Below are 46,179 nucleotides of genomic sequence, written 5' to 3'. Positions count from 1 at the left end.
GGGCGCGCCCCAGCCGCCGCGCGATGGCGCGCATGGACTCTTCCGCCTGCACGCCACGAGACACCTCCTCGCGCTCGGCCACGCTCAAACGCAAGGCAGAGCGCACGCGCGGCGGCCGCCGGATGCCGCCCGCACGCCTCAACAGGCGCTGCAGCGTGCGCTCATTCACCCCGACCGCCCGCGCTGCCGCCTCCTGCGTCTGCCCGGCGGCCACCGCACGCTGCACCTCCAGCCAGTCCTCTCCACTCATCCTGCCGAGCTTGCCTCGACTCTCCACCGGGCACCTCTCCCGGATGCGCTCGCCTTCAGCGCATCCTGACTGGTGCGTTCACCGGTTGAGACCGCCGATGATGCGCTCAGACATCCAGGGACCCCTTTCGACGCCAGGAACTGGCGTGGACGAGGGATTAATAACCGACGCGTCGGTTATATTCAACCCGCCCCTGTTGGGCGCCCCTCCAAGCGACACAACCTTCAGTCGAAGGACTCTCGTGGAAACACGCACCCGAGCAACGTGCGCAAGCGAGCGAGGACGTACTCCGTCAACGGTGGTGTCCGCTCCACCAACCACTGCATCGTCGCACCCGCGATGACGTCTTGAAGCAAGGCGGACACCGCGCCCCGGTCGACGCAGGGCGGAAGCCGGACGGCGATGGCGTCGCGCACGAGCAGATTCCGCTCATGCGCCATCCGCCTCAACGTGGGGTCTCTCACGTCCTCCCAGGCCAGGAGCAGGTGTGCGTCGAGCGCCTCGCCCTCCCCCATCACCGAGACCAGCGTCTTCAGGAAACGCCAGAGGCCCTGAGCTCCGACTTCCACGGGCAGACCGGCGAAGTACTCGCGCTTCTGCTCGGCGGTCCGCTCCATGAGCCGGAAGTAGAGGTGCTCCTTGTTCTTGAAGCGCTGGATGAGCGCCGCGCGGGACATGCCCACCGCGACGGCCACGTCATTCAGCGTGAATGCGGCCGGCCCGCTCCGAAGCAACACGGACATGGCGGCGTCGAGGATGGCTTCGTCGCTGTGCAGCTTGGGCCGGGGCACGGGCCGTAGATAACACGCGCGGCGAACGCGCGCGCTCAGCGCACCGTGGCGAGAAAGCCGTCCAGCAGCCGATTCACCTCGTCCGGCGCGTCGAGCTGCACCCAGTGCCCCGTGCCCTCCACCTTCGCGTGCGGCAGCTCCGGCACCAGGTGGTGATATGCGCCCGGTTCCTCGTTGAAGGCCGTCACCATCGACAGACGCGGCCCCGAGTAGCGCCGCAGCGGCGTCACGGGGTCGAAGTCCAACAGGGCTCCCAGTCCGCCCCGGACGCCCTCTTGGGACGTGGCGCGCATCTCGGAGAGCACCCGCTCGCGCACCTCCGGCCGGGACGGCGCCAACATGGGGCCCCAGGCCTCCTCCACCACCGCGCTCCAGGCCTCGGTCCCCAGCACCGCCATCAAGCCCTGGGCCTGCTCCGCGGGCATCGAGCGTCCATCCGAGGCCGGGTCGAGGAGGAACAACCCCGCGACGCGGTCCGGATGCGCCCCCGCGTAGGCCACGCAGACAGCCCCGCCCAGGCTGCGCCCCACCAGCACGAAGCGCTGAAGCCCCAGCCCATCCACCACCGTCCCCACATCCCGCGCGAAGTCCTCCACGGCGAAGCCGCCGTCGCGTGGCAGCTCGGACTTCCCGTGGCCACGCAGGTCCAGTGCCAAGGCACGGCGGTGCGTGCGCAGATGCGACAGCTGCGCGGCCCAGTGCGTGGTGTTGCCGGCACTCGAATGGACGAACACCACCGGCAGTCCACCCACGCCCCCATCGTCGACATTCAGCAGTCCCTTGGAACCCATCATGACGGCCTCCTCTCGCCTCGAAGCGCGCGGTCGTGCGCGACCTGATGCTTGTGGAGTACGGCCCATCCCTGACAGAAACTGTCAGCAATGGCTCGAGTCGACCGGGTGATGCGGCTGCTGGACTTCCTGCGGGGCCGGGATGGGACGACGGTGGCGGAGATCGCCGAGGCGCTCGACGTGAGCGCGCGCACCGTCCACCGGGACCTGGCGACGCTGCGACAACAAGGCATTCCCCTGAGCAGTGACACAGGCCCTGGAGGTGGCGTCCGGCTGGAGCGGGACCGGGGCGTGGCGGCCGTCCACCTGTCGCAGGAGGAGGTGGTCGCGCTCTGGCTGGCCGCGAACCTGTCCGCGACGGGCAGCACGTTGCCCTGGGGCAGCGCGACGCGCTCGGGGCTCCAGAAGCTCTTCGCCAGCGTCCCCAAGGAGCGGGCCCGGGGCATGCGTGAGCTCTGCCGCCGCGTGGTGGTGGGACGGCCGGCGAGCGCCCGCGTGCTGGCGGATGTCGGAACACCGCCGGAGGAGCTGCTCGCCGTCTTCGAGCGGGCCTTCCGCGAGCAGGTCTGCCTGTCCTTCGAATACCGCGACCGGCACGGCAAGGCGACCCGCCGCATCGTGGAGCCGCACGGGCTGCTGGTCGAATCGCCCGTCTGGTACGTGCTGGCCCGGGACGTGGAGAAGGCCGCGGCGCGCATGTTCCGCATGGACCGCATCCGCCGGGCGCGCCTCGTCCCCGACCGCCCCTTCACGCCCGACATGGAGGGCCTGCGAGCCCAGGCCGAGGCCCAACGCGCGGACGATACGCGAACCGCTGGCTGAGGTAGGCTGCGCGCCCGCCGGAGCCGGAGTGCGCGCCGGAGTCACCAGGAGTCACACGGTGCGGTACTTCGCCATGGTCGCGGCCGGGGCCACCCTCTGGGGGTGCTGGGCGCTCTTCTTCCGTCCAGCGGGGCTCGCCGGGCCGCAGAACGCATTCCTCGTGCTCCTGGCCATGTCGCTCCCGGCGCCGTTCCTGTTCCGGCGCGATGCCCTGCGCGACCGCCGGGCCACCCTCGCGCTGCTCGTCGTGGCGCTGGCGGACGCGGCGAACACGGCCCTCTTCTTCGCCGCCATGGAGCGCGGGCCGGTGTCCATCGCCGTGCTGACGCACTACCTGGCGCCTTTGCTGCTGGCGCTGCTGGCCCCCTGGGTGCTGGGCGAGGAGCGCTCCACCCGGGCCCTGATAGGCGGCCCGGTGACGCTGGTGGGCCTCGCCCTGCTCATCGGCCGGCCCGACGGTGACTTCTCGGGGCTGACGGCGCTGCTGGGCGCGGGCAGCGCCTGCTTCTACGCCATCATCGTCCTGGCCGCGAAACAGGCGGCGCGGGCGTATTCACCCATGGCCGTGACATCACTGCATGCCCCCATCTCCGCGGGCGTGCTGCTGCTCTGTTTCGGAGACCGGGTACTGCCACCCACGGTGGATGGAGGCACGCTCCTCGTGCTCGTGGGCGGTATCGTTTGCGGCCTCATTGGAAACATCCTCTTCCATACCGGTCTGCGGCAGGTTCCCACCGCGGCCGCGGCGGCGCTCACGTACCTGGAGCCACTCACCGCGTCGTTGGTGGGCTGGGCCTTCTTCTCGGAGACGCTGACGCCCGTCGCCCTGGGCGGAGGCCTGCTGGTGCTGGTGGCGGGCGCATGGGTGGCGGCCGAGCGACGCGCCATTCTCCAGGCTGTGCCGCTGCGCGCCGCGGCGCGCTGAAACACGGGCTCCAAATCACCGCTTGCATGTCTGGGGAGTCCTTTGGTCCTCTTGGGCCCCCGCACACACTCTCCCCTCCGTTCCTGGCGACGCCGTATGCCTATGGAAACCGCAGCCGACAGCCGTGAGTATCGCGTCGTCTTCTTCTGTCCCGCGTCGAGCGCCCGGCTCGAGCGGATGGAAGTGCCCGTGCGACGGCTGCTCACGCGCATCCACGCGCCGCCCGCGGAGCTGGCGCCGCTCCAGGAAGCCGGCGCGATTACCGAAGCCGGCTGGCAGGTGTTCCTGGTCCGCTCGCTGACGGAGCGCTCCGCGGCGCAGGCCATGGCCGCCTACGTCAGCGAGGCCACGTGCGCGCTGGCCGCGGAGCTGGACGCGGAGGTGCTGGGGCTCTACGTGGACGTGTCCGGTGACTCGGCGCGCATCTGCCGCTGCGGCCCCGAAGATGGGCCGGAGACCTTCGCGGGCCGCCGTCAGGCCGCGCTCAACCGCACCGCCGAATGGTTGGAAGTGACGCCCGTCAGCCTCTCCGCCCTCTTCCACCTCGACCTGCCCGACGCGGAGTACGAGCCGGACGCGGATGACCGCTTCGTCGAGGAGAAGCTGCGCGAGGCCCGGACCCTCATGGAGCGATACCGCCAGGGCAAATGAGGTCTCGAACGCCCGAGGACCTCGCGGGTCGCTGCCCGCGCTGTTTCCTCCCTGTTGCCCTGTGTCTGTGCGCCGAGGTGCCGTGCGTCTCCACTCGCACGGAGCTGCTCATCGTCCGGCACCACAAGGAGACGCTCAAATCCACCAACACCGCGCGCATGGCGGCGCTCGCCATTCCCCGGTGCAGCATCGTCTCCTATGGCTCGCCGGGCGTCCCCTTCGACGCCTCCGTCCTGGAGGGCGATGACACGTGGCTGCTGTTCCCGGACGCGCACCACGAGCCCGCGTCCGGTGCGGCCTTTCCCAGCAGGCTCATCATCCTGGATGGGAGCTGGGGACAAGCACGCCGCATGGTGCAGCGAGTCCCCGCGCTGCGGCGGCTGCCCGGCTTGAAGCTGCCACCGCCCGCGCCGGACTCGCGGCGCCTGCGTCGCCCGCCCCACCCGGATGGCATGTCCACGCTGGAGGCCATCGCCGGTGCGCTTGCGTATCTGGAGGGCGAACACGTCGCCCAACCGCTCCATGCGCTGCACGAGCAGATGATTGACCGCGTCCTCGCGAGCCGGGGACGGAACACCTAGCGCGCTCGGCTCCATCAAGGGCCGCCCCGGCCGGCGCTTCGCGTGGGGTTGGCGCCAACAGGCGTGGACTTCAGCGCGCGGTCAGCGCGTCCAGTTCGGCGATGAGGGCGGGCACATCGCCGCGAGGAATCGCCCGACAGGGCCAGAAGCCCGCGGCGCGGTCCGTGGCGATGATGGGGATGCCTTGCTCCCGCGCCTGCGCCAGCTCGCCCAGATGGCTCTCACACCACGCTGGCGCGAGCACCACGTCCACCTGCTGGAGCGTGCGCTGGACCTGCGCCGTCACCTTCCGCACTCGCGGGTGGTTCAGGTGCCGTGGGTCCGTGCCCTCGGCGGGGCGCACCCAGAGGTTCCACTGAGGCCGTTCGTCGAGCACCGCCAAGGCTTCTCGCAGTCCGCCGCGCGCGAGAGCGGGCCCTGCGAGGAGGGCCACGTGCGGGCCGTGGCGCTGGGGCAGACGGGGCGCCTGGGGCGGTTCGCGGTCTGGTGGAAAATGCAGCCTGCGGAGCTTCTCCGGGGCGTGTCCGGCCAGCCGCAGCCGCTCGAGGGCGAGCTCGCCTCGCACCCAGATTTCATCCGCGAGGACACGCTCCGCCTCCTGCCGGGCGACGTCCTCCGCGGACGCGCGGTGGTTGCGAAGGAAGGCCTCCTCCGGGTGTCTCACGGCCGCGGCGTCCAGGTCCGCGTGCAGTGCCCTCAAGGAAGGCAGGTCCTCCACCAGCACGCAGCGCGCGCCCCGGCGGCGTGCCATCGCGAAGACCTCCCGGGCGCCGAGCGATGGCGCGAGCACCGTCTCCACCGACGCCGGAAGCAGCGCCGAGGCCGCCTGCGCCCACCGCCTGCGCAGGGTGAAGCGGGCCTGGAATGTCGCCGCCGTCGAGCGCGCCGCGACTCGCATCCCCGCCTCCACGGCCCCCCATCCTGGCAGGCCCCAGACGCGGAAGCCCTCGGGCACCGGCAACGTCCGGCGGGTCCAGGCCTGACGCAGGCGGGTGGGGAGTGGTCCCCAATCGGGCAGTCTCGGCAGCGCCCAGGGGGCCAGCACCTCTGCCTCGCGCGTGAGCAGCGACGCGAGGTGGGAGAGCCAGGGGGCGGGCTCCGGTGCGAGGACCAGATTCATGGCGCCCGGGCCTCCACCCGTGGGACTTCGACGCGGGCGTGGCATGCGGTCTCCCCGCACGTCAGGCACGTCCGCTTCCGCGCCTCGGGGTTCAACAGGCGTCGCCGGTTCTCGGCGATGGTGCGCTCCTCGAGCACGGCGCCAGAACCGATGTCTTCGACTCGGCGCACGACGCGGTTGATGCGCAGGGTTCCCTCGGGGAGCTCGAGAAGGGACTCGTCCTCGGACCACAACCGTGAGCGTGTCCGGGGAGCGTCCGCCCCATGGATGGAGAGCCGCAGCTTCCCGTCCGAGACGCGGGCTCCGAGCCGCACCGGACCCTCACGAGGCGCCATCACCAGGTCCACGTAGGGCCAGGCCACCGTGGCATCCATTCCCCACAGCGCACCTGGCGGCGGGGGTACCGCCTCCATTGTGTGCCCCCAGCGCTCCAGGATGTGCCAGCCCTGGCGTGCGGCGAACTCGAAGAGCGCATTGGCCAGAAGGCAGATGCCGCCTCCAATGGACGGGGTGAGACAGCCACCGCTCAGCGCCAACCCATGCCGGTAGCCCTTGCGCTCCGTCAGCCGGCCCAGCGTGCGCCAGAAAGAGAGGGGCCTGTCCGGAGCGAGGAGGAGGCCATCGAAGGCCGGCGCCGCCAGACGCACGTTGTGCTGCTTGCCCGCTTCGAGCACGGGGTCCGCGTCCGAGTCCGAGCGCTGCAGATTGACGGTGTGCGAACCGAGGAGCACGCCCTTCTCATGCGTGGGCGCCAGGAGCGGGCGCGGCCAGCGCTCGGGGGTCGCGGACCACCGCACCAGCCGGTTCGCCTGGAGCATCCACTGCTTGCTTCGCTTCCACAGCAGGGCGTGGGCGGATAACTCCAGGAGTCGGGGAGCGATGGGCGGCGAGGGCATGTCCGAACATTCTGCAAGGGCGGCGCCAGGGAAGGAAACACCCGGGTCTGACACCACGCATGTACGGGCGAGGCTGCAGGGACACCCGTCTGGAATTCCCCCGGCGCTTCGGCGTCACCCAACGGAGTGGGCTGTTAGACTTGCCGCATCATGCCCCGCGCCCAGCCCCCGGACACCGTGGTCCTCTTCGACGGCGTGTGCAACCTGTGCAACGGCACGGTCCTCTTCATCATCGACCGGGACCCGGACGCGCGCATCCGCTTCGCGGCGCTGCAGTCCCAGCGGGCCGCCGCGCTGCTGGCGCCGCATGGCGTCGTGCCCAAGGAGGAACCGGACAGCTTCGTCCTCCTGCAGGACGGCAAGCTGTACGAGCGCTCCACGGCCGCGCTCCGCGTCGCGCGGATGCTGAAGGGGCCGTGGCGGTTTCTCTACGCATTCATCGTGGTGCCCCGGCCGCTGCGCGACCTCGTCTACCGAATCATCGCGCGCAACCGCTACCGCTGGTTCGGCCGGGAAGCGCAGTGCCGCATCCCCACGCCCGAGCTGCGAGCCCGCTTCCTTCCGGAGACCGCGCCCTGAAGCCTCGCATCGCCGGACTGCGCTATCCGAAGCTACCGGACCCGGTGCCCATCCTCTCCGGCGAAGCTTGACACACGCCCGCCCTCAGCAGGCGTTGGCGTCCGTGCAGCGCGCCTTCTTCATCTCCGTGGCGAAGGGGCTGGGCGCCAGGAAGCCGGTAACACGTGGCTGGGTGAGCACCTTGCCCTCCGGCGAGATGAACGCCACGGTGGGCAAGCCCTCCACATCGAAGCGCTCCAGCAGCGCGTCCAGCGAGTCCTCGCTGTTCGTCGCGTCAATCTTGATGTTGAGGAAGCGGCCCTCGTCGGACTCGGAGATGACCTGCTGCGCGGGGTAGGTGTCGCGGTCCAGCTCCTTGCAGGCCGCACACCAGTCCGCGAAGAAGTCGATGAGCACCGGCCGGCCCTCCGCCTTCGCCTGTGCGAGCACCTGGTCGAAGGCCTCCGGGGAGAAGGTGGCCTGCTTCGCCGGCATGACGTGGTGCCACTGCCAGGACGGCGCGCGCGGCGGCTCGGCGAGCCCCAGGCTCACCCACAACGTGCCCACCGGGCCCGCGTCCAGCGCACCGCCGCGCAGCACCAGCGCCGCGACGACGAGCGCCACGCCCAGCGCCTTGAACGAGAACTCCCGCGCGCCTTCCGTGAACGAGCGGTGCACCGCGCCCAGGGCCACGCCCACCGCGACCAGCAGCGCGGCGATGACGGCCCCCGGCACCCGGCCCACGTGGAGGCCCAGCCCCTTCACCACGTCCCGCGCCCAGGGGAAGGCGTCCTTGAGGTAGCTGAAGGCCAGGGCCACCAGCATGATGCCCAGCACGCTCTTCACCCACTCCATCCACACGCCGCCGCGCGGCAGCCGGACGGTGAAGACGCCAATGAGGAAGAACGGCACGCCGATGCCCAGCGCGTAGACGAACAGCAGCGACGCGCCCAGCGTCGTGTTGGCCGACTTCGCCACGAAGGCCAGGAGGCCCGTCAGCACCGGGCCGGTGCACGGCGCCGCCAGGAAGCCGGACACGCTGCCCATCAGGAACGCGCCCGCCACACCCGCGCCCCCCACGGCGTTGAGCTTCGTCTGGAACGACGACGGCAGCGCCAGCTCGAACGCGCCGAACATGGACGTGGCCAGCAGCAGCAGGAACACCGCCAGGCCCGTCACCACCGCCGGGTGCCCCAGCATTGAACCGAACGCCTGGCCCGTCTTCGCCGCCAGCACGCCCAGCGCGCTGAACACCACGCCCATGCCCACGATGTAGGAGGAAGTCAGGAGCAGCGCGCGGCCCCGGCCCTCCGTCTTGCGCGCGCCGAAGACGGACACGGTGATGGGGATGAGCGGATAGACACACGGCGTCAGCGCGGTGAGCAACCCACCCGCGAACACCACCGCCGCGCCCACCGCGAGGCTGCCGGATTCGAGGAACCGGGCCGCATCCAGGTTGGCGTTGGGACCCGTGGGCAGCAGCCAGGGCACCACGGCCACCGCCACTCCGGCCAGCACCGCCATCACTCCGAGTTTCTTCGCATCCATGCGCGCGTGACTCCGTGGTCCCAGGCCCCCCTTGTATACGCAGGCCGGGGGCCCCGGGCTACTGCGCTGGAGGGGCAAGCGGGGAAGCAGGCGTCTTCAGTCCGGCGGAACGTGCCAGCCCCATGACACCCTCCACCGCGGCGGCGATGTAACCAAACGGATTGGCCCCATCCACCGCGGTGACGTGCACCTCGCCCATCTTCTGCTGGAAGGCCGCGGCCACCTGAGGGAGCTGCTGCGCCAGGGTCATCTGGATGACCTCCGGGCTGACGCTGTTCTCGATGTCGCGCAGCGCGCGCGCCTTGCCCAGCTCCAGGTCCTGCTGCGCCCGGTCCTTGCGCACACTCAGCTCGGCGATGACCACCTCCGTCTCCACGATGGACCGCCGGGCCTGCACCACCTGGAGCTCCGCGTGGAGCCGTTCGGCCTCCTGCTGGTGCGCGGCCATCTGCACCTCGTGCCACGCGGTGGCCTGTTCGTGCTCGCGGCGCAGGCGCTCTAGCTCCAGCTGCGCCTTGGCGCCGGCCTCCTCCTGCTCGCGGCGCAGCTTCGCCAGCTCCACCTCCTGCTCGTGCCGCTGGCGTGACAGCTCCAGCTCCTGCTCACGCTGCTGCCGCGCCAGCTCCATCTGCGCCTTGGCGTTCTCCGCCTCCTGCGCGCGCTGGAGCCGCACCAACTCGATTTTCGCCTGCGCGGCCTCGGACTCCTGCGCCAGCTTCAGCTTCTCCAACTCCAGCTTCGCGCGACCGGCCTCGGTGTCCTGCTCGCGCTTGAGCTTCTCCAGGGCCACGCGCTGGCGCGCGACCTCCGCGTCCTGTTCGCGCTGGAGCTTCTCCATCTCCACCTGCGCGCGGCTGACGGCCAGCGCCCGCTCGGAGACGATCTTCGCGTCGGCCAGGCGGGACTCCGCGGCCAGCGCATCCAGCTTCGCCTGTTCGTCGGCCACCTGCTTCTTCTGGCGGACCTCCTGCTCGGCGGCCATCTTCGCCAGCGCCACCTCGCGCTCCACGGTGGCCTGCTCCTGCTTCAGCGTGCGCTCCTGGGCGAGCTTCGCCTCGGCCACGCGCGCCTCCACCGCCAGCGCCTCCAGCCGGGCCTGCTCCTCCGCTGTCTGCTTCTTCTGGCGCACCTCCTCTTCGGCCGCCAGCCGCTGGAGGCTCAGCTGCCGCTCGGCTTCCGTCTCCTCGCGGTGGACGAAGCGCTCCTTGGCCAGCTCCGCCTCACGCGCCTGCCGCTCCTGTTCATGGCGGAAGCGCGCCTGCATGTTGGCGAAGACGGTGGAGGACAGGACGCGCACGTCCTGAATTTCAATCGTGTCCAGGATGACGCCCCAGCCCGCGTCCGTCTGGTCCTCCAGGCGGCCTCGGCCGGAGAGCACGGGCGCGATTTCGCGCACCAGCTCCGCGGCGATGCCCTCCTTGCGCTTGGAGAGGCACTCCTCCACCGACATGTTCGCCACCAGCCGCCGCGCGGCGCCGACGAACATCTCCCGCAGCAGCTCCGCCAGCTTCTCCTGCGCGCGCTCCGGGAAGGAGAAGTTGAGCATGCGGAAGGCCACCAGCGGGTCCGCAATCCGGTACACCGCCAGCCCCGTCACCTGCACGCCCACCTTCTCGTGCGTCACCTGGTCCGCGGTGAACTGGAGTCGCTGGATGCTGGTGGGGACAATGGCCACCGAGTCCCCCGGCAGCTTGAAGCAGCTGGCGCCCTGGCCGCTGACCTCCCGCACCCGGCCGCGCCGCATGTGGACCAGGAACTCACTGGGCCGCGCGGTGACGAGCCCCCAGCGCTTCATCTTCTCCGGGTCCTCCGCGGGCTTGCCGGCACGCCATCCGTCCACGTAGCGCGGCTGTTCCAGCTTGCCCCCGTCCATCCGGACCAGGTGCGTCCTCCCGCCGCCCTCCCGCGTCTCCTGCGCCTCCTTCGTGCGGGCCGTCTGCTTCGCGCTCATGTGCGTGCCTCCCTGTGGTGGCCCCCACCCGTGCAGGCGGCCGGCCAGGGAGGCGCTCGCCGGGAAATCAGGCGGTTGGCCGGAGGGGGTGCGCCATTCTGGGGCGCCTCGTCCCAGGACGGCGCGCCCGGACTGATCCACGACGGCGCGGCGTTGACTTAAGTCGTCCTATTGGGAGCACGCACCCACACCCGCAGCGCGCCTGATGTTCGCTTGACCCGAAGGCGCCCCTTTTTATATTTGACCAGTCCGGTCCACATTCAGGTGTGACGGTGTAGGTTCCCCTGCGGCAAAGGCGCTCCGAGGCGCCGGTCGACGTCCCCTCCAGGAAGGTGTTGGAAGCAATGGTGAAGCTGCCGATCTACATGGACAACCACGCCACCACCCCGCTGGACCCGCGGGTGCTGGAGGCGATGCTGCCCTACCTGCGAGAGGATTTCGGTAACGCGGCCAGCCGCAATCACGTGTTCGGCTGGAAGGCCGAGGCGGCGGTGAACAAGGCCCGGCAGCAGGTGGCCGAGCTCATCGGCGCGGCCGAGCAGGAGATCGTCTTCACCTCGGGCGCCACCGAGTCCGACAACCTGGCCATCAAGGGCGTCATCGAGTTCTACAAGTCCAAGGGTGACCACATCATCACCCTCAAGACGGAGCACAAGGCCATCCTGGACACCTGCAAGCGCCTGGAGCGCGTGCGGCAGGAGCGCCTGGACGAGCTGAAGCTGCTGCGGCTGGCGCAGCTGGCGGGCCAGGACGTCACCGAGGACAACCAGTCGGAGCTGCTGGCGAAGCACGACGTGGAGTCCGACGAGACGTACCGCAAGTGGGCCGAGCTGCCCACCGGCGGCGCGCGCGTCACCTACCTGGACGTGGAGCCCGACGGGCGGGTGAGCCTGGAGAAGCTGGCCGCGGCGATGACGCCGAAGACGGTGCTGGTCTCCATCATGTTCGCCAACAACGAGATTGGCGTGGTGCAGCCCGTCGCGGAGATTGGGGCGCTGTGCCGCTCCAAGGGCGTGCTCTTCCACTGCGACGCGGTGCAGGGCATCGGCAAGGTGCCCTTCGACGTGGAGGCCATGAAGGTGGACCTGGCCTCCATCACCTCGCACAAGATGTACGGCCCCAAGGGCATCGGCGCGCTGTACGTGCGCCGCCGGCCGCGCGTGCGCATCGCGCCCATCATCGACGGCGGCGGTCACGAGCGCGGCATGCGCTCCGGCACGCTGAACGTGTCGGCCATCGTCGGCTTTGGCATGGCGGCCGAGCTGGCTCGCAAGGAGCTGCCCGAGGAGTCGGCGCGCCTCCTTCGCCTGCGTGAGAAGCTGCGCAAGGGCCTCACGGACGCGCTGGACATGACCACCATCAACGGCTCGCTGGAGCACCGGCTGCCGGGCAACCTCAACATCTCCTTCGCCCACGCGGAGGGTGAGTCCCTGATGATGGGCATCAAGGACGTGGCGGTGTCCTCCGGCTCGGCGTGTACGTCCGCCTCCCTGGAGCCCTCCTACGTGCTGCGCGCGCTGGGCGTGGACGAGGAGCTGGCGCACAGCTCCATCCGCTTCGGCCTGGGCCGCTTCACCACGGAAGAGGAAGTCGACTACGTGGTGAACCTCGTAGTGGACAAGGTCCGCAAGCTGCGCGACATGAGCCCGCTCTACGAGATGGCCAAGGAAGGCATCGACCTCAAGAGCATCGAGTGGACGGCGCACTAGCGCCTTTCCAGGTAGACAGGGGGGCGCGAGCCTCCTCGCCCGGAGGGCGTTGCCCGCCGGAACCTTTGGTGAGAAGCATCCGTTGAAGGAGCAGGCATGGCTTACAGCGACAAGGTCATCGAGCACTACGAGAACCCCCGGAACGTCGGGACGCTCGACAAGGAAGACCCGAACGTGGGCACCGGCCTGGTGGGCGCGCCCGCTTGCGGCGACGTGATGCGCCTGCAGCTCAAGATCTCCGAGGACGGGCTCATCGAGGACGCCCGCTTCAAGACGTTCGGCTGCGGGTCGGCCATCGCCTCGTCGTCGCTCGTCACCGAGTGGGTGAAGGGCAAGACGGTGGACCAGGCGATGACCATCTCCAACAAGGACGTGGCCCGCGAGCTGTCGCTGCCGCCGGTGAAGATTCACTGCTCCGTGCTGGCCGAGGACGCCATCAAGGCGGCCATCGAGGACTTCAAGAAGAAGCGCGCCGCGCGTCAGGCCAAGGCGTCCTGACGTTCGGGAAAGGGAGAGGCGAACCATGAGCGAACAGGCGACCCAGGAGACGACGCAGCGCCAGGCGCCTGCCACCGCGCCCGTGGCCAAGCCCCCCAAGGGCATCACCATTGCCGACAGCGCGGTGGTCCGGCTGAAGGAGCTGCTGGAGCAGCGGCAGACGCCTGAGGCGGGCTTGCGGCTGGCCGTGAAGGGCGGCGGGTGCTCGGGCCTCCAGTACTCCATGGAGTGGTCGGAGAAGTCCCGCGAGCGCGACAAGATTTTCGAGAAGGACGGCGTGCGCGTCTTCGTGGACCCGAAGAGCTACCTGTACCTCATCGGCACCGAGCTGGTGTTCGAGCAGACGCTGATGGCCTCCGGCTTCAAGCTGAACAACCCCAACATCAAGGCGGCCTGCGGCTGCGGAGAGAGCTTCTCCGTCTGACGCGACAGCAAGCGCTCCGCCCCTTCTGGGCGGAGTCGCCGCCACGCGGGCCCGGCCAGCCGCCGGGCCCTTTTCGTTTGTCCCCTCCCCGCATTGGAGAGCCCCCCTTGAGGACCCACTTCGACGTCTTCGGCCTGAAGCGCGCCTATGACGTGGACGTGCCGGCGCTGGAGAAGCAGTACCGCGAGCTGTCGTTGCAGCTCCATCCGGACCGCGTGGCACAGGCCAGCGCGCGCGAGCGCCTGCAGGCCCTGGAGGGCACCACCGCCCTCAACGAGGCCTTCAAGACGTTGAAGGACCCGGTGCGCCGCGCCTTCTACCTGCTCAAGCTGCACGGTATCGACCTGGACCGCGAGGACGCGGGCGCCCAGAAGGACATGCCCCTGGCCTTCCTGGAGGAGGTCATGGACCTGCGCGAGTCGCTGGACACCGCCATGGCGAAGAAGGACCTGGGCCGCGCCCGGGCCATGGCGGATGACGTGGAGGCCCGGAAGAAGGCCGCCCTCACCGAGGCGGCGGAGTCGCTTCGCACCCTGGAGGCGGGCGAGCCGGGGGACGGCGGGCAGGAACAAGTGAGAAAGGCATCGCACGCGCTGGGGCGGGTGCGCTACTTCACGCGCTTCCTCGAGCAGGTGGACGCGTTCGAGGAGGAGATTCAGGCGTGAGCAAGAACGGCTACCTTCAGATTCACGACCCGCTGAAGCCCAAAGGGCAGGCGGTGGGCATCGACCTGGGCACGACGAACTCGCTGGTGGCGGCGGTGGTGAAGGACCAGCCCGTCTGCGTCCCGGTGGACGAGGGCGACGCGCTGTTCCTCCCTTCCGTCGTGCACTACGCGAAGGACGGCGGCGTGGTGGTGGGCGCCCGGGCCCGGAAGCTGGCGTCCGAGCACCCCACTGACACCATCGCCTCCGTGAAGCGCTTCATGGGGCGCAGCCCGGATGACGCAGAGACGCGCAAGCTGGGGCACTACAAGTTCGCGCCCGGCGCCAAGGTGGTGCGCTTCGACGTGGCGGGCGGCACGCCGGTCACGCCCATTGAAGTCTCCGGTGAGGTGCTGCGCGCCCTCAAGCGCCGCGCGGAAGCGCACTTCTCCACCAAGGTGGAGCAGGCCGTCATCACCGTGCCCGCCTACTTCGACGACACCCAGCGGCAGGCCACCAAGGACGCGGGCCGGCTGGCCGGGCTGGAGGTGCTGCGGCTGCTCAACGAGCCCACCGCCGCCGCGCTGGCCTACGGCCTGGACAAGGGCAGCCAGGGCACCTTCGCCGTCTACGATTTGGGCGGCGGCACCTTCGACATCTCCATCCTCAAGCTGGTGGACGGCGTGTTCGAGGTGAAGTCCACCGGCGGCGACTCCGCGCTGGGTGGCGATGACTTCGACCGGGCGATTGCGCAGCGCGTGCTGGAGACGCTGGGCGCGTCCGAGGCGCCAGCTCCCGCCCTGGTGGCGGAGGTGCTGGCGGCCTCGCGCAAGGCCAAGGAAGCGCTCACCGACGCGGCTTCGGTGGAGTTCTCCGCGGGCGGGCAGATGCACTCGGTGAAGCGCGAGGACTTCGACGCCTGGGTTCAGCCCTTCGTGCAGAAGACGGGCACGGTGTGCCGGCGGGCCATGAAGGACGCGGGCGTGACGGCCGGGGAGCTGGACGGCGTCATCCTGGTCGGCGGCGCCACGCGCGTGCCGGCGGTGCGCCGCTACGTGGCGGAGCTGTTCGGCCGTGAGCCGCTGGGCGACATCGACCCGGACCAGGTGGTGGCGCTGGGCGCCGCGGTGCTGGCCAACCTGCTCACCACGGCGGACCGGCAGGACGACGTGCTGCTGCTGGACGTGATTCCCCTCTCCCTGGGTTTGGAGACGATGGGCGGCATCGTGGAGAAGCTGATTCAGCGCAACTCCACCATCCCCACCACCGCGGGCCAGGTGTTCACCACCTTCAAGGATGGGCAGACGGGCCTGGACGTCCACGTGCTCCAGGGCGAGCGCGAGCTGGTGGAGGACAACCGCAGTCTGGCGCGCTTCACCCTGTCCGGCATTCCGCCCATGGCCGCGGGCATGGCCCGGGTGGAGGTCCGCTTCCAGGTGGACGCCGATGGCATCCTCTCCGTCAGCGCGCAGGAGCAGAGCACCGGCGTCAGCCAGTCGATTACGGTAAAGCCCAGCCACGGCCTCACGGATGAGGAGATTGAGCAGATGCTGCTCGACTCCATCGACTACGCCGAGGACGACATCCAGGCCCGGCAGGTCCGCGAACAGCGGGTGGACGCCGAGCGCGTCCTGGCCGAGGCGGACCGGCAGCTGGGCGAGCACGGCTCGCTGCTCCAGGAGGGGGAGCGCGCCATCATCGACTCCGCCATCGCCCGGGTTCGCGAGCTGATGAAGGGCGAGGACCACCTGAAGCTGAAGGAGGCCGTGCACGCGCTGGACGAGGCGTCCCGCCCCTTCATCGAGCGGGTGATGAATCAGGCCATCACCCAGGTGGTGGCTGGCCACTCCGTGGAGGACTACTGACGTGCCCAAGGTGACTTTCAAGAGCCCCCTGGCCGAGGTCAGCGCCGACGTGCCCACCGGCACCACCCTGCTGGACGCCGCCGAGGCCTGCGGCGCCCAGGTGGGGCATAGCTGTGGCGGGGTCTGCGGCTGCTCCACCTGCCATATCTGGGTCCGCAAGGGCCTCGACTCGCTGAGCGAGCAGACGGACGCGGAGGCGGACCGCCTGGACATGGGCTTCGACGTCCGCCCCTATTCCCGGTTGAGCTGCCAGACGGAGCTGGGCGCCGAGGACATCCTGGTCGAAATCACCGAGGAGTCCCTCACCGCCTTCATGGACGAGAACCCCGTCCTGCGCCGTTCGCTCGAGGCCGAAGGAAAATGGCCGCTGAAGAAGTGAGGTTGTTACGTAGTGCTTGACGGGGCCGGGCAGTAGCTCTATACGTCCGGCCCATCGCAGCGCCGCACCGCGATGCCCCACCTGCCCAGGTGGTGGAATTGGTAGACACACTAGATTCAGGGTCTAGCGCCTGCAAGGGCATGGAGGTTCGAGTCCTCTCCTGGGCACAAAGTTGAGAAGGGGCCCCGGTTTCAAACCGGGGCCCCTTCTCGCTTTTCAGGGGTCAGGAACGCGCGGGCTCCACGGCATCGTGCGCCACGTGGTTCGCGGCCTCCCGCGCGAGGCTCCCGCCCTTGCGTAGGTCGCGGATGCGAATCTTCCGCAGGTGGACGGAGACGGCTCCCACGGCGACCTGGCTGATGACGGTGCCCAGGTGCGTGAGCGTGGCGAAGGCCGCCGCGTCCTCCGGCGAGGCCCCCAGGCTGCGGGCCGCCCAGCTCGTCACGAAGTAGTAGATGCCCATGCCCGCGGGGACACCCGGGAGCGACTGCCCCAGGGAGATGGCCCCCAGCACCACCGCCCCGGCGAAGAGTCCGCCCGAGATGCCGATGCCGTGGAGTGCCAGACCGTAGGCCAGGGCGGAGGCCAGTACCGGCGCGACCGAGAAGACGAACACCTTCGCCATGCCGGTGAAGGAGCGCGCGGTGCCCAGGCCCTCGCTGACGTGGTGGAGGAAGCCTTCCACCCTCGGGAGCTTGTGGCGGCGGTGCAGCGCGAAGGCGAGCGGGCCGGACCAGTGCGCCAGAAGCACCACCAGCGCAACGAGCCCCACACAGAGTAACACGGCCGCTTTCAGCTCTCCCTCAAAGCGGGACAGTGTCCGGCCGAAGGGGCCCAGCAACGACAGCATGACGAGCAGCATCAGCGCCGCGAACTCCATCAGCTTGCAGACGCCCACGGTGCCCAGGCACCGGAGAAAGGGGATGCGCTGCGTCCTCGACAGGAGGAATGAGCGCATGACGTCGCCCAGCTTTCCCGGCAGCGCGTTGTGGACGAAGGCGCCAATGGCCACCAGGTGGTAGCGCTCCTTGAGGGGCACATGCCGACGGAGGGTGCGCTGCCACTGCACCGCACGCAGCGGGATGATGGAGGCCTGGAGCAGCATGAAGGGCACCAGCCACACGAGGTGGCCGGGCAAGTCCCTCACGAAGTCCCCCAGCGGGAAGCGCGGCTGGAGCAGCGCCCCCGTGCCGCTCAGGTTCCACTTGAAGAAGGCCGTGGACAGCAGGACGACGGACAGCACGAGCCCGAAGACGGCGAGCAGCGCCTTGAGCAACGCCCGGCCTCCGGCGTGCCTCGCCCTCCCCTTCACGGCACCAACCGAAGTCGTGGGATGTTGTCGAGATAGGCCGCCGCGAGCCGCTCATGGAGCTGTACGCAGTGCGAAAGGCCAGACAGGTCCACGGGCGCCTTCGCGGGCCAACACACCAGGCTGTTGGCCTCCGTGCGAGTCAGTCCTCCGTGCGAGCCGAACTCCCAGGCAAAGCCCACGGTGCCACCGCGCTGTACGGCTTCGCCGAAGAGGACCAGGTCACCCGCGGTGGACATGGTTGGGAGTACGCGGAGGAAGTCCGCCACCGCGCGCTTGCTGAATTCGGTGGACAGTGGGGCCCGGTCCAGCGTGTCCACGGTGTAGACGCCGTCGCCCACGAGCGCGACCGCGCTGTTGCCCCTTCGCAGCGCGACGAGGCCGATGTCCGGGCTCCGCGTCACCCGGGCCAGGACCTCCGGGTGGCGTGCGAGCAGGGAGATGGCTTCCAGCGGATGGGGCTCGCCGGACAAGTACACATGGGCGAAGTTGCCGCAGTCGACGGCCACCGGCGTGAATGGCGCCCGCGGCCGGGTGTCCGGCTCCGGTCGAGTCCTTCCGTCGCAGAGTCCGCGGACCACATCGTCGGAGAGGGGTCCGTCGCCGTGGGGCGCCATCAACCACTGGGCCAGAGGTTGGCCCCTCCGCTGCTCCCAGGGCAGACAGTCCACGTGCCCATGGTCGGAGAGGAAGACGACGTCGTAGGGCTGCTCCACCGCGCCCGCCACGGCGTACAACTCCGCGAGGTACGCATCCACGCGGTGCAGCTCGGCGCGGGCTTGTTCGGAGCGCGGCCCCCGACGGTGGGCCACCTCATCGTAGTTACCGTAGACCAGGTAGATGACGGGCACGCCTCGCGCCATGTCCACCAGGGACTTGGTAAAGGCGAAGCTCCAACCCAGCCGCTGGAGGAAGACGTGGCTGAAGAGGAAAGCCGGCTCGTGGCGCCAGTCGTGGAGCCCACGAGCCCAGTGGACGACTTCGCGCGCCGCGGCCCAGGTGTCCATGCCCAGCGAGCGCAGGTAGTCCCAGATGCCGCGCGTGCGCGCGCTGAGCAACCCCAGCATCTCGTAGGAGAACGCGCGCGACATCTGCTCGAAGCTGGCCAGCGTGCTCATGCTCAGCGCGTTCTCTGCTCCCGCTCGGAACAGGGAGAAATACCCGTGGCCCCCACCATCGAGCAGACTGGTGCGGCCCGCACCGCGCAGGCGCTGATCGATGGCCAGCGCATCCGCCGGGGTGTTCATCTGGACCCTGCGGCCCAGCTCGCGGTCGAACCACGAGTAGGCCGGCAGGTTGGAGTGGCGCATGCCGTAGAGCAGACCTGCCTGGAAGTAAGGCGTTGACGTGGGCGCTCCCCAGAAGGCCTCGTCCAGGTGGAAGGCCCCCGAGCGGACGAGCCGCGACAGGAAGGGCATGCGCCCCGCGACGAGCGCTTCATCCAGCAGGCTCTTCGGAACACCATCCAGGTGGACGAGGAGCAGCTTCCTCGCCCTGCGCCCTGAGGCGGGTGGCACCTTCCCCCGGACCCGGCGCACGAGGCCGTGCGCCCATAGATGCATCGCTGGTGGAAGCACAGCGCTCACGGGTGTCGCCTCCCCTCCTCCGGCAGCCAAGATGAGCACTTGAGAGGACAGCCGCCCCAGGGAGTGAGTCGCCTTCCAGGAGAGCGGGCGGGCAACCACCGCGGCTCATGGGCGCGGGAAGAAACGCCGCCACCCGGGCGTGCTTCGCGGCCTCTTCATGCTCATTCCCGCTGCGGCCGTCCTCCTGTCAGCCTGAGCGCTTCCCCGGGCGCGATCCCGTGAGGAAGTCTGGCTTCGATGCGATTGCCATTCCCCTGGTGAGCTTCAGCTCGGGCCAGGGGACGCCGTGATTCTGGCTGCGCCTGCGAGGCCCTCCCTTCGGATGGCATTGGCGGAATGAACAGCGTGCGCGGGCGGCATCGAGCGCAACGGCTTCGCCGGGAACATCAAGGCGTACATGCACACGGAACTGCGCTACCAGGCGGCCCAGGTCCAACGGTCGGGCACATGTTCTGACGGCTGCTGAGCCCAGCCTTCTCTCCGTCACTGCCGCTGACCTAGTCTGTCCTTCCTCATGGACCGCCTCGCGCTCGTGCTCTTCTTCGTCGTCAGCATGGCTTGCAGTTCCACGACCACCCCCGACTCGCCCGACGCGGGGCAAAGCGGGCCCCCAGGCGCCGCGGATGCCGGCTCCGGGGGGAATCATGGCATCCCGGATCGGGAGACGGCGTGTCCCGGCACAGACAACCCGCCGGGACGGGTTGTCGAGATTGCCTGGCCCAGCCGGAGCAATGTGCACTTCGCCACCGAAGGCGACACCGTGCGCTTCGTCTGGAACGACGGCGAGCCGCACAACGTGCTGCAGGTGAAGAACTTCGAGGGGCAGGATCCGCCCGTCGCCCCCTACGGGGACGCCCAGTGGCCGCAGCAGATTGCGAGTGGACCGAAGACCGTCCAGGGCTCGTTCGACTGGAATACCGGCACCTCGCCATGCGGCTATCGCCCGGGCATCTACTTCTTCGTGGACGAGGGAAACCCCGTCGGTGGAGTCGTCTCCGTCGCGCTGACCACGCGTGAGAATCCCAGCCCTCAGTACGCGCCGAAGCCGTGCAGCGCGCTCGCCAATCCCCTCCACTACAACGGGCGCTACGCGGCCTATGCGAGCCGCGAGAACTGCACGCTGTTCGAGGTCAACAACTTCACGACCGTGGCACATTACGACTGGGTGGAGCCGACCTTCGCGGCAAAGCAGGGAGACCTCATCCTCTTCCGCTGGACCGGTCTGCACAACGTCGTGCAGGTCCACAACGTGAACGAGGACGCGCTGATTCCTGGAGGGCTCGCGAGCGGCCCTCGCACCAACTGTGCCGGTGGGCCGAATTACACGTGTGTGAATGGGCCGTACCACCTCGGTGAGTTCCTGATCGACACGGCCCAGCATCGCCCGGGGATGATCCATCTCTCGGATGGCTGCGCCTACGGCTGTGCGGACTGTCCGTGGGAGTGCCGCGGACCGGATCACGTCCCCACTGGGACGAACATGCAGTTTCTCCTCTCGCGCGCAGAGACCGGTCCCTCAGAGAATGGAGCCTGCTGTGCGATCGACTCTTCCAAGGGACGGAAGTGCCGTGTTGTCGACCTCTACAACGACGCGGAGGGAATGCAGTTCGAGTACAACGTCCCGGTGAATCGCGGCGACCTCGTGCGCATGCGCTGGGCGGGCTCGCTGAAAATCGTGCAGACGACGCCAAGGACCAACGGCGCGCCCAGCCGCAATCCCAAGCCGGGCGGGCTCGCGATGGACGCACCAGTGGAGTGCGTGCCCGGTCCCAACGGGTCCTGCCTGGGTGGGAACACGGCGCAGGCAGAACTGCTCCTCGACGTCGACAAAGCCGTCCGCGACGGCAAGGCCGAGCGCTTCGAGCACGGCCAGCACTACTTCACGTTCCACGCCTTCGGAGAGAACACGGACGGCTACTCCTCGCAGGACTCCGACATCCTGCTCTACGTCGCGCGAGGCGAGCCCTACGCCGACAACCCGCCCTGCCCCTGACCGCGCAGCGGGGCGACATCGCCGGGCCCTTGGTCGATGCCCATCTTCCGTGAGTCGGACGCGCACTCGCCGACTCCGGCCGTCAGGGCATCGTCGGCGCGTGTGGCGCCCGGGCATCTCGGATGGCAAGTGGTGGCAGTGGCACCCGGGCGGCGGAGAGAGCCTGCGATTCCCCCAGCGCGTGCCGGTGATTCGCATGGACTACGCGGTCTCCACCGACTCTGGCCGACAGCGCTGTTACGTCACCTTCGGGCAGATGTTCTGACGCTCAGGGCCGTCGCCTCTACACTTCGCCTCCGCAGGAGAAGAACTCGTCCTGCCAACCTTCGCTGACCGAGAGCACAGCACAAGGGGACAGGCCGCAGCTGGCGCTTTAGCGGCGCACGCCCCCGCCAGTCACATACGTCCTTCAACGAAGTCACTGGCGGCGCCAACATCAACCCGGCGCCATACGCTGCCATTATCGCGCACGTGGCGCTCGTCTCAGAATGCAGCCGTAGGATTCAAATGGGACTCAGAGGCTGCAGGCGTGGACAGGACGAAGCAAACATCAAACATCGCACATGCCAAACAGCTTTAAAGCCCCCGCTACGCATACCGCCTCTGAATTTCAGTAATATCAAAGAAGTCAGCATGACTAAATGGCCTCCCCTCCTTAAGACAGTGAGCAATCCACTCAAACAAAACAATAAAATCACCCGTCCGATCGCGCATATCTTTAATATGTTCCCAATCAAGTCCTATCCGTTGACGACCGGTCGCAACAGTCGAGATCTTGACCAACTTGGCCACGTCATCAAACTCTTCATCAGACATACCCAGAATCGACTCGGCCGACGGCAGTCTCTGAAATTGATTCGGATCCAGCGAATAGCTAATAATCGTCACATCATATGACGTACCCAAGCGCCGCAATTCCTCAACAAGCGTCGTGTCGTCAATAGGATATGCAACAGCCAACAGAGAATGGTGCGCCCACTTTGAATTACTGACGCACTGAAAGAAGTTTTCGCGAAAACTCGCGAGAGATAGTGAAACTTTCAGCTCCACACTAGTGAGCCGAAATGGCTGTTCTCCGAGACTGCGCTTCACTTCGAGCAAATTTCTATCCAGCCGATAACCTTCATCGGCCACTTGCCCCACATCCCAATCCAACAAGACCACATCAGGAAACTTCCATTTATTAACACCAGCCTCGGCTCGCTCGGCCCGGGTATGGTCCATGCGCATCGCGAAGCGGTTCTCTAATTCCGCGTACTTAATGAAGAGCGCCCTAAATTTCTCCTCAGGGGTCGCTCCAATTCCAGCACCATTCAGGCCATCGGCCGGCATTTGAACTGGCGTCGCGGAAGTGGGTTCTACCGAAGGCGACTCCACTACCGTAGCGGGCTTCCGCAGGTAGTAACCGTGTCCACTATCCACTTTCGCGATTACTGACGTGCTGTCTGCCGCCATCCTTGAGAAGTGCACACGGATGGTGTTCTCTGTATAATTTCCCTTTAGCTTTGGTCGGACGCGCCGCATCAATTCGGTACCGTTCACGGCATATTCCGGCGAATCTGGAAGCACAGAGGGAAGATGCTCCGACAGTTGTTCCCATAAGCTGGACATGGCGAGGAAGACTATCAGTAAACTGGGCGCCACGTCAGCGAGAGAGGGCCGCTTGCACTGCCTTTGGCACAGGAAGTATGCCCCTCAAAAGGTAGGAATTTGTACGCAGTGGCATGACAGAACACCTTTACATGAGCCCTTGCCTCCGGAGACACCGAACCCGGCGCAGGCGCTACGTGACTGCGTCCCTCGGGTTTCCGTAGCGAGTGAGCAGACCGCCAAGGTGGCGAACGGCGAGCCTCAGCGCTCAGCTCAGCGCGTCTACCCAGATCCTGAGGCGGGCCTCCGCCTGCGCCTCGCCACGGACACCGGGCTCGGCATCCAGGAGCAGCGTGTGGAAGCCCCGGGCTTCCAATCCCTTGCACATCTCCGCACGGACCTGCGCATCCGGCGCGAACAGGATGCAGCCGTCCCCTCCGCCCGCGCCGGACAGCTTGCCCGCGGCGCCGTACGTGGCCGCAAGCGCCAGCACGCGGCGCATGCCTTCCGTCTCCAGCGGCCCCAGCTCCAACAGAAGCGCGTGCTGCGCCTTCACGGCCTCTGAAAAGGCCCGGAAGTCACCGCCGCTCAGCCCGTCCTCAATCGCATGGCCCAGCGTGTCCGAGCGCTCCACGAAGCTCCGGCGGCCCGCCTCCTCCAGCCGTGCCTCCACCTGGCCAATCAGCACCCGTGTCGAAGCGCTCTCGCCCGTGAAGGCATACGCCATGGACACCCGGGGCGAAGGCAGGCGCCACACGTCCACCGACGGAGACTCCGCCAGCGCCGCGCGCAGCCGTCCGGTGTTGCTTGCCTCAATCAAGGGCGCCACGTCGTAACGCCGGTAGCGAAGCACGCCACCGGCGAAGCTCGTCGCTACGTCGCCGCCGCTGCCCTTCCCGCCCTGCCCCAGCGTGTGCGCCAGGAGCGCCAGCTTCAGCGCGTCGTAGCGCTCCTCCAGCACATAGCGCACGCCTTCCGCCGCCAGCACCGTCGCGCACGCACTGCCGCCCATGCCCAGCTTCTGCCCGTTCGGGCCCACCGCGGACGGGGCCACCGCCAGATCGAACCCCTGGCTCGCGCGTCCATGTGCGCGCAGGGCCTCGTCGAGCGCCCGCGCCACGAAGGCGAACCCCGCCGGCACTTCCCGCGCCCAGCGTACGCCCAGCGGCGTCGTACTTCCCGCCAGCGTCCCCTCTTCCAGGCACACGTGCACCCGGGCATCCGCGCGGCGGCGGACATACGCGGCGGTGCGCGGTGCCACCGCGGCCAGGCGCGCCACGCCGCCCCACAGCACGGCGTACTCGCCGGAGAGGAACAGCTTCCCCGGCGCGGAGAGGGCGCGCTCCATCAGAAGAGGTGCTCCGTCTTCAGCTCCGCGTCACCACCGGGCACGCAGCGAATCACGTCCACCGCGCCGCACGCGCGGGCCAGCGCCTCCGCGGCCACCTCGTGCGCGGCGTCCGTCAGCAGCACCGGGTTCGGTCCCGCGTCCAGCGTGAACCACACCGGGATGCCCTTCTTGCGCTGCTCCTTCAGGTGCTGGATGAGCGCCAACGTGCCGGGGCTCATGTAGCTCAGCGGCGGATTCGCGGCGAACGACGTCGCGTGCATCCTCCACGCGTTGCGCTCACACAGCTCCCCCAGGGCCTGCAGGTCGCGCTTGGCGATGTGCTCACGCACCTGCACCACCTCCACCTCGGCGTCCTTCACCCACGCCGGGTAGTACGGGCTGGTGTCCACCGTGAGCTTCATCCCGTCCCGCGACTTCACCTCTTTCTCGCCGCGGTCGAGAATCGCCACCACCATGCGCAGGTCCGGCCAGTGGGCCGCGTCGAAGCGCTGCACCGCGAAGCTGTCCTCACCATCCGGACGTTCGCCGCGCTGCCACTCGCAGAATCCACCCTGCACGCTCCGGCACGCCGAGCCGCTGCCCATGCGCGCCAGGATGCTGGCCGCGCGGGGCTCCGACGGCAACCCCGCCGCCGCGCGTCCCGCCACCGCCAGCGCCGCGAAGCCCGCCGCGCTGCTGGCCAACCCCGCCGCCATGGGGAAGTCCCCGCGCGACACCACCTTCGCGGGGCCCAGGTCGGCCTTCGCCTGGGTGCGCACCAACTCCAGCAGCCGCAGCACGCGGTCGCGCTCGCTGCCCTTCGCGGTGTGCCCGTTGAGCTCCACCTGGTCGCTCGCGGCGCCGAACTCCACTGTGGTCGTCACCGACAGCGGCGACAGCGTGAGGGACAGGCTGGACTGGTGCGGCAGAATCAACGCGTCATCCCGCTTCCCCCAGTACTTCACCAGGGCGATGTTGGGATGCGCAAGTGCTGTGGCTTTCATGGGAAGACTCACGACGCCCGCGGACCCGCGAGCTGGCTGCTGAAGCAGCGCACGCCCATCCGGCGGAGCTTCGTCACCACCGGCTTGGGCTCAAGGAACAGGCCGATGACGGCCCCACCATCTCCACCAGCTCCGGTCAGCTTGGCGCCCAGCGCCCCCAGCTCCCGCAACCGGTAGACCATCTCTTCCAACGGCGGCGACGACAGGCCCAACGCCGCGAGCAAACCCTGGTTGACGTTCATCGCGTCGCCCAGTGCCTCCAAATCTCCCGCCGCCACCGCCTTCGCGCCCTCCGAGGACACCCGTCCAATCTCCGTGAACAGGCGCTCGTAGCGCGACGGCCAGCGTGCCTGCCGCTCCCGCAGCGCCCCCACCGTCTTCTTCGTGGGGCTGCGCTCACCCGCGAGCGTCACCACCACGTGCAAGGGCCTGGGGCTCTCCACCACCTGCCCCGTCCCCTTGGCGGCCCCCGGCTTGCGCCAGTAGAGGACCAGTTGCTCCGCCGCGCTGGTGGTGTGGTCCACGCCGGACGGCGTGCCGTGGAACTCCTGCTCCATCGCCCACGCCACACGCGCCGCGTCCTTCGGCGTGGGCACCTTCCCCGCCGCCTGGAGCAGCAACCGCGCGCACGCCACCGACAGCGCCGCCGAGCTTCCCAGGCCCACCGCCAGCGGCAGGTCCGCCTCCAGCGACACCTTCACCGGCGGCGCGCCCGTCACCTCCGCTGCACGGGCGAACGCCGCCGTGAGCTGCGCCCGCTGCGGGCGGCTGAGCGTGGAGGGCAACGCGAGCTGACACGCCTTCGCCGGCACGGCGCGCGCCGTCACGCCCTGCGACAACGGCCCGGCCAGGGCCGGGTGCCCGTACACGACGCTGTGCTCACCCAACAGGATGACCTTGCCGGCGCCAAAGGCCGACAAGGATTCAGGACGAGGAGCCACGGCGTCAGACCGTGGTGCCGGTCGCGGCCGCGGCATCCTCGGCGGGGAGGTTGGCCAGCAGTTCGCGGGCCTTCTCCACCTTCACGTGGCCCGCCTTCACCAGCAGGTTGGCGATTTTCTCCACCCAGTCGCCCCGCGCACCCGCCGTCACCGCCACGCAGCGCGCGTGCATCGCCATGTGGCCCTTCTGGATGCCCACGCTGCCCAGCGCCCGGAGCGCCGCGAAGTTCTGCGCCAGGCCCACCGCCGCGAACACCATGGCGAGCTCTCGCACCGACGTCGTCTGCATCAGCTTGAGCGCCATCTGCACGCCCGGGTGGATTTTGATGGGCCCGCCCACCGTCCCCAGCGCCATGGGCAGCTCGATGCGGCCCACCAGGTGGCCCTCTTCCAGGTACCAGGTGGACAGCGGCCGGTACTGCCCGTTGCGGCAGGCGAACGCGTGCGCGCCCGCTTCAATGGCGCGCCAGTCCTGCCCCGTGGCGATGGCCACCGCGTCAATGCCGTTCATCACGCCCTTGTTGTGCGTGGCCGCGCGGTACGGGTCGGCCTCCGCGAAGCGGCTGGCCTGGGCGATGCCCTCGGCAATCTCCTCGGCCGGCATCTCGAAGTCCGCCAGCAGCGGGATGGGGATGCGGCACATGGCGCGCGCCAGCCGGCGGTCCGCCAGGTTGGAGAGGATGCGCAGGTACACCTTGCCGCCCGTCACCTGCTCGATGAGCGGCGCCACGCCCTCCGCCATGGTGTTGATGAGGTTGGCCCCCATCGCCTCCTGGGCGTCGATGATGAGGTGGACGATGAGCAGCGGCTCGCCGCGCGGCCCTTCCGGGGCCGGCAGCACGCGCACTTCGACGTCCTTGGCCCCGCCGCCGCGCGCCACCATGGCCGGGTGGAAGCTGTTGGCCAGCGCGAGAATCTGCTCCTTGTGCGCCAGGATGCGCTCGGTGGCCACCGTCGGGTCGCCGTAGCGCGACACCTGCACCTGGCCAATCATCAGCGACGGGTCGGCTTCACCGATGAAGCCGCCCGCCTCCCGGACGATTTTCGCCGCGAAGGACACCGCCGCCACGACGGACGGCTCCTCCACCGCCATGGGCACCAGGTAGTCACGTCCGTTGACCTGGAGGTTGAGGCCCAGCCCCAGCGGGAGGGAGAAGGTCCCCACCGCGTTCTCAATCATCTGGTTCGCCAGGACAGGCTGGAGCGCCTCCGAGCCCAGCAGCTGCTGCAGGTCCTCGGGCGTGAGCCGGAACATGCGGGAGAGGTGCGCGTGGCGCTCCTCCATCGGCAGCTTGTGGAACCCGGGAAGCCGGGACGTCACGGTGTCAGACATGTTCTTCCTTCCAGACTTCGGCGCGGCCACCCTCTACAGCGCCGCCAACCAATCCTTCAACTCTCCGGTGACCACCCGGGGCCGCTGCCTCAGTTCAGCGCAGCTTCTGCTTCCCGTCAGCACGAGCGCCTGCCGCAGGCTCGCCAGGATGACCTCCAGCGCCGCCTCCGCCGCCTCGAGCCCGCCCGCCTGCTGCGCGCGGAACAACGGCAGCGCCATGCCGGCTAGGTTCGCCCCCAGCGCCAGCACCTTGGCCGCATCCAGCCCCGTGCGAAGGCCACCGCTCGCCACCAACTGGACGTCCGGGCCCACGGCGCGCCGCACCGTGGCCAGGGCCGCCGCCGTGGGAATGCCCCACCCGCTGAACTCCGCCCCCAGCTGTGCCTGTACGCCCGAGGCACGAAGTTGTTCCACGCGCACCCAGGACGTCCCACCCAGACCGGACACGTCGATGTTCCGCACGCCCAGGTCCACCAACCGCCGCGCGACGTCCGGGCCAATGCCGCAGCCCGTCTCCTTCACCAGCAGCCGGTCGCCAAAGGCCTTCACCAGCAGCTCCACCACGCGGTAGCCACCCTGGAAGTCCCGGTCGCCTTCGGGCTGCGTCAGCTCCTGGCCCGCGTTGAGGTGCAGCGCCAGTCCGTCCGCGCCAATGCCGTCCACCAGCCGGCGCGTCCCCTCCACGCCCAGCCCGATGGCCTGGAACATGCCGATGTTGCCCAGGAGCGCCACCGTGGGCGCCACCTGCCGCACCTGGAAGGACGCGGCCCGCGAGGCGTCCTCCGACATGGCGCGCTGGCTGCCCACACCGAAGGCCAGGCCGTGGCGCTCGGCGAGCAGCGCCAGGTCGCGATTCACCGCGCCCGCACGCTCCGTCCCACCCGTCATCCCGGTGACGAGCAGCGGGTAGCGCAGCCGCTTGCCCAGGAACGCCGTGGACAGGTCCACGTCCTCCACGGACATTTCCGGCATCGCGCAGTGGACCAGCTTGACGCACTCCAGAAGGGTGCTGTTTCCGCTGGGTTCGACGTCACCCGTCGAGCAAAGGTCGAGATGCGCGTCCTTGCGTCTGGCTGTGATGTCGTCGCCCATCTCGTTGAAGTCCGGTCCGCCCAGGTGCTACGGCGCGTAAGTGCCCGAATGACCGAGGTTTCCTAGCAAGCGCGGCGGGCAAGGCGCAAGCCAAAGGGCCCGGACGGTCATTCCCGGCGTGTGGGTGGACGCTGGCGCCTTGTGGGCGGTATGAGCGCCGCGTGAGCGCCCCCCCGACCCACGTGGTTGTCTTCCTGCACAGCGGCGACTACGACCGCGTGCACCAAGGCCTGTCCATCGCCGCCGCTGCCGTGGCCTCTGGCCGCAAGGCGGAGGTGTACCTCTTCTGGTGGGCCCTGGAGCGCTTCCTCGATGGGGCGCTCGACGAACCGGACTTCATCGGTCGCGATGACGTCACCCACCGCTTCGAGTCGCGTGGGATGCCCACGTTGCGCGCCCTCCTCACCCACCTGACGGATTCAGGACGCTTCACGCTGGCCGGGTGCACGGGCTCGCTGGGAGCCCTGGGTGCGGAAGCGCGGGCGGATGGCAGTGGCATCGCCCTGTGGCTGGGCTGGAGCGCCATCCTCCAGCGCACCGCGGGCGTGACGGACCGCTTCTATCTCTAGAAGCGAGACGCCGCCCGCGGCTGTGTCCGGGCTTCAGATGCCCAGCTTGACGCCCACGATGACGGCCCGAGGCGCGTTGGGCCGGGCACCGTAGGGACGGCGCGACACGACGGCCTGCTCGTCCAGGATGTTGCGCGCGCTCAGGTACAGCTGCCCCCAGCGGGAGAAGTTCCAACTCGCGTTGACGTCGAACGTCAGCAGCGCGTCCGTCAGCTCTTCCGGAGGCACCTCGCCCTGCCCCGCCTGCTCGCGCATGGCATCCACATAGAAGGCGCTCAGGGCCAGGCCGCCCCAGGACGTCTCCACGCCCGCGGTGGCGTAGAGCTGGTGCATGGGCACGTAGGGCAGTTCATCGCCCGCGCGCACGTTGCCGAACTGCGGGTCCGCCGACTGGAAGTCCTCACGCAGCCGCGTGCGCGTGAAGGTGTAGGACAGCGAGACGGGGAACGTCACGCCCCCGCCCGGACGGAAGGTCTTCTCACCGAAGACTTCCAGGCCGTAGATGTAGGCCTTGCCCGCGTCCGTCTGCCGGTCGAGGGCGTCGTTGAGGCAGCCGCTGGAGAACGTGCAGATGTCGGTGAGGTTCGAGTAGTCGTTGAAGAAGCCCACCGCCTCCAGCCGCTCGCCACGGCGGGTCCACCGCGCGCCGGCCTCGTAGTTGATGCTCTTCTCCGGCAGCACCGCGTCCGGCTGTCCGGGCGCCGGGGGCGAGAAGCCGCGATAGGCGCCCGCGAACAGGCCCAGCTCGCGCGTCAGTGCGCCGTAGATGCCCATGCCCGGCATGAGCACCTCCAGCGCGCCGCTCGACTCGGTGCCCGTCAGGTGGTTCCGCGACGCCGAGCGGATGATTTCCATGCGCACGCCCGGCGTCAGCACCAGGGGCCCCCAGCCAATGGCGTCCGTCGCGTGCAGGGCGATGGCGTGCGTGGAGTCCTTGTTGTCGGCCGTCGTGTACGTGGGCTCGCTGGTCCGCACGAGCTGGCCGCCCTGCATCAGGAAGGCATCCTCGGTGTGGAGGCGGCGGATGCTGTCGTAGTGGAAGCGCGCGCCCAGCTCGAGGTTGTGGCTCAGCGGGCCGGTGGTGGCTGTCCAACGGGCGATGCTCTGGAGGCCCTGGGACACGTACGTGCGGTCGTTGGGGCCGATGAGCAGCGCGTCCTGGGACGACGACGAGTCCAGCTCGCCAGTGAGCACGCCGTAGTAGATGGAGTTGCGCGCGCTCGTGGGGTCCGCCAGCACGCTGGCGATGGAGGCGCCGCGGAAGCGGTTCACCTTGCGCCACGCCCGGCTCAGGTCATGCCGGTAGACGGACGTCGTCACGGCCAGCCCGCCCGCTTCGAGCTCGTGGCTGAGCACCACCTGCGTGCGGTGCCACTTCATGTGGTCCAGGGCGCTCGCGACGTAGCGGCGCAGCGGCGCGGCGGCGAAGTCCGCGCTGCTCAGGCCCAGGTACGTCTCGTTCGAGTCCTCGTCCGAGTAGCCCAGCTTGACCTGGAGCGTCTGGCGCACGGGGCCCTCGGGGACGAGCTGGTAGCGGCCCTTGGCCATCCACTCGTTGCGGGTGAAGCCCGTGTTGCCGCCAACGGTGTCCAGCTCCTTGAAGCCGTCGCTGCGAAGGTGGACGCCTTCGAGCAGGAAGCCCGCGCGCTCGGTGCTGGCGCCGAAGACGCCGTGGGCCTTGCCGTAGAGGTACTCGCCGCCCGCCACGTCCAGCCAGGCGGACTCGGACGCGGGGATGTCCCGGGTGATGAACTCCACGGAGCCGCCCACCGTCTGCGGTCCCTGCTGGATGGCCGAGGGCCCCTTGAGCACGCGGATGCTCTGCATGCGCGTGGCCAGCGGGAAGTAGTAGGCCGCCGGCGCGGAGTACGGCGCGGGGCCGAAGAGGACACCGTCCTCCAAAAGGGTGACCTTCTTGCTTCGGTCCGGATTGACGCCGCGCAAGCCCACGTTCGGCCGCAGGCCGAAGCCGTCCTCGCCGCGGGAGTACACACCGGGCACCGTCTGGAGGATGGCGGCCGGGTCATCGCGCTCGAAGCGCTCCAACTGCGCGGGCTTGAGCACGTGGATGGAGCCGCTCGTGCGCGCCTCCGAGGTGCCCACCACCACGCTCTCGAATCGCTTCTCCACCGCCTCGGGTGAAGGCTCCAGCACCAGTGGCTCGCCCGAGGCAGGCTCGGTGGCCAGCGGCGCGTCGCCCTCGGGCGCCTGCGCCGACTCGGCCTGCTGCGTCTCCGCGGCGGCGGTGTCCTGCGCCAGCGGCGCTTCAGGAACGGCGGCGGTGTCCTGCGCCTGCGACGCTTCAGGAACGGCGGCGGTGTCCTGCGCCTGCGGCGCTTCAGGAACGGCGGCGGCGTCCTGCACCTGAGACGGCTCGGGAGCCACGGCGGCGGCGTCCTCGGGCGGCTCGGACTGCGCCGCGGCCGGGGAGGCCCATGCCAGCAAGAGCGCCGGAAGTGTCCAGCTCCGCGCCCACATCAACTTCTGCTCGAACAGTGCCATCTGAAGCGTTTCGACCTTGTCTGACCGGGATGTCCGACGACTCAAAAGCCAGGAGCCAGGGATGGAGGCCCGCCCGCGCGCGGACCGCCTTCCCCGGCTCCTGCTTCTACACTGCGTCAGCGATTACTGCTTCTCAATGGGACCGCCGATGACGATCTTTCCATCCGTCTGGATGGCGATGCCGCGAGCGGTCTCCTCGGTGGCCGCGGTCGCGACGTTGATCTTCGCGATACCGCCGGTGCCGAAGGTCGTGTCGAGGTTGCCATCGGTGGTGAAGCGCGCCACCACCATCTGGTTGTCGCCACCCTCGGTCACGAAGCCCGCCGCGTAGATGCGGTTGGTCGAGTCGAAGGCAACGGACCAGAAGCGGTCGTTCTCCGTGGTGGAGATCGGCGTGGCCTTGATGATGACCTCCTCCGCCGAGCCGTTCGTGGGGATGATGGCGAGGATGCCGTCGTCGTTCTGGTTGCCACCCGCGCGGTACCCCACCGCGGCGGCCCAGTTGCCGTCCGTCGACTTGGCCACGCCGAAGAAGGCCTGCTCCGGGCGGTCCAGGCTGAAGGTCTTGTAGCCTTCCGGCGCGAAGGTCGTGTCCGGCTGGCCATCCGGCGTCTGCACCAGGAGGAGGGCCTGGTTGTTCTGCGCGCCCAGGGAGCCGCTGCCCACGTGCAGGACGCGGTCGTCGTTCAGGACCACCAGGTTGCGGCCGCGGTCGTTGTCACCGACCAGGTCCAGCACCACGGCGCCGCCCGTGCCCCACGTCGGGTCGAGCGCGCCCGTGGCGGTGTAGCGGAAGGACACCAGGTCCACCGCGCCGGAGGACGCGGAGCGGCCGTAGCCGGTCGTCACGTAGCTGCCGTTGGACTGCATGCCCACGGCGTAGGACTCGGCCATGCCCCACTCAGGGTTGGTCTCGCTCTGGGCCTGGAACGGCGCGGACGTCACGACGCCCTTCCAGCCGAACGCGTCGTCCGCCTTGCCGTTGTCGTTCAGGCGCTGCAGCACGATGCGGTTGGCCGCCTGCGCACCCACGCCCGTGGGCATGGAGGTGTAGCCGGACGTCATGATCTTGCCGTCCGGCTGGATGAAGCCGTAGCGCATGCCGTCGTTCAGGTTGGACAGGTTGAGGACGCTGAACCCGTTGGGCGTCTCGGTCGAGCCGAACGTCGTGTCCAGCGCGCCCGCCGCCGTCAGGCGGGCCACCACGCGGTCGGTGTCCGCGCGCGTACCGTCCGCGCGCTTGTTTCCGAACAGCACGATGCGGTCCGTGCCGTCCACACGCACGTCCCACAGCGAGTCACGCGTGCCGTCACGGCCAGTGCCAAAGTCCACGTGCGTCACGCCGCCCGCACCGAACGTCGTGTCGTGCGTACCGTCCTCGTTGAAGCGGACCACCGCGATGTCGCTGTCCGGCGCGCCGGAGCCCGCGTCAGGCGTCGGGTTCGTGCCCGCGTCCGTGCCGGCGTCCGTGTTGGTGCCCGCGTCAGGCGTCGGCGTGGGCTCGTCGTCGTCGCCACAGCCCGTCATGCACGCCAGCGTGAGCGCCAGCGCGGCTCCACGCACCAGGAAGCTACGGTGCTTCACCGTCTTCAACATGATGTTTTCCCCTCCTCAGGAACTCGTCGAACTGCAAACGATAATCGTTATCAGTTTCTTCGCGTCCGCCTCGTACTCCGGAAGACCGCGACGGGTCAACACCCAACCTGTGGAAACCCGCACGTTTCCCCGGGCAAACTTTGAAGTTGATTGTCATTAACAACATCGGCGTGCTAGCGAGCCCGGACATGAACACCGAGTCATCGCGCCCCCTCTCCGTCCTGCGTGCGCGCGCCATCGCGCTCGCGGTGCCCGCCCTCCTCTCCCTGTCCGCGTGCAAGTCGGACAAGGTGACCCCGCAGGACGCAGGGACGGACAATCCGAACGACGCGGTGGCGGCGACGCGCGCCGCGCTGCTGGAGTCGTCCGGGGCCTGTGTGCTGCAGACGGCACGTGAGTTCCAGACCGCGGCCACCGCGCTGGAGGGCGCCGTCGCGGCCCACGCGGCCACGCCGGATGCCACCACGCGAGACGCCGCGCGCGAGGCCTACCACCAGGCCATGGACGCGTGGCAGGTGGCGGAGGTGATGCAGTTCGGTCCCGCCGCGCCCCGCAGCCTCCCGGGCGGCGCGGAGATTCGCGACAACATCTACTCGTGGCCCCTGGTCAGCCGGTGCGCCCTCGAGGAGCAGATCGTCAACCGCAGCTACGAGTCGGAGAGCTTCGACAGCTCACTGGTGAGCCGCCGCGGCCTGTACGCGCTGGAGTACCTGCTCTTCTTCGAGGGCAACGACACCGCCTGCCCCGGCACCTCCGTCATCGTGTCCCAGGGCACGTGGGCGGCGCTGTCCACGGACGAGCGGGCCGCGCGCAAGCGGGCGTACGCCGCCGTGGTGGCCGCCGACGTCCGCCGCCGCGCGGACGCGCTGGTGAACGCGTGGGCCCCGGACCAGGAGAATTTCGGCCGGACGTTGACGACGGCGGGCTCCGGCAATGCCGTGTACCCCTCCACGCAGGCGGCGCTGAACTCCGTGAGCGACGCCATCTTCTACTTCGAGCGCGAGGTGAAGGACCTCAAGGTGGCACGGCCGCTGGCGCTGCGTGACTGCGCCACGTCGACGTGCCCCGAACACCTGGAGTCACAGTTCGCCGCGCGCTCGAAGGCGAACATCCGGGCCAACCTGGTGGGCTACCGGCGCATCACGGAAGGCTGCGGCGAGAACTTCTCCGGCACGGGCTTCGACGACCTGCTCGAGGCCTCGGGCGCCGACGCGCTGGCGGCGAAGCTGCGCGAGCGCAACGCGGCGGCGGCGGCGGGCATCGACGCTGTTCCGGGTGAAGACCTGGCGACGGTCCTGGCTCAGGACAAGGCCGCGATGCGTACGATGTACGACGCCATCAAGAGCGTGACGGACGTGCTCAAGACGGAGCTCGTCACCGTGCTGGACCTGGAGCTGCCCCAGTCCGTCGAGGGGGACAATGACTGAGGTGGCGTCCGGCGAGCGCCCCGCGTCCGAGCGCATCTGGAAGGTGCTGCTGGCGCCGCGAGACATCGCGGCGCTGGTGGCGTTCCGCGTGGCGCTGGGGCTGCTCATCTTCGTCTCAGCGGTCCGGTTCCTCGCCTACGGCTGGGTGGACGTGCTGTTCACCGGCCCCCGCTTCCACTTCACCTACTGGGGCTTCGGCTGGGTGCCCGCGCTGCCGGCGCCGTGGATGCACACGGTCTTCGCGGCGCTCGCGGTGCTCGGGCTCTGCATGGCGGCGGGCCTCTTCTACCGCGTGACAGTGGGCCTGCTGTTCGTCGCCTTCACCTACGTCCAGCTCGTGGACGTCAGCAACTACCTCAATCACTACTACCTGGTGAGCCTGCTCCTCGGGCTGATGCTCGTCGTGCCGGCGCACCGGGCCTTCTCGGTGGATGCCTGGCGCAAGCCCGCGCTGCGCAGCGACTGGCTGCCCTCGTGGTGCACGCTGCTGCTGCGCTTCCAGGTGGGCGTGGTGTACGTCTTCGCGGGGCTGGCGAAGCTGACCGGTGACTGGCTGCTCCATGCCCAGCCGCTCAGCATCTGGCTGTCGGCTCGGACGAGCCTGCCCCTCGTCGGTCCCATGCTCGACGAGCCCTGGGTCGCCTACGTCGCGGCCTGGTCGGGATTCCTCTTCGACACCACCATCGTCGCCTTCCTCCTCACCCGGAAGCTGCGGCCCTTCGCCTATGTGGTGGTGCTCGGGTTCCACGCGGCCACCTCCGCGCTGTTTCCCATTGGCATGTTCCCCGTCATCATGGTCACCGGGGCCCTGGTCTTCTTCGAAGCCTCCTGGCCGCGGCGGCTGTACCACGGGCTGCGTGCCCGCCTCGCGCGGACGTCCGTCGCGACTTCGGCCGCCTCGGAAACGCCCGCGACGCCCGCCCTGAGCGCTCCCGGCTGGAAGGGACAGGTGGCGCTCGGACTGGCCCTGACCTACGCCGTCGTGCAGGTCGCCATTCCGCTGCGCACCCACCTCTACGGCGGCAACGTCCTGTGGCACGAGCAGGGCATGCGCTTCTCCTGGCGCGTGATGGCGCGCGAGAAGAACGGCAGCGTGACCTTCATCGTCCGCGACCCGGCGTCGGACCGGGAGTGGCACGTCGCGCCCAGCCAGTACCTCACCCGCCTCCAGGAGCGGGAGATGTCGGTGCAGCCGGACCTCATCCTCCAGTTGGCGCGGCACATCGCCCGGGACTTCGAGGCGCAGGGCAAGGGCCGCGTCCAGGTCCACGTCGACGCCCAGGTGTCGCTCAATGGCCGCCCCGCGGAGCTGCTGGTGGACCCGGACGTGGACCTCGCTCGGGAGGTGGACGGCCTCGCGCCCAAGCGGTGGATCCGCCCGGCGCCGGAGTCGCCGCCCATCCGCTTGCGCTCTCCGCTGCGCGGCGCGACGGCTGAGCGCCCGTAGGAACGGTAAGGGGCAAGGGGCTGGGTGGAGGGTGCGCCGTTGCAGCCAGGCCCCCTGCCCCCTGTCCCGGGGGCGTGCCGTCCCCCGTCATTGCCGAGCTCTCACGCTGGTTTACGTTTCCAGAGGGCCCCGCGGGGTCTTCCGGAAACGAGGCGGCCATGGCGCTCCATTCTTCCCAGGATACGGCCCGCGCCGGCGCGGACCGGCCAGCACTGCACGGAGGAGGCGGTTGGCACCGGCTGGGCAACGCGCTCAAGACGACCGTGTTGCTGGCCGGGCTCACGGCCCTGGTGCTCGTCATCGGCGACCGACTGGGCGGCCCGCAAGGCCTGCTCTTCGCCGGCCTCTTCGCGGTGGTGATGAACTTCGGCTCCTACTGGTTCAGCGACCGGATTGCCTTGGCCATCCACGGCGCCAGGCCGTTGCCCTACGAGCAGGCGCCCTGGCTGCACGACATGGTGGCGCGGCTGGCCTCCCGCGCGGGCATGCCAAAGCCCAAGGTCTACATCCTCCCCACGGCGGCGCCCAACGCGTTCGCCACGGGCCGCAACCCCAGCCACGCCGCCATCGCGGTGACGGCGGGCCTGATGGAGCTGCTCGACCGGCGCGAGCTGGAAGGCGTACTGGCCCATGAACTGGGGCACGTGCGCAACCGGGACACCCTCATCGGCACGGTGGCGGCGACCCTGGCCGGCATCATCAGCTACGCCGCGCAGATGCTCTTCTGGTTCGGCGGCTCCATGCTCAGCCGGGGCGACAACGACGAGCGCGGCGGATTGGGAAGCGCCTTCGCCAACCTGGGCCTGCTGCTGGTGGCCCCCGTCGCCGCCACGCTGCTCCAGCTCGCTGTCAGCCGCTCACGGGAGTACGGGGCGGACCAGACGGGCGCCGAGCTGGCGGGCGACCCGGACGCGCTCGCCAATGCCCTGCTGAAGCTGGAACGCGGAGCGGAGGCCATTCCCTACGACAGGGCTCCCGCCACCGCCCACCTCTTCATCGTCAACCCGCTCCACCGCGGCGGAGTCATGGCCCTGTTCTCCACCCACCCGCCCATCCCCGAGCGGGTCCGCCGGCTCCGGGAGCTGGGTGCCCGCCTGGGAGCCCGCACCAGTGGGCGCGGCGGCTGGGAGTACGCGTACTGAAGCGACGGCCGGCGCCCCGGACGCACGCCGGGCCGCTGACCGGGGCGACGCAGGGAGTGAACCGAGGCACGTCTAGCAGTGCACCCTTGACGCCCTGGGGGCTGACGGTAGGCTGCCCCGCTTTTTGCATTTCCCCGTGGAGGTCGTTCCCGTGCTGGTCCTGGTCCTCGCCCTTGCTGTCGGGCTCGCCATCTCGCTCTATTTCAATCTCTTCGCCGGCCCCAAGCACGCCGCGCTTCCGTCGTCGTCCACGTCGTCGTCGGCGCCCCGCGCCGAGCTGGTGACGGACACCCAGGCGCGTGCCAAGGCCGAGGCGGAGCTGCAGCGCAAGCAGAAGGAGCTGGACGAGCAGCGCACTCAACTTCAGGACGTGAAGGAGCAGCTGAAGCAGGCCAAGCGCAAGCTCTACGAGCAGAAGGAGTCCGACAAGAGCGCGCAGGAGCTGGCCAAGGCGCGCGCCGAGGTGGAGCGCAGCGCCTCCACGCAGCTCGAGCGGACCCGTGAGGAGCTGTCCCACGCGCTGGTGGAGAACCAGCGGCTGAAGGCGGAGATGGAGTCCAAGGGCCGCCGCCCGCAGCCCGCGCCGGCCGCCCCCATCGCCGCGCCCGCCACGCAGGTCGCCGCGCCCGCCCAGGAGGGCGAGGCCGTCATCGCCGCGGTGGTGCCGGTGGTGCCCACGGCGACGGAGACGGTGCCGCAGGAGCGTGGCCAGCGCCGCTACCGCGAGCTGAATGACGCCGACCGCGAGAAGATGGAGCGGCTGGAGCAGGCGGCGAACAAGGACCGCCTCCGCGCGGTGGAGCTGGAGAAGGAGCTGCGCCGGGTGAAGGGCCGCAACGAGACGCAGCAGCGCGTCTATGCCGCCACCAAGCACGACCTGGACCTGAGCCGCGACAAGTACAAGGCCCTGGAAAAGCGCCTCAACCGCACGCTCCTGGAGCGCGACCTGATTCGCCGGGCCATCAAGGACCTGGAAAAGAAGACGGGCATGCTCGCCGACCGCACGGAGCTGACGCCCGAGGAGGTCGCCGCCAGCGACCAGCGCACCGAGGAGACGTCCCGCGTGCGCGCCGAGGCCGAGGCCCAGTCCACCCCCAAGGCGGAGGCCCCGGTCGACACCGAGCAGCAGGCGCCCGAGAGCGCTCCGGCCGACGCGGAGTCCAAGCCCGCGCAGGCCTGACGCACCCGCCCTCACTGGGCACCTTGAAGGGCTCGGCATCCTGGAGGACCTCCAGGGCCGGGCCCTTCGTCATTTCCACATCAGGAGTCGGATGCGCCGCAGCCGCCTTCCAGCGGCACCGGCCCCCGGGCCTGGATGAGGCCCGTCAGGAGCTTGTCCATGAGGCGCTTGAACTCCGCCATCTCCCGCGCCGTGAGGTAGCGAAGCAGCTCCCCGTCCGTCCATCGGAGCGCGTCGCTCAGCAGGTTCAGCTCCGTCTGCCCGGCCGGGGACAGCTCCAGGCGCGCGCACCGGCGATCTTCCGCGATGCTTCGCTTCACCAGGCCGTCCTCCTCCAGGCGCGCGACGAGCCGGCTCACCGAGGGTGCGTCCACGAGCATCCGCTCCGCGATGGCGGCCTGGCTGCGCACACCGTCGGCGATGGATTTCAGCGCCAACAACTGCATGAAAGGTCTGCTGGTCTGCTCGCCCAGCCGCTCGGTGAGGAGGCGACGGATGGCGCGCCGCAGCGAGGCCATTTGCTCCGGGACAGTCATCTCCCCCTAAAGATGGTTGCAGACGTCAACCATTGTCAATTACATCGACGCGACGCGTTTGGTCACAACGGGGGGAAGTTTTCAGCCCACACGCAGTTCCCTCATTTCCTCCACCTCGTATGGCCTCCCCTTCCGTCATTCTCTTGGCGCTCGTCGCAGCGTCGACGCTGACCGAGCCGTCACCGTCCATTCCTGCGCCCGTCCCCTTCCAGCCGAAGGTGGAGGACGCGATGCTCACGCCCGTTGCCCCCGCCGAGCGGCAGGTAACGACCTGGGACGAGGCGCTCGCGCTCGTCCGGGAGCGCTCCACCGACCTCCGAAGCGCCGAAGCCGGCGTGGAGCGCGCCGCTGGCCGCTCCCGGCAGGCCCTGGCCGCGCTGCTCCCCAATGCGCGTCTGTCGTCCAGTGTCGGTGTGGACCTCCTCAACCCCGACCTCCCCGTGGGCGCTGGCGGTACGCCACTGGTGGGCATTGGAGGTGGAGACACCCGCGGTCCCTCCACGCCGCTGCTCACCGCCACGGCGAACGTGACGCAATCCCTGGTGGACGTCAGCGCCTGGCGCGGGCGCGCCTCGGCCGTGGCCGCCGAGGAAGGCGCGGCGGCGACGCTGGGCGAGACGCGGCGGCTGCTCACGCGGGGGCTGGCCCAGGTGCTGGTGTCCACGGTGGCGGCGGAGCGGGCGGCGGAGATCAATCGCGTGGGCCTGCGGCAGGCCTTGGAGCGCTTCGCGCTCGCGCAGCGCACCTATGAACTGGGCGCGGGCAACCAGTTGGACGTGGTGCGCGTGGAGCAGGACGTGGCGGTGGCGCGCAGCGCCCTCGTCGCGGGAGACGAGCAGCTGCGGCGCAGCCGTGAGGCCCTGGGTCTGGCGGTGGGCTTCGGCAACGCCGTTGGCGTCAGCCGGGACTTCAACCTCCAGGGGCTGGTGAACGAGACGCAGCGGGCCTGCACGCCCTTGAAGGACATGAACGAGCGGACGGACCTCGTGGCCTCGCGCGCGCAGTTGGAGTCCGCGCGTGACAGCCGCCAACAAGCCACCGCCGGCTACCTGCCCACGCTGGGCCTGTCGAGCACCGCCGTGGGCCTCACCACGGACCCCGGCTTCGGCCGCGTGGCCATCTGGAGTGTGTCCGCGGTGCTCTCCGTCCCCATCTGGGAAGGCGGCCTGCGCGGCGGCTTGATTCGCGAGCGAGAGGGGCTCGAGCGCCAGGCGGCGGAGACGCTGGAGAGCACCCGCCGCAACGTGTCGATTCAGGTGGCCCAGGCCCGGCGCGCCGTGGAGGTGGCCGAGGCCCTGGTGGCGACGGCGGTGGCGTCCCGCGACCTCGCGGACCGGACCGACCGCCTCACCCGCCGTTCTTTTGAAGTGGGCCGCGGCAGCAGCCTCGAGCTGGTGCAAAGCGGAGCGGCCCTGCGCCAGGCGGAGCTGACCCTGGTGCTGCGTGAATTCGAGCTCGTCCAGGCGCGCCTGGACGCATTCCTGACGGAGGCGCGGTGCGACTGGTGAATCAGATGAAGGCGATGTGGGGTGTCACCCTGCTGGCGGTGGTGGCGGGCTGTTCGGCCCAGAAGGCCGCCCCGCCGGCTCCTCCGCCCCGCGAGGTGGAAATCGTGACGCTCACCCCGCGCGAGGTGCGCGAAACGGGGGAGTACCTGGGCTCGCTGATGTCGCGGCAGAGCGTCAACGTGCTGCCCCAGGTCGCGGGCTACGTGCGCAAGATTCACGTGCGTCCCGGTGACAAGGTGGAGGCCGGCGCCGCGCTCATCGAGGTGGACTCGCGCGAAGGCACCGCCGCGCTCGACAGCGCGCAGGCGCAGCTCAACTCCACCCAGGTGAGCCTGGAGCTGGCGCGCCGCACGCTGGAGCGCACCGAGGCGCTCTACAAGGAAGGGCTCGCGAGCGCGCAGGAGCTGGAGCAGGGCCGCGCGCAGGTGGAGGCAGCCCAGGCCGCGGCGCGTTCATCCGCCGCGCAGGTGACGCAGCGCCAGGTGCAGCTCCAGTACCACGTGGTGCGCGCGCCCTTCGCCGGCACGATGGGCGACGTGCTGGTGCGGCTGGGTGACTACGTGGGCATGACGACGCCGCTCACCAGCGTGGCGCAGGCGGACGTGCTCGAGGTGAGCGTGTCGGTGCCGTCGCCGCGCGCGCGGTCGATGAAGCCCGACACCGCGCTCGAAATCCTCGACAGCACGGGCAAGGTGCTGCTCACCAGCAACGTCTTCTACATCGCACCCCAGGCGGACCCGCGTACCCAGTTGGTGGAGGTGAAGGCCGCCTTCCGTAACACCGTGGGCCTGCGCCCCAGCGAGTTGGTGCGCGCGCGGCTCGTGTACTCGGCCCGGGATGCGCTGCAGATTCCCGCGCTTGCCATCGTGCGGCAGAGCGGTCAGCCCTTCGCGCTGGTGGTCCTGGCGAAGGACGGGAAGACGGTGGTGGAGCGCCGCCCCATCACGCTCGGCGCGCTGGGCGAGATGGCCTACGTGGTGGAGAGCGGGCTCCAGTCGGGCGACCAGGTCGCCGTGTCCTCGCTGCAAGCGCTGCGTGACGGCATGGCGGTGAAACCCAAGCAGGCCAACGCCCCCAACGCCCCCACTGGCAGCGGCCCGCCCCGGGCCTCTGGCAATGGTGGCGGCACTGTCGGCGGGAGCCGCTGAACGAAGGGCCGGATAGAGCACCATGTTCGTCGATTTCTTCATCCGCAGGCCCGTCTTCGCCATCGTCTGCTCCATCCTGCTGACGCTGGTGGGGCTGATTGCCATCCCCACGCTGCCCATCTCCCAGTACCCGGACCTGGCGCCGCCACAAGTCACCGTGACGAGCACCTACGTGGGTGCGAGCGCCGAGGTGGTGGAGAGCGCCGTCACCATCCCGCTGGAGCAGGAGCTCAACGGCGTGGAGGGCATGCGCTACATCACCTCCACCAGCAGCAACGACGGCACCAGCCAGATCACCATCACCTTCGAGGCCACGCGCGACATCGAGGTGGCCGCCGTCGACGTGCAGAACCGCGTCAGCCGCGCCGCGGCGCGCCTGCCCTCGCAGGTGAACCAGACGGGCATCGTCGTCAACAAGGCCTCCAGCCAGATGCTGCTGACGGTGGGCCTGTTCAGCGAGGACAACCGCTACGACGCCAAGTTCCTCAGCAACTACGCCGACGTGAGCCTGAAGGACGCCATCAAGCGCGTGCCCGGCGTGGGTGACGTGCGCATCTTCGGCGAGCGCAAGTTCTCCATGCGCCTGTGGCTGGACCCCACGGAGCTGGCGCGCCGCAAGCTCACGCCCCAGGACGTGACGCGCGCGCTCCAGGAGCAGAACCTCCAGGTGGCCGCGGGTCAGATTGGCCAGCCGCCGTCCACCGAGGACCAGCCCTACCAGATCGCGGTGAGGGCCCGGGGCCGGCTGGTGGAGCCGGCGGAGTTCGGCGACATCGTCCTGATGCGGGACACGGATGGCACGAGCATCCGGGTGAAGGACGTGGGCCGCGTGGAGCTGGGCGCGGAGAACTACGGCTCCGTCCTGCGCTTCAACGGCAAGACGGGCGTGGGCCTGGGCATCTTCCAGCTGCCCACCGCCAACGCGCTGGACGTGCGCGACGGCGTGTACGCGGAGCTCGAGCGGCTGTCGAAGCAGTTCCCGCCCGGCATGCAGTTCCAGACGGGCACCGACACCACCCTGGCCGTCCGCGCCTCCATCAACGAGGTCATCAAGACGCTGGTGGAAGCCATCGTCCTCGTCATCCTCGTCATCTTCCTGTTCCTGCACGGCTGGCGCAGCGTGCTCATCACCGCCTTCACCCTCCCCGTCTCACTGATTGGCACCTTCGCCTTCGTCCACCTGATGGGCTTCTCCATCAACACCCTCACCCTCTTCGGCCTCACGCTGGCCACGGGCCTGGTGGTGGACGACGCCATCGTCGTCATCGAGAACATCGAGCGGTTGATGGTGGAGCGACGCCTGTCCCCCGTACAGGCCGCGCGCGAGGGCATGAAGGAGGTGACCGGCGCGGTCATCGCCATCTCCGTGGTGCTGGTGGCGGTGTTCGTCCCGGTGGCCCTCTTCCCGGGCACCACCGGCGCCATCTACCGGCAGTTCGCGCTGACCATCGCCGCCTCCGTGGCGTTGTCCACCTTCTGCGCCCTCACCCTCACCCCGGCGCTCAGCGCGAAGATGCTGAAGCACCACCACGGACCGAAGTGGGTCTTCTTCCGTTGGGTGGACAAGGTGCTGGACGGGACAAAGGCGCTCTACGGCCGGGGCCTGCGCAAGCTGCTGAAGCGTCCAGTCCTGGTCCTGGTCGCCTTCCTGGCGTGCATCGGCGGCACGGTGATGCTCTTCCGCGTCGCGCCCACGGGCTTCATCCCCGATGAGGACCAGGGCTACCTCATCATCTCCATCCAGGGCCCCGAGGGCATGTCTCTCGCCCAGACGGAGAAGGTGCTGGCGGAGGCGGAGGCGGTCTTGCAGGCGCAGCCCGAGGTGCGCGCCATGTTCGCCATTGGCGGCTTCTCCATGATGGGCAGCGGACCCAACATGGGCACCATCTTCTCGTCGCTGACGCCCTGGGAGGAGCGCAAGGGCAAGGACCAGTCGGTGGCCGCGATGGTGGAGCGGCTGCGTGCCCCGCTGAGCCGCATCGGCGGAGCGCGCGTGATGCCCTTCCAGCCGCCCGCCATCCGAGGCGTCGGCAGCGTGGGCGGCTTCCAGTACATCGTCGAGGACGTCGACGGCACCAGCTCGCTGGATGACCTGGCCGCGGCCACGCAGATGCTGGTGGCGAAGGCCAACGAGCACGAGCAACTGCGCGGTGCCTTCAGCACCTTCAACGCGGACACGCCGCTGCTCGACGTGGAGGTGGACCGGCAGAAGGCGAAGGCGCTCGGCGTGCCGATTGAGCAGGTGTTCGGCACCATGCAGGTCTACATGGGCAGCCAGTACGTCAACGACTTCAACTACGCCAACCGCACCTACCGGGTGTACGTCCAGGCGGAGCAGCAGTTCCGCGACAGCCCGTCGGACATCGGCGCCTTCTACGTGCGCAGCGACACCGGCGACATGATTCCGCTGGAGTCGCTGGTGAAGGTGGAGCCCACCGTGTCCGCCCAGGTCATCCGCCACTACAACCTGTTCCGCTCGGCGGAGATCAACGGGCAGCCGGCGCCAGATGTGTCCTCCGGACAGGCGCTGGAGGCCATGGAAACGCTGGCCACGCAGCACCTGCCTCAGGGCATGAGCGCGGAGTGGACGGGCATCAGCCTGGAACAGAAGGAGAGCGGCGGGCAGACGGCCATCATCTTCGCGCTGGGCCTGCTCTTCGTCTTCCTGGTGCTCGCGGCGCAGTACGAGAGCTTCAGCCTGCCGCTGGTCATCATCTTCTCCGTGCCCCTGGCCATCATGGGCGCGTTGGGGTTGCAGCTGGCGCGAGGGTTCGCCAACGACGTGTTCTGCCAAGTGGGATTGGTGATGCTGGTCGGCCTGGCCAGCAAGAACGCCATCCTCATCGTGGAGTTCGCCGAGCAGCTCCGGGAGGGCGGGAAGAGCACCATCGACGCGGTGGTGGAGGCGGCGGAGGTCCGCCTGCGCCCCATCCTGATGACGTCCATCGCCTTCCTCCTGGGCGTGGTGCCGCTGATGATGGCCTCCGGCGCCGGCGCGGCGTCCCGCAACTCGCTGGGGACGGCGGTGTTCGGCGGCATGCTGGTGTCCACGGTGGTGAACTTCGTGTTCATCCCCGGGCTCTACGTGCTGATGCAGAAGCTCCGCGGCGAGGCGAAGCGGGCCACGGGTGAGGACGAAGCGGTGCCCACGCCCGCCGCGTCCCACTGAGGTTCGCGCCACCCGGCGCGGGACGTACGACGGCCCGGCTCCTCACCTGAGGGGCCGGGTCGTGTGCTGTCTGGACGGCTAGCGATTAGAACGGGATGCCGTTTCCGCCGCAGCCGCAGTCCTTGCGGCTGGACCGGAGGTACTCGGTGCACGTCTGGCCCAGCGGGTTGGAGCAGACGCGGTACTGGTTGCGGGGCTGGTACTGCGTCCCCGTCGTGTACCACGAGTAGTCCCCCTGGCGCTCGGGGTCGCGGAGGCGGATCTTGCACGCGATATCATCCGGGTCGCACGCCGAGATAGCGCCGCAATCCACGGCGGCCGACCACCCCGTACACGCGCCGTACCCGGCGGCGACACAGGCACCTTCGGGCGTGGTACCGCACGCCTCCTGCAGCGCCTGCAGCATCTCCGCGTCCGGTACCGGAATCGAAGACTGGAGCTTCTCCAGCTCCTCCGACGAGAGCGTGGACACCTGCGCGCCCTCATCGACGGACGACTCCTCCAGCGGCCCGCAGGCCGTCATCAGCGCCATCACCACGGCACCCACCAGCGTCTTCAGCTTCATCATGGCTCTCCTCTGACATCTCCCACCAATGGGAGACACGGACCCGCCCGCTCTTAAAAGGAATTGCAGGCTCGCTTGGCCATACGAAAGGGATGAGGAGACCTAGCTCGAAGAAAAACCAATTCCAGACAAGAATTCGCCAACAAAGGCGTCAGCCCATCTGCGCGGCGCACTCACAAAGAACAATTCCAAGGCCACCAAAGAGACGCCATCCATCCTCAGGCATCCACCCAGGAGAAGGACACCGAGCGCCTGATTCAAGAGGGCAACGTCGAAATCCGCCGCGCCTTCATCCGGCTGGCCCGGACCTACAACTCGCCCCTGATGACCCAGCGGCTCGCCGCCGCCCAGGCCAAGGCGCATGAGGTGCTGGCCTCCGCCCCCGACAGCGAGGTGCCCTTCATCCGGGGCCTGGAGGACCGCTTCGGCGAGCTCCAGGCCCGCTACCGCGACTACGGCCGCGCCGCGGAAGCCGTCTTCGCCGTCCTGTCCACGGAGAATCCGGACCGCGAACAGGTCGCCATCGCCACCGCCGAGCTGCGGCAGGAAGAGAACTCCATCGGCCGCGAGATTCGCGTGCTGCGCGCCGCCCTGTCCAACCGCATCCGCGAGCGCGTGGACGGCGCCGAGGAGCGCGAGCGCACCACCGGCCTCTTCATCATCGGCTTCTCCGTGGCCGCCATCGCCGTGGGCGTGGGCGCCACCGCCTGGTCCGCCCGCACGCTGCGCCCCATGCGCAACCTCATCCGGGGCGTGTCACGCATCGGCCGCGGTGACTACAACGCCCAGCTCGGCGTGCGCGGCGACGA

Annotated in this window: 40 protein-coding genes, 1 tRNA gene and 1 pseudogene; 23 read left to right on the top strand and 19 right to left on the bottom strand. The window is 69.3% G+C overall.

The annotated features are described in order from the left end of the window. From BLU09_RS37300 to BLU09_RS37290, 3 genes are all read right to left on the bottom strand, one after another. Positions 1-250 (bottom strand): helix-turn-helix domain-containing protein (locus tag BLU09_RS37300; RefSeq protein ID WP_143043271.1); only part of this gene is annotated, 250 nt, incomplete at its 3' end. 224 nt (positions 251-474) lie between these two features. Then, the gene (locus BLU09_RS37295; protein ID WP_090495908.1) at positions 475-1,041 is read right to left on the bottom strand and encodes a TetR/AcrR family transcriptional regulator; all 567 of its coding nucleotides are present in this window, start codon (positions 1,039-1,041) and stop codon (positions 475-477) included. A gap of 35 nt (positions 1,042-1,076) precedes the next feature. Continuing rightward, on the bottom strand, positions 1,077-1,835 hold the full coding sequence (locus BLU09_RS37290; RefSeq protein ID WP_090495907.1) for an alpha/beta fold hydrolase: 759 nt from the start codon (positions 1,833-1,835) through the stop codon (positions 1,077-1,079). Between the two features lie 87 nt (positions 1,836-1,922). On the opposite strand from BLU09_RS37290, the gene BLU09_RS37285 reads away from it, so the two are divergent. The 4 genes from BLU09_RS37285 (at position 1,923) to BLU09_RS37270 (ending at position 4,811) form a co-directional block, all read left to right on the top strand. Then, on the top strand, positions 1,923-2,654 hold the full coding sequence (locus BLU09_RS37285; protein WP_090495906.1) for a helix-turn-helix transcriptional regulator: 732 nt from the start codon (positions 1,923-1,925) through the stop codon (positions 2,652-2,654). A 58-nt stretch (positions 2,655-2,712) separates the two neighbouring features. Next, positions 2,713-3,579: a DMT family transporter gene (locus BLU09_RS37280; RefSeq protein WP_186818025.1), complete on the top strand. Its 867-nt coding sequence runs from the start codon at positions 2,713-2,715 to the stop codon at positions 3,577-3,579. A gap of 102 nt (positions 3,580-3,681) precedes the next feature. Further along, positions 3,682-4,230, top strand: coding sequence for a hypothetical protein (locus BLU09_RS37275; protein ID WP_090495904.1), 549 nt, complete (start codon positions 3,682-3,684; stop codon positions 4,228-4,230). Continuing rightward, positions 4,227-4,811, top strand: coding sequence for a tRNA-uridine aminocarboxypropyltransferase (locus BLU09_RS37270; protein ID WP_090495903.1), 585 nt, complete (start codon positions 4,227-4,229; stop codon positions 4,809-4,811). The genes BLU09_RS37275 and BLU09_RS37270 overlap by 4 nt, the downstream gene beginning before the upstream one ends. Before the next feature lie 70 nt (positions 4,812-4,881). Here BLU09_RS37270 and BLU09_RS37265 read toward each other — a convergent pair whose 3' ends face one another. Further along, complete coding sequence (locus BLU09_RS37265; RefSeq protein WP_090495902.1) at positions 4,882-5,931, bottom strand: hypothetical protein; 1,050 nt, start codon at positions 5,929-5,931, stop codon at positions 4,882-4,884. Further along, a complete protein-coding gene (locus tag BLU09_RS37260) occupies positions 5,928-6,827 on the bottom strand; it encodes a VanW family protein (protein WP_244172396.1) in 900 nt (299 codons plus the stop codon). The genes BLU09_RS37265 and BLU09_RS37260 overlap by 4 nt, the downstream gene beginning before the upstream one ends. A gap of 150 nt (positions 6,828-6,977) precedes the next feature. Between BLU09_RS37260 and BLU09_RS37255 the strand changes: the two genes are divergently transcribed. Beyond that, positions 6,978-7,406 (top strand): thiol-disulfide oxidoreductase DCC family protein, encoded by a 429-nt coding sequence (locus tag BLU09_RS37255; RefSeq protein WP_090495901.1) that lies wholly within the window; start codon positions 6,978-6,980, stop codon positions 7,404-7,406. Between the two features lie 84 nt (positions 7,407-7,490). On the opposite strand, the gene BLU09_RS37250 is transcribed toward BLU09_RS37255, so the two are convergent. Further along, a complete protein-coding gene (locus BLU09_RS37250) occupies positions 7,491-8,933 on the bottom strand; it encodes a protein-disulfide reductase DsbD family protein (RefSeq protein WP_186818026.1) in 1,443 nt (480 codons plus the stop codon). A gap of 58 nt (positions 8,934-8,991) precedes the next feature. Beyond that, positions 8,992-10,884, bottom strand: coding sequence for an SPFH domain-containing protein (locus BLU09_RS37245; protein ID WP_244172395.1), 1,893 nt, complete (start codon positions 10,882-10,884; stop codon positions 8,992-8,994). 347 nt (positions 10,885-11,231) lie between these two features. Here BLU09_RS37245 and BLU09_RS37240 point away from each other — a divergent pair, with 347 nt between their 5' ends. The 7 genes from BLU09_RS37240 (at position 11,232) to BLU09_RS37210 (ending at position 16,570) form a co-directional block, all read left to right on the top strand. Continuing rightward, positions 11,232-12,593: an IscS subfamily cysteine desulfurase gene (locus tag BLU09_RS37240; protein ID WP_244172401.1), complete on the top strand. Its 1,362-nt coding sequence runs from the start codon at positions 11,232-11,234 to the stop codon at positions 12,591-12,593. A gap of 96 nt (positions 12,594-12,689) precedes the next feature. Next, complete coding sequence (gene iscU, locus BLU09_RS37235) at positions 12,690-13,091, top strand: Fe-S cluster assembly scaffold IscU (protein WP_002634235.1); 402 nt, start codon at positions 12,690-12,692, stop codon at positions 13,089-13,091. Positions 13,092-13,116: 25 nt separating this feature from the next. Continuing rightward, a complete protein-coding gene (locus tag BLU09_RS37230; RefSeq protein ID WP_090495897.1) occupies positions 13,117-13,515 on the top strand; it encodes a HesB/IscA family protein in 399 nt (132 codons plus the stop codon). Between the two features lie 107 nt (positions 13,516-13,622). Continuing rightward, positions 13,623-14,180: a Fe-S protein assembly co-chaperone HscB gene (gene hscB / locus BLU09_RS37225; protein ID WP_026114026.1), complete on the top strand. Its 558-nt coding sequence runs from the start codon at positions 13,623-13,625 to the stop codon at positions 14,178-14,180. After that, positions 14,177-16,024 carry a Fe-S protein assembly chaperone HscA gene (gene hscA / locus BLU09_RS37220; protein ID WP_090495896.1) on the top strand — a complete coding sequence of 616 codons (1,848 nt, stop codon included), beginning with the start codon at positions 14,177-14,179 and terminating at the stop codon, positions 16,022-16,024. Before hscB ends, hscA begins: the two co-directional genes overlap by 4 nt. Before the next feature lies 1 nt (position 16,025). After that, positions 16,026-16,403, top strand: a complete 378-nt coding sequence (locus BLU09_RS37215) for a 2Fe-2S iron-sulfur cluster-binding protein (RefSeq protein WP_011554983.1) — start codon at positions 16,026-16,028, stop codon at positions 16,401-16,403. A gap of 83 nt (positions 16,404-16,486) precedes the next feature. Beyond that, positions 16,487-16,570, top strand: a tRNA-Leu gene (locus tag BLU09_RS37210). Positions 16,571-16,626: 56 nt separating this feature from the next. Here the strand turns inward: BLU09_RS37210 and BLU09_RS37205 are convergent. Both BLU09_RS37205 and BLU09_RS37200 read right to left on the bottom strand, forming a co-directional pair. Further along, positions 16,627-17,715, bottom strand: a complete 1,089-nt coding sequence (locus BLU09_RS37205) for a lysylphosphatidylglycerol synthase transmembrane domain-containing protein (RefSeq protein ID WP_090495895.1) — start codon at positions 17,713-17,715, stop codon at positions 16,627-16,629. Next, entirely contained in the window at positions 17,712-19,274 is a 1,563-nt protein-coding gene (locus BLU09_RS37200) for an alkaline phosphatase family protein (RefSeq protein WP_244172399.1), read from the bottom strand. Before BLU09_RS37200 ends, BLU09_RS37205 begins: the two co-directional genes overlap by 4 nt. A 757-nt stretch (positions 19,275-20,031) precedes the next feature. Between BLU09_RS37200 and BLU09_RS37195 the strand changes: the two genes are divergently transcribed. Next, positions 20,032-21,291, top strand: coding sequence for a cupredoxin domain-containing protein (locus BLU09_RS37195; protein ID WP_090495894.1), 1,260 nt, complete (start codon positions 20,032-20,034; stop codon positions 21,289-21,291). A gap of 100 nt (positions 21,292-21,391) precedes the next feature. After that, on the top strand, positions 21,392-21,556 hold the full coding sequence (locus BLU09_RS37190) for a hypothetical protein (RefSeq protein WP_167371234.1): 165 nt from the start codon (positions 21,392-21,394) through the stop codon (positions 21,554-21,556). 323 nt (positions 21,557-21,879) lie between these two features. On the opposite strand, the gene BLU09_RS38570 is transcribed toward BLU09_RS37190, so the two are convergent. From BLU09_RS38570 to fni, 6 genes are all read right to left on the bottom strand, one after another. Further along, positions 21,880-22,833 carry a hypothetical protein gene (locus BLU09_RS38570; protein ID WP_143043270.1) on the bottom strand — a complete coding sequence of 318 codons (954 nt, stop codon included), beginning with the start codon at positions 22,831-22,833 and terminating at the stop codon, positions 21,880-21,882. A gap of 316 nt (positions 22,834-23,149) precedes the next feature. Next, entirely contained in the window at positions 23,150-24,229 is a 1,080-nt protein-coding gene (locus BLU09_RS37185) for a mevalonate kinase family protein (protein ID WP_090495892.1), read from the bottom strand. Beyond that, positions 24,229-25,215 carry a diphosphomevalonate decarboxylase gene (gene mvaD / locus BLU09_RS37180; RefSeq protein WP_090495891.1) on the bottom strand — a complete coding sequence of 329 codons (987 nt, stop codon included), beginning with the start codon at positions 25,213-25,215 and terminating at the stop codon, positions 24,229-24,231. The genes BLU09_RS37185 and mvaD overlap by 1 nt, the downstream gene beginning before the upstream one ends. 8 nt (positions 25,216-25,223) lie before the next feature. After that, a complete protein-coding gene (mvk, locus tag BLU09_RS37175) occupies positions 25,224-26,156 on the bottom strand; it encodes a mevalonate kinase (RefSeq protein WP_090495890.1) in 933 nt (310 codons plus the stop codon). 4 nt (positions 26,157-26,160) lie between these two features. Next, the gene (locus BLU09_RS37170; protein ID WP_090495889.1) at positions 26,161-27,489 is read right to left on the bottom strand and encodes a hydroxymethylglutaryl-CoA reductase, degradative; all 1,329 of its coding nucleotides are present in this window, start codon (positions 27,487-27,489) and stop codon (positions 26,161-26,163) included. A gap of 33 nt (positions 27,490-27,522) precedes the next feature. Beyond that, positions 27,523-28,581 carry a type 2 isopentenyl-diphosphate Delta-isomerase gene (gene fni, locus BLU09_RS37165; protein WP_090495888.1) on the bottom strand — a complete coding sequence of 353 codons (1,059 nt, stop codon included), beginning with the start codon at positions 28,579-28,581 and terminating at the stop codon, positions 27,523-27,525. Between the two features lie 161 nt (positions 28,582-28,742). Here fni and BLU09_RS37160 point away from each other — a divergent pair, with 161 nt between their 5' ends. Then, positions 28,743-29,150 (top strand): hypothetical protein, encoded by a 408-nt coding sequence (locus BLU09_RS37160; protein WP_244172394.1) that lies wholly within the window; start codon positions 28,743-28,745, stop codon positions 29,148-29,150. Between the two features lie 33 nt (positions 29,151-29,183). On the opposite strand, the gene BLU09_RS37155 is transcribed toward BLU09_RS37160, so the two are convergent. Both BLU09_RS37155 and BLU09_RS37150 read right to left on the bottom strand, forming a co-directional pair. Then, on the bottom strand, positions 29,184-31,652 hold the full coding sequence (locus BLU09_RS37155; protein ID WP_090495886.1) for a TonB-dependent receptor domain-containing protein: 2,469 nt from the start codon (positions 31,650-31,652) through the stop codon (positions 29,184-29,186). 123 nt (positions 31,653-31,775) lie between these two features. Continuing rightward, the gene (locus BLU09_RS37150) at positions 31,776-33,248 is read right to left on the bottom strand and encodes an NHL repeat-containing protein (protein ID WP_090495885.1); all 1,473 of its coding nucleotides are present in this window, start codon (positions 33,246-33,248) and stop codon (positions 31,776-31,778) included. Positions 33,249-33,436: 188 nt separating this feature from the next. On the opposite strand from BLU09_RS37150, the gene BLU09_RS37145 reads away from it, so the two are divergent. From BLU09_RS37145 to BLU09_RS37130, 4 genes are all read left to right on the top strand, one after another. Further along, the gene (locus BLU09_RS37145; RefSeq protein WP_090495909.1) at positions 33,437-34,675 is read left to right on the top strand and encodes an imelysin family protein; all 1,239 of its coding nucleotides are present in this window, start codon (positions 33,437-33,439) and stop codon (positions 34,673-34,675) included. Continuing rightward, entirely contained in the window at positions 34,668-36,122 is a 1,455-nt protein-coding gene (locus tag BLU09_RS37140) for an HTTM domain-containing protein (protein WP_090495884.1), read from the top strand. The genes BLU09_RS37145 and BLU09_RS37140 overlap by 8 nt, the downstream gene beginning before the upstream one ends. A 158-nt stretch (positions 36,123-36,280) precedes the next feature. After that, positions 36,281-37,264, top strand: a complete 984-nt coding sequence (locus BLU09_RS37135; protein ID WP_090495883.1) for a zinc metalloprotease HtpX — start codon at positions 36,281-36,283, stop codon at positions 37,262-37,264. A gap of 151 nt (positions 37,265-37,415) precedes the next feature. Beyond that, a complete protein-coding gene (locus tag BLU09_RS37130) occupies positions 37,416-38,444 on the top strand; it encodes a coiled-coil domain-containing protein (RefSeq protein WP_090495882.1) in 1,029 nt (342 codons plus the stop codon). Positions 38,445-38,524: 80 nt separating this feature from the next. On the opposite strand, the gene BLU09_RS37125 is transcribed toward BLU09_RS37130, so the two are convergent. Beyond that, positions 38,525-38,980: a MarR family winged helix-turn-helix transcriptional regulator gene (locus BLU09_RS37125; protein ID WP_090495881.1), complete on the bottom strand. Its 456-nt coding sequence runs from the start codon at positions 38,978-38,980 to the stop codon at positions 38,525-38,527. Positions 38,981-39,099: 119 nt separating this feature from the next. Here BLU09_RS37125 and BLU09_RS37120 point away from each other — a divergent pair, with 119 nt between their 5' ends. Genes BLU09_RS37120 through BLU09_RS37110 form a run of 3 tightly spaced genes read left to right on the top strand, consistent with a single transcriptional unit; the run spans position 39,100 to position 44,805 of the window. Continuing rightward, entirely contained in the window at positions 39,100-40,488 is a 1,389-nt protein-coding gene (locus tag BLU09_RS37120; RefSeq protein WP_090495880.1) for a TolC family protein, read from the top strand. Beyond that, positions 40,476-41,636, top strand: coding sequence for an efflux RND transporter periplasmic adaptor subunit (locus BLU09_RS37115; RefSeq protein ID WP_090495879.1), 1,161 nt, complete (start codon positions 40,476-40,478; stop codon positions 41,634-41,636). Before BLU09_RS37120 ends, BLU09_RS37115 begins: the two co-directional genes overlap by 13 nt. Positions 41,637-41,658: 22 nt before the next feature. Further along, positions 41,659-44,805: an efflux RND transporter permease subunit gene (locus BLU09_RS37110; RefSeq protein WP_090495878.1), complete on the top strand. Its 3,147-nt coding sequence runs from the start codon at positions 41,659-41,661 to the stop codon at positions 44,803-44,805. A gap of 85 nt (positions 44,806-44,890) precedes the next feature. Here BLU09_RS37110 and BLU09_RS37105 read toward each other — a convergent pair whose 3' ends face one another. Then, on the bottom strand, positions 44,891-45,373 hold the full coding sequence (locus tag BLU09_RS37105) for a hypothetical protein (RefSeq protein ID WP_090495877.1): 483 nt from the start codon (positions 45,371-45,373) through the stop codon (positions 44,891-44,893). 222 nt (positions 45,374-45,595) lie between these two features. On the opposite strand from BLU09_RS37105, the pseudogene BLU09_RS37100 reads away from it, so the two are divergent. Continuing rightward, positions 45,596-46,179 (top strand): annotated as a pseudogene (locus BLU09_RS37100) (sensor histidine kinase); the annotation flags it as partial.

This window comes from Myxococcus virescens, from assembly GCF_900101905.1.
GTDB classification, from domain to species: domain Bacteria; phylum Myxococcota; class Myxococcia; order Myxococcales; family Myxococcaceae; genus Myxococcus; species Myxococcus virescens.
Note: the sequence above shows the minus strand (reverse complement) of the source record. Positions and strands in the feature narration are given on the sequence as shown.

Bases quoted from the DNA above. Each gene is read 5' to 3' on its own strand.
- BLU09_RS37290 (WP_090495907.1), bottom strand. From the start codon at position 1,835: ATGATGGGTTCCAAGGGACTGCTGAATGTCGACGATGGGGGCGTGGGT.
- BLU09_RS37285 (WP_090495906.1), top strand. From the start codon at position 1,923: ATGGCTCGAGTCGACCGGGTGATGCGGCTGCTGGACTTCCTGCGGGGC.
- BLU09_RS37275 (WP_090495904.1), top strand. From the start codon at position 3,682: ATGGAAACCGCAGCCGACAGCCGTGAGTATCGCGTCGTCTTCTTCTGT.
- BLU09_RS37270 (WP_090495903.1), top strand. From the start codon at position 4,227: ATGAGGTCTCGAACGCCCGAGGACCTCGCGGGTCGCTGCCCGCGCTGT.
- BLU09_RS37265 (WP_090495902.1), bottom strand. From the start codon at position 5,931: ATGAATCTGGTCCTCGCACCGGAGCCCGCCCCCTGGCTCTCCCACCTC.
- BLU09_RS37260 (WP_244172396.1), bottom strand. From the start codon at position 6,827: ATGCCCTCGCCGCCCATCGCTCCCCGACTCCTGGAGTTATCCGCCCAC.
- BLU09_RS37255 (WP_090495901.1), top strand. From the start codon at position 6,978: ATGCCCCGCGCCCAGCCCCCGGACACCGTGGTCCTCTTCGACGGCGTG.
- BLU09_RS37250 (WP_186818026.1), bottom strand. From the start codon at position 8,933: ATGGATGCGAAGAAACTCGGAGTGATGGCGGTGCTGGCCGGAGTGGCG.
- BLU09_RS37245 (WP_244172395.1), bottom strand. From the start codon at position 10,884: ATGAGCGCGAAGCAGACGGCCCGCACGAAGGAGGCGCAGGAGACGCGG.
- iscU (WP_002634235.1), top strand. From the start codon at position 12,690: ATGGCTTACAGCGACAAGGTCATCGAGCACTACGAGAACCCCCGGAAC.
- BLU09_RS37230 (WP_090495897.1), top strand. From the start codon at position 13,117: ATGAGCGAACAGGCGACCCAGGAGACGACGCAGCGCCAGGCGCCTGCC.
- BLU09_RS37200 (WP_244172399.1), bottom strand. From the start codon at position 19,274: ATGCATCTATGGGCGCACGGCCTCGTGCGCCGGGTCCGGGGGAAGGTG.
- BLU09_RS37185 (WP_090495892.1), bottom strand. From the start codon at position 24,229: ATGGAGCGCGCCCTCTCCGCGCCGGGGAAGCTGTTCCTCTCCGGCGAG.
- mvaD (WP_090495891.1), bottom strand. From the start codon at position 25,215: ATGAAAGCCACAGCACTTGCGCATCCCAACATCGCCCTGGTGAAGTAC.
- BLU09_RS37170 (WP_090495889.1), bottom strand. From the start codon at position 27,489: ATGTCTGACACCGTGACGTCCCGGCTTCCCGGGTTCCACAAGCTGCCG.
- fni (WP_090495888.1), bottom strand. From the start codon at position 28,581: ATGGGCGACGACATCACAGCCAGACGCAAGGACGCGCATCTCGACCTT.
- BLU09_RS37155 (WP_090495886.1), bottom strand. From the start codon at position 31,652: ATGGCACTGTTCGAGCAGAAGTTGATGTGGGCGCGGAGCTGGACACTT.
- BLU09_RS37150 (WP_090495885.1), bottom strand. From the start codon at position 33,248: ATGTTGAAGACGGTGAAGCACCGTAGCTTCCTGGTGCGTGGAGCCGCG.
- BLU09_RS37145 (WP_090495909.1), top strand. From the start codon at position 33,437: ATGAACACCGAGTCATCGCGCCCCCTCTCCGTCCTGCGTGCGCGCGCC.
- BLU09_RS37140 (WP_090495884.1), top strand. From the start codon at position 34,668: ATGACTGAGGTGGCGTCCGGCGAGCGCCCCGCGTCCGAGCGCATCTGG.
- BLU09_RS37135 (WP_090495883.1), top strand. From the start codon at position 36,281: ATGGCGCTCCATTCTTCCCAGGATACGGCCCGCGCCGGCGCGGACCGG.
- BLU09_RS37125 (WP_090495881.1), bottom strand. From the start codon at position 38,980: ATGACTGTCCCGGAGCAAATGGCCTCGCTGCGGCGCGCCATCCGTCGC.
- BLU09_RS37120 (WP_090495880.1), top strand. From the start codon at position 39,100: ATGGCCTCCCCTTCCGTCATTCTCTTGGCGCTCGTCGCAGCGTCGACG.
- BLU09_RS37110 (WP_090495878.1), top strand. From the start codon at position 41,659: ATGTTCGTCGATTTCTTCATCCGCAGGCCCGTCTTCGCCATCGTCTGC.
- BLU09_RS37105 (WP_090495877.1), bottom strand. From the start codon at position 45,373: ATGATGAAGCTGAAGACGCTGGTGGGTGCCGTGGTGATGGCGCTGATG.